A 57,671-nucleotide genomic window follows, 5' to 3' on the forward strand; every position below is an offset into this window, starting at 1 on the left:
AAATCGGCATTAAGATTAATTCCTGATTTCCCGAGTTCTACCGCATGTTTTGAAAAATTTGCAAGCACGGAAACCTGATTTTCTGAAGCACTGAAATGATCTTTCAGGAAAGAAGATTTCACTCGTACATCATTTAAAATTTCATTGGAATAGAAGTCGTAATATCCGTTGACCTTAAACTGATTTACATTCTGCTTCAGATCAACATCTGCAGAAGGCTGCATAGCATAAATTCCGTAATAATTATAATTATTTAAACCATATTCGGCATTTACATTGAATTTCCCTTTTTCGCCATAAGAATTAAGGAAAGCAGCAAAAGCCGCGGATGTCTGTTTTGATTTCCAGTCGTAATCTTTTTTAAGACCGCTGGTCGATAAAACATGAACATCACCTCCTACTTCAATTTTGTTTTCAAGGGTTTTGGAAACATTCCCATCCAACAGGATTTTTCCATAATTACCCATTCCGAACTGGAAATAATTATTCTGGGCAGTTCCGTCAAATTTAGGAGCTACATCTTCTCCCTGGATCGTTGAAGTTTTAAAATCCGAAACCGCAGGAACGTCTGTAATATTGTATTTGACAGGATTCTGAGACTTCTCCTCCGGAGGATAATTTTTAATAGTTTCCACGGAAGTTTTCTTCTTCTCGATCTTCTTCACTTCCGGCTCTCTTTTTTATTAAGAACCAGCTTTTCCTCCTTGATCTGGGAAAACGCAAACTGCGAAACCCCTAAAAATAATATGGATAATAATTGAATTTTTCTGTTCATATTTTCTTTATTTGAAAAATATAACGGTTTTATTTATTGGAAGCAATATAACTGCCTAATAAAGCCTTCCCTGACTGTTTTGAAAAAGTTTTGCCCAGTCTGAATATATTAAACAGCCAAAGGCTTTGATAAACCTGTAATTTGTATTGATAATTTTTCGTTGTATTATTTTCAACAGTATCATAGCTGTAAGAAATATCATAGGGAAACCCTGAAGGCACCAATCCTAATGTCATCATACTTCCGATCATTGGATTTCCACATGCCGGAGTACGGGTTTCCATAGGATGCAATGTTATTTTCATCACTTGAGTACTGTCTTCTACAATATCATAAATCTTGGAATGTTTTAGAATTTCAAATTCTTTTTAAGATTCTTATTAGCCACAAAAACCTTTTGTTTTGGAAAATCCGCCTTTGCTTTTCTAAACTCTTTAGAAGAAACATTATAGGCTGAGATACAGCTCCAGAGCGAAGCAGAAATTAAAAAAGAATAGGCACTTATCTTAAACATCTTCAATCCTATTTTTTAATCTGCTTTTTAACCTCTTTAGCTTCAGCTACGATTTCAGGGAAATCTTTATAGTTGGCAATGATCTGGTCACATGTATAACTTGCCTGGTAATTATCCTTCAGCCCGATATAGTTTTTCGCCATCAGTACCAGCGCTTTTGCACCCCAATATTCTTCTGATGCATAATTATTGGCCAGTTTAAAGATTGTTTCATTCGAAGATTTGAACGCTTTTCCTTTATTCTGATAGTATGCTTTTGCGTACAGCGCTTCTGCTGCTACCGAGGTATTGGATGATTTTTCAAGAGGAGCATAGGCAGACTGAGCATCTTTATCTTTCCCCGAATTCATCAGACTTCTCGCCTTGATTACTTTTGCCGTTTCGATCACAGCTGCTGAGTTTTTGGAGTTACCAATTACGGCATTCGCCAGTTTTTCAGCTTCGGAGAAGTTCTTTTCTTCAGCATATAATTTCATCAACTCCACATTAGCATAGTTTTTAATACTGATATCTGAAGAGTTTTTAATGCCTTCAAGATACTTTTTAGCTTCCGTGGTGTTTCCTTGTGCTATAAAAATCTGAGCTAAACGAGTTTGCGCGTCATCTTGGTAATCATTCTGAATCCCAGCCACTTCCTGCAATACAAGTAAAGCTTTTGTTGAATTGTTGGTCTGGTAATAACTTTCTCCCAGTTCATACTTCGCCTGATACAATCCTTCGCCTGTAGGGTTTTGCGTCAGATATTTTTCATAATAAGAGATTGCGTTTTTATAATCTTTCTTAGAGAAATATTGTTTTCCCGTAGATAAGTTGATCTCATCGATCTCAGAGGCGTCAACATTCACGCCGATAGTTCTGGCAAAGTTCTGGTATCCGGCAACATCCCCGTTCTTTGTGAAAATTGGTTTTGCCGCCTGAACAACTTTTTGAGCGTAAGCGGTATTTTTATACTGCTCTCCCAAAGCTGTCAGTTCAGAGAGTGCCTTATCATTCTGATTCTGGTCGATGTAATTCTGTGCCCTGTAGATCGAAGCATTGGCAATGAGATCTTTGTCTGAAGAAGTCTTAATCACTTTTCCAAAATAATCATTGGAATTGGCAAAATCATCCTGAGCAGCATAGGCCGTTCCTATTTCATATTGAGCATCATCATAATATTCCGAATCCGGATATTTTGATAAAAGGTTTTTCAGATTATTGATCTTCGCCTGCGTATCTCCTTTAAATCCTAAAGCCATAGCCTTTTGGTATAAAGTATAATCTGTAGCATCAGCATTTTTATCATAAATAGCGATCGCTTCGTTCAGATCATTATTGGCATAATGGATATCTGCGAGACGAAGTTCGGCATCATTTTTAAACTCAGGTTTTGGATTGGCCAGATATTGTTTAAAATAAGTGGAAGCCTGATCAAATTTTTTCGATTTAAAATAAGCATACCCCAAATCATAAGGTAATTGCTGCTTTTCAGGGAAATTCTCGTTCAGAAGCTTTTCATAACGAACGATAGCAGAAGGATAATTTCCTTTTTGATAATAGACCTGAGCCAGCCAGTACAATGCCCTGCTGTTAAACTCTTTATTGATATTAAAAGCGAGACTTCTCAAGAAATACTTTTCAGCCTCGTCATAATTCCCTTTATTGAATTCCTCTGTTCCTAATAAATAAGAAACTTCCTGGTCTACTTTATTGATTTCAGGAGTCGAGCTTTGCAGCCTGTCGATGGCGTTCAAGGTTTCTTTATAGTTTCCTGAATACAGATATGATTTCACCAGCAGAGATCTCATTTCTGAAGCATTGGCACCATTCTGATTTTCATTGATATAACTTTGAATAACTGCTGACGGGCTTTCAAACGGGTTTCCGATATCATAACTCAGTTTTGCATATTGCTCATGAGCAAGCTTTTTCACTTTGGCATCATAATCCATCTGGTAAGAAGAACGGAATGCAGAAAGGGCTTCCTGTTTTTTATCTACCGCCAGATAAGCATTTCCTAATTGATAGTAAGCATTTTGTGCCAGTGCAGAGTTACTGTTCAGAAGCTGGTTATAATAAGAAACCGCTTCATCATATTTTTTAACTGAGCGGCAACGAATCCCATTTCATACAAATCGTTTTCGGACGGGTTTTGTTGTACATTCAGGTAATCTTTCAGGTGAGGGTATGCAGCATTATAATCATTCTTCATAAAATAGCTCTCCCCGATGATTTTATGAACCTCAGCTTTGTAAGATTCCGAAATGCTTTCGTTCAACAAAGCATTTCCTTCAGAGATTGCCTGATCATAGTTTTTATCGTTGTAGTACATCTGTACATAGTAAGGACGTACCAGCTTTGAAAATTTATCATCATTTTTTACAGAATCAAAATATTGGAAAGCTTTATCATTCTGTCTGTTGCTGTAGTATAAATGCCCAAGCATATAAGCGATGTCTCCCTTTTGAGATTGATCTGCCGTTTTGTAGGCTTCTTCCAGAGCATCAATGGCTCCTTTAGAATCTCCTGTCATATATTTGGCATATCCCAGTTTCAGAATGTACTGCGTGTTTTCCTCTTTTGAAAGCTGATATTGGTTTACTTTTTTCAAAGTTTCCAATGCTTTATCGAAGTCTTTCTTAGCCAGGTAGTAATCCGCCAGAGGAAGATTAGCCTGCGCAAAATAAGCAGAATTCGGATATTCTTTGATAAAAGCCGTTAACCCTTCTTCAGCATGGTTTTTCTGAAGAATAACTCCAATCACATTATCAAAAAATTGAGCGCCTTCCTTTTTTGAACGGGACAAATTCTGATTATAGAAGTATTGTCTTGCGTATTCATACTGGGAGGCGTTGTATATTTTTGTCTGATAAAGATTTTCAGCTAGATTGAATCTATAATTTTCTTTCTGGGTAAAATATTGGGACTGTTGGGCATCGGAGATTCCGAAATAGATCACAGCAGCCGCTAAAAGTATTTTTTTTGATTTCATTCTTCTTGATATAAGAAAATTAGTCTAAATAAGTTAACGAAAATATTAAAAACTTATTGTTTAAGCAAGTTTTAACAGAGGTAAAACCTAAAATAATGATTTAACAACAATGAAAATCATTTCACTGTATCATGATAAAATTTCTTACTTTAGTTTGCTAAAAAATGTAAACAATTTTAACAATCAGGTATCAAAAACATATTTTGACCCGATACTCTTTCAACAGCAGCTAAAAACATACCATAAACATCCTCTGACATGAAATTTAAGATACTTTTAGCATTAATTTTTGTCAACCTGATCCAGGCACAAAAGTTTTATTTTCCGAAAACGGCAGTCACAGACTCTGTTATTCTGGATAAACAGATGCCTCAACTTGCACTGAAGGTAATCACTCAGCTTAAGTCGGCAAAGTACAAACCTGAAAACAAAGTTGATTATCTGGACAACCTTTTCCGTCTACAGATGGCCACTCAGGATTATCAACAATCAATAGCAAGCCTTTCTGAAAACCGATCTCTTTTTGCAGATCACAATATGGGCGGATACAGACTTATGGGATTTGAATTGTATAGCAGGGCTAAACTTGCCCAAAAGGAAAATAATATGACCTTTTCCAATGCACTTCAGAAAGTCTTTAATCAAAAATATGACCGCCTTCCTGAAAAGCTGACTCCCAGACTGGGACTAAGTCTGGACGCCAATGTGCCGGAATCAAGAAAGCAATTTAAAAAATATTGAATAAACAAAAAGATAAAGATAGTATTGATTATAAAACGGCCCTGGCTTTATGTAAAGCTTATGTAAGTTACAAAACCTTCTCAGGAATTAAACCACAGGTTATGCAACTGCTGGTTTCAAAAGATAAAGAAAGGTTCATTACAGAAACCAAGGATATTACCTTAAAAAACGGAAATACCTTAACGATTACTATTGTCAGGAAAAAGCAGAATACCACTCCACTGCCTGTTATTCTGACGAGCAATATCTATGCAGGCCAGATAGATGATTTTTTTGGAAAAAGAGCTGCTACGTATAATTATGTAGGAGCTGTAGTCAATACCCGCGGAAAAAGAAACAGTAATAACGTAAACAATCCTTTTGAACACGAGTCGGAAGACATCTATGATGTAATAGACTGGGTGAGCAAACAGCCATGGAGCAACGGAAAAGTAGGAATGATCGGGGGAAGCTACCTGGGTTTCAGCCAGTGGGCTGCTGTAAAGAAACTACACCCTGCATTAAAAACAATAGTTCCGCAGGTTGCAGTAGGTATCGGAATCGACTATCCTGCGCAGAACAATATCTTTATGAGCTATATGTTGCAGTGGATACAGTACGTTACCAATAATAAATTGACAGATGAAGCAGATTTTACCAATGCTGCAAAATGGGATTCCATCAATACAAAATGGTATAAGAGTGGCAAAGCATTCCGGTCGCTTGATTCGATAAGCGGTAAGCCTAGCAAAATCTTTCAGAGATGGCTGGATCATCCGGGCTATGACCAATACTGGCAGAAAATGATTCCTTACAAGGAAGATTTCAGTAAAATAAATATCCCGATCTTAACGACAACCGGATATTATGATGATGACCAGATTGGTGCTCTGTACTACTATAAGGAACATCATCAATATAATAAAAATGCAGACCATTATGTGGTTATTGGTCCTTATAATCATGGAGGGGCACAAAGTTTCGGATTCACCTACGTGAATGGCAATCCTATTGATCCTGTGGCGCGTATTAGTATTGACGATCTTGCATTTTCATGGTTCGATTATATTCTAAAAGGGGGTAAAAAGCCTGATCTGTTAAAAGACAGGATCAATTTTCAGGTTATGAACACCAATACATGGAAACATGTATCCGGTCTTGATAAAATGCACACGTCCACCCTCAAGTTTTATCTTCAAGATCTGAAAAACACTTCATCAGTATTTAATAAACCCGGGAAAAAAGACTTTACCAGTCAAACCGTTGATTTCACGATCAGGGATGATAAAGACACCTATTATAAATCCGGTAAAAAAGACAGCATTAAAACAACAAATTCAATTGTATTTGAAAGTGAAGTACTTGATAAAGAGATGATCTTCAGTGGAAATATATCAGGATTTTTTAATGTTTCCATTAACAAAAAAGATTTTGATACTGAAACTTCACTCTATCAGATACAACCTGACGGCAAATCTTTTTTATTATCAACACACATGGTAAGAGCAAGCTATGCAAAAGATAATGCTGGACGAAAGCTTTTGACTCCGGATGTCATTGAGCAAATTCCTGTAAATAACTCAATATTCATGAGTAAAAAAATAGAAAAAGGAAGTAAATTATTACTATTAGTAGGTGTTAACAAGAATCCCAACTGGCAGATCAATTACGGAACCGGTAAAAATGTGAGTGATGAAACGGTTCAGGATGCGGGGAAACCCTTAGAGATCAAATGGTACAATGACAGCTATGTGGAAATACCTGTTTATAAAGACTAAAGGTTGTTTGCCAAGCAATTTTATCCAAATGTCGTTAACAACTGTTAACATCAAAATAAAAAATCATTACATTTGCTTTTTTTCAAATCAAATATAGTTATTGAATGAGTCAACTTTTTAGAAGAAAAATCTATTCAGATACAGATACTTCAACGGGACTTTTAAGGGTCTTAGGTGTATGGGACATTGTATTTTTGGTATTGCGGCGATTATAGGAGCTGGAAGTTTCAGTAGTTTGGGGGAAGCCGTTTTCAGAGGGGGTCCCGGTGTAATCCTTCTATATTTGATTTGTGGTTTTGCCTGTGGCTTTACGGCGTTATGCTATGCTGAATTTGCCAGCAGGATTCCTACAGCCGGTTCGGCGTATACCTATGCCTATGCGAGTTTTGGGGAATTGATTGCCTGGGTCATCGGCTGGGCACTGATCATGGAATATTCTTTTGGTAATATCTATGTAGCCTTTTCATGGTCGGATTATTTTACCAGCTTTTTAGGCCGTTTGGGAATGCACATTCCTGATTATCTGACCTGCAGCTATACCGAAGCGATGAAAGCTGTTAAAAACGGCTCCGAAAATAAAGAACTTTTAAACGCCTGGAAAACCGCTCCTATGATCGGAAGCCTGAAATTCATTGTAGACATTCCTGCATTGGTGATCAACGGCCTAATTACATGGCTTTGTTATGTTGGAGTAAAGGAAAGTAAAAATTTCAACAATTCTTTAGTGATTCTAAAACTGGGGGTAATTGTTTTGGTTATTCTGGTTGGGTTTGCTTATATCAATACTGATAACTGGACGCCCGTAAGTCCTACGACAGGAGTTCCTTCGTTTATGCCTAATGGTTTTGCCGGTGTAATGAGTGCCGTATCTGGGGTATTCTTCGCTTATATAGGATTTGATGCCCTGAGTGTACTTTCGGAAGAAACAAAAGATCCACAGAAGACCCTTCCCAAGGGAATGATCATTTCACTTGTTTTATGTACTGTCATCTATATTGCTCTAACATTGGTCCTAACGGGGATGGTAGATTACAAAAAGTTTGATGGTGTAGGTGACCCGCTTTCATTTATATTTGAGAAAACCAACGCTAATGTAGCCTGGATGGAGCTTGTTGTTTCCTTTGTGGCTATTGTCGCGATTACGACAGTATTATTGGTATTCCAAATGGGGCAACCGAGAATCTGGTATGCGATGAGCCGTGACGGGCTGATGCCTGCAAGGTTTCAGAAAGTGCATCCAAAATACAAAACTCCTTCTTATGCGACGATTGTTACCGGAATTGTAGTAGGGATCCCTATTTTATTTACAGATAAGACCTTTATCCTTGATTTCACGAGTATCGGAACTATTTTCGCGTTCGTACTGGTATGTGCAGGTGTTCTTGTACTTCCTGCCAAAGAAAAAATCAAAGGCAGATTTCACCTTCCGTATGTAAATGGTAAAATCATATTCCCTGTTATTTTCATCGGTGGATTGATCGCTTTCTACTATTGGCAACCAGAATTTTTCCGTACATTAATGGATTGGTCGGATGCTAAGGAGGGAGAATTCAGAGCGTCTATTTTCTTCTTTATTGTCATTAATCTGATCTTGTGTATCGTGGCCTTTGTGAAAAACCTTTCATTAATCCCTTTAATCGGGCTAAGCTCTTGTCTGTACCTGCTTACCGGGATGAGCCATGAAAACTGGTTCTGGTTTGGGATGTGGTTCCTGGTCGGGATGGTTATTTACTTCTTCTACGGATACAAGAACAGTAAACTCGGAAAAGAATTAAGAAATAATTAAAATTAAAACTGCACTATACTGAAAGGGCAAAACTGCAAACAGGTAATAATTACATTTTCCTCTGGCAGTTTTGCCCTTTCTTTGTTTTATCAAAGCGGCAAACTTATTGCTACAGATCCTGGGTAAACCCTAAACTAATTTTGGCCATGTCTGAAAGAATAAAAACATACAAGGAATTTTATCAGTTTTATCTTACCGAGCACAGTAAAACAGGGACAAGAATTTTCCACTTTATAGGTACGTTGCTTGTCTTTTTCGTGATCGGTTATGTCATCAGTTCGGGAAAAGAACGATTTCTATGGTACGTCCCTATTTTTGGCTATGGATTTGCCTGGTTCAGCCACGCAGTAATTGAAAGAAATAAGCCTGCCACATTCAAATATCCGTTGTGGTCTCTGATTTCAGATTTCAGGTTATTTTTTGAGTTGTTGATTGGTAAACAAAAATTCAGAGACAATAGTCCACAGCCTCAGAGCACCTCGGTAGAAGACTAATTTCTTTATGAGTTAATGTACAGCAGGTATAATTAAATTGCCGCAAATTCAATACTTCGCGGCAATTTACTTTGACCGTAATGTATCCTAATTTTTGCTATCAACAAAGACAGTGCAAAAGAGAATAATGCCTGCCACATCTTATCAGTATTGTTTTTCGAGAATATTGTAATGAATGGTATTCATTACTTTTTCTGCCAGCTTATCTCCATCCACGTGAACGGGCTTCGGTTTGTAATCAGAAAATGTCATGGTTTTATCTTTATTAAAAGTCACTACCACTTCTTCGAGAATATTCTTATCGTCCACATAAAATTGGATTCTGTCATCTATAATCCTCCACAGAGAAAGTCTCGGTTCGGACGGACTGCAATCCCCTACACTTCCTTCAATATAATTATAAACCGCAAAACCGTCTTCACGGATTGCATAATTCCTCATGAGGCGGCAATTGTCAAAATCTTTAACGATTTTCTTTTTATTTTCATAGAAACCGGCTTCTTTTAGTTTCCAGAAACCGATGACATTTTTTTTTAAGTTGCTTCTGTTGAGCACTGATTAAAGAAGATGTTGCCATAAGAAAAGCAACAGGTAATATTTTATACATTATTAAATTTGTTGAAGTGGAGCTATTTCAGGCGAAGATACAATAATTAAGTAAATTCTACCCGCCGCTCATGGTGTCTAAAGAATTCGGGGGCAGCTTCGCTGCCCCCGAATTCTCAAAATCAGGTAGATTACTATTTAAACTTTTTCTTAAAGCTAAATTTCAGACTATTTAACAATCCCGGCTCGATAATATCAATTCCCAGCCCGAAATTACTGTCAGCAACCGTATGATGATCTTCCCTGAACCTTTCAAACTCAGATTGCGGAATTTCGAGGTTTACAAGAGGATTATATTCGATAAACACACTGGCTCCGTTTTTAGCAATTTTCTTACGGCTTTTAAAGTCAAAATAAGGATTCGCTATGGTACTTTCCTGCACCGTATATTTCTCTCCTGTATCAATTTTCTGGTCTGTATACAGGTTGATTTCATACTTTTCACTATCATAATTATGCCAGAAAGGGAGGTCTTTATGCATAAAATCCCTTGCTGCTGCCTTTACAAGGTTTCGGTCAAAGTACATAAGAAAACGCGTCTTCTGCGGATCTACATAATACGGATTTTCAACGGTAGCTGTATAGCGGATCTTTACTTCATTCAGTTTTTTATCATCACTTTCTACTTCAATAGCAGCATCTTTGAATATATTTCTGACATCGGTTCCGTTCCTGTCGTTGGAATAATTCAGGCTATAAAACAGGAAACTGTTCCAGCTGTCGATGATTTCTCGTTTGTTGGTATTTTTAAAATACCTTCTCATCGCATTGGCACGATTCCCTTTATAAATGGTAACCAGATCAAGTTTTCCGGAATTGCCCTGAACATTGAAATCAACTTTTTCGTTCACACAGTAATACGGAAACCTGTAAGATTTCCTTACCTGCAACTCCTGGTCTTTTTTCACCTCCAGATAATGCATAAAATACATAAATCCTCTGTTTTCAATCAACCCGAATTCATCACGTACTGTTGCATCAATAAAATATTCTTCCCCTTTATAATTCACTTTTACCACAACATGATTAAAGCTTAATAATGATGGAAGGTAATATTTAATATAATAATCGGTATTGAAATTAACCAATACCACAGAAGCTTCAACTCCGATATAATCAAGGATAACTTTTAACAGGACAGATTTTGCTTTACAATCTCCCTGCTTATTTTCATACGTTACGGACGGTTCCTGTGGCTTATGCCCATTCATCTCGTCAGCATTGAATACATAATAGATATGATTCTGAACATACTCAATCGCAAACTGAAGTTTTTCATCCATATCCGAAATGGCATCCAGCTTTTCAATAAGATTAGGAGCAAAATCTTTGACTGAAGATTGGCTGATAACCTCATCGTACATCGGGGTAATATAGTTTGAAAGGTCTTTCCAATTACTTTCTGTAGCAAAATCTATGTAAGGAAATATTTCACGTCCCGAGTCTACAGGATTGATATAATTCTGCTTTTCAATAACAAATTGTTCTCCTTTCTTTAAATGGTTAATCTCCGGTTCCAGAACATTTCCCATCTCATCCCTGAAGAACGTCTTTTTGTACGCTATTGTCTGTTCACGTTCGTTGATGAATGTAAACGTAAAGCTACCATAAGCCCAATAATTATCGGGACTCACCCATACATATTTTGAAAATGCTTTTCTCAGAAAATCACGATCCGTAAATACTTTTACCCTGGTATCTTCTAAAATTAAAACATCATACAGCCTGAGATCTTTTATTGTAATATTGATTTTTTTATTACTGCTTAAAACACCGCCGCTGCTTTGATTTTCGCTGTCCAGTACTTTAATCTTGGTATCCGGGATTTTGTCAATAAGCACCCCATCTCTTAAAACACTGATTCTGTGGATCTGATAAACTTCATTTTCTTCGACAATAACATCGGAAACAGAAGCTCTTTCTAAGTTCCCGGGCTCATTCAGAGTGTAAGCCATAAAGATGTACTCACTGTTCTCTGTATTGCTGCTGTAATATTTTTTGTCTAGGAAATAACAGTAATCCCGTCCTTCGTTAATCTGTTTTTTCGCAAATTCAGAGTCCTTGATTCGGTCTTGTAATTCCTGGTCTCCGATAGTTCCTGCCCACATTTCAGGTTGTTGAATCTTATAATTTTCAACTTGAATTTGATTTTCCATATTTATTGTAAAAATTATGTCTTCTGGTTACAAATAGTAAGAAGTTCAAATTAAACAATTAAAAAATGAAAAAACAATAGCAGAACTACGACACTTTCAGAAAAAATTTCGGCACGGTAATTGCGAGGTATGGCGTAAAAATCAAGTTTATGAAAATTTTAGCAACAATTCTAAAAGGAACAGCACCCGCATTGGCATTATTTGCAATGACACAATGTACTACAACCAGCAGTTTATCTTCAGCTGATGAAAAAACGTTCATTGTAGGACCACAAACTGCAGATTGTACAGGTGTAGCTCCTATGAAATGTCTGCAGGTAAAAGAAAAAGCATCTGAAAACTGGACGAATTTCTATACCAACATTGAAGGATTTACTTACGAACCTGGATATGAATATGTTTTAAAAGTAAAAACTGAAAAAATAGCTAACCCACCGGCTGATGGATCTTCCATAAAATACACTCTTGTAAAGCAGGTTTCTAAAGTAAAAAAAGAGGCTTTGTCTGCTGACGAGAAAACAATTATTGTAGGTTCTCAGACCGTAGATTGCTCTGCAGGGGCAGGACGTATGAAATGTATGCAGGTAAAGGAAAAGGCTTCAGAAAACTGGACCAACTTCTACAGCAATATTGAAGGATTCACATACGAACCTGGCTATGAATATGTTCTGAAGGTAAAAACAGAAAAAATAGCTAATCCTCCGGCTGACGCCTCTTCTATAAAATACACATTGGTAGAACAAGTTTCTAAAACGAAAAAGTAATTATATAAAAAATCTCCTGAAATTTCAGGAGATTTTTTTATTTTACAGGTTCGATGCAAGGCTGAAAATTAGTATCAGAGAGAAAATATACCTGTCAACTTATCTAAGCCGATCTGAAAAATATTTATACCTTCCCACTGCTTTTGGCTACCAAAACTTTCAACTTTCAATTTTCCTATCTAGTAGCCCGTTTCTTTCTTAGGCGGATCCGGATACTTTCCTTTTGTAGCCTCACCCACTGTATTGGCAGTGGTCATCGCTACAACCAGGTCGTTCAGCATATTGCTGGCTGCAGTCGGAGAATTGGGAAGAAGAACCAGATTACTCCGGTTACTCGCTCCTACCGAATGCAAAGTATCATAATGTTGGGTCACCACAATAAGCGCTGATGCTTCATGTGAATTGATATCTACATTATTCAGCATCCGTACGGATTCTTCAAGGCCCTTGGCAATTTCTCTTCTTTGATCTGCAATTCCCTGCCCCTGTAATTTTTTAGACTCTGCTTCTGCTTTGGCTACGGCAACAATACGGATTCTTTGTGCTTCGGATTCATATTCCGCAGCTGTTTTTTCCCTTTCTGCCGCATTGATACGGTTCATCGCATGTTTTACCTGCTCATCCGGATCGATATCTGTAACTAAAGCTTTGATGATATCATACCCATAGCTGTTCATCGCGTCCTGAAGTTCACTTTTTACAGCAATAGCAACATCGTCTTTCCTTACAAAGACATCATCCAGTTTCAGCTTTGGAACTTCAGCACGCACCACATCAAAAACGAAAGAAGTAATTTGATTTTCCGGATTTTCCAATCGGTAATAGGCATCACCGACCTGGCTTCGGATGACCTGATACTGAACAGAAATTTTCATTTTGATGAAAACATTATCCAATGTTTTTGTATCAATCATCACATCGAGCTGTTGAATTCTGAGATTAAGCCTTTTGGCAATCTGATCAATAATCGGAAGCTTAAGATGCAGCCCGGAATGTTTTACAGCACGAAATTTTCCAAAACGTTCAATAATCGCTGCAGTCTCTTGTTTTACCACAAAAAACGATGCAAATAAAATGATTAGCCCGAAAAAGATAACGGGAGCAAGATAAATACCCATGGTTTAATTTTTATAATAAGTCGTTAAAAATATACGCTTCGTTAATCATCTTCATCAATTTTAACCTTAAAAGGAAAAAACGATTTTACAATGGTTGGCGATTTCTATAAATATACCACTTATTTTCAAATTAAACGGTCATCCCGATATCAATTCCTTTAATCTTTCTGTATAAATCGGTAGCGTAATTATCCGTCATTCCTGAAACAAAATCGATGATTCCCAATACTTTCTGATAGTCTGTTCCGTTTTCATAGACGAATTGTCTCGGGAGCAACTTCAGTGCTTTTTTATCATATGACTTTCTTTCATCTTCAGGTTTCAGGATAGAAGGAATGAAATGGTCAAGCAATTCGTACATTACATTGTAACCCGCATTCTCAATTTCGACAACGGCTTTGTGGTTGTAAATCTTTTCGATAGAAAAGGATTCTATATCCTGCAGGGCAGAATTTTCTGATTTATAAATATCCAGAAGTCCCTGACCGAGATTTCCTTCAAGAATGGTTTTGAAATTTTGTTTATAGATTTCCAGAGACTTATTGATTAAGGCATTGATCGCTTTTGCTCTAAGGTAGGAGATCTTTTCATTTTCATTAGAAATGGAAGTCAGTTTATTCTTAACACGATCAATATCGTTACTTTCTGATTTTACCAATTCAAAGAAAAGGTTTTCGCAATCGGAAGTAGAGACAATTCCCAGCCTGTGGGCATCTTCCATATCGATAATATTATAGCAGATATCATCGGCAGCTTCCACCAGCCAGACAAACGGATGCCTTTTAAATATATAAGGCTCTTCACTTTCTGATATAAGCTGGGTTCCTTTGGCAATTTCAAGGAAAATATCTTTTTCATTCTGGAAAAAACCAAATTTCTTACGGTGGATAATTCCTTTTTTCTTGGCAATCGCTTCACATGGATATTTGGCAATACTTGCCAATGTTGAAAAGGTAAGCTGGATACCGCCGGCATCTTTTCCTTGCTGCTGCTGAGCCAGCACCCTGATGGCATTGGCATTACCTTCAAAATTGACCAGATCCGCCCATTCTTTATCATTGAATTTGACTTTCAGGTCCTTTTCATTTCTTTCAAAATAGCTCGCAATAGCGTCTTCACCGGAATGACCAAATGCCGGATTACCTACATCATGACATAAGCATCCTGCAGCAATCACATTCCCTAAATTATACAGGTAGAAGTTTTTTGCCTCTTCAGTAAGGTCATTTTTGAAATCTTCGGCAATGAATTCACCAATTATACTCCCTAAACTTCTTCCTACAGACGACACTTCAAGTGAATGCGTCAGCCTGTTGTGTACAAAAACACTTCCGGGAAGCGGAAAAACCTGTGTCTTATTCTGCAATCTTCTGAAGGCAGATGAGAAGATGATTCTGTCGAAATCTCTTTGAAAATCAGTTCTTGAAGCTTTAGTATGTGGATTGTTTCCTGTACGTTGATTGGTAAAAATCTGGTTTAAATTCATCATTTTTCAAAATTACTCCAAATTTTAGTTTTATGGAATAGCATCGGGAGATTTCTTAAATATATACAATCATTCAAAAAATCTATTGTTACCACAGTTTTTTACGTTGATCATTACAGGCAAAAACATCTTACATTTGAGGGAAAATAAAAACTATTATAAATGAGAGATCATACCTGGCTTGAGAAATGGAATGAAAGATATACTCAGGAAGAATTTGTATACGGAACTGAACCCAATCTGTATTTACAAGAAAAACTGGCATCGTTGAAACCCGGAACTATTTTATTCCCGGCAGACGGTGAAGGGCGTAATTCTGTATATTCTGCCATTCAGGGCTGGAAAGCATCAGCTTTCGATATCAGTAAACAGGGCAGAAACAAAGCATTGCAACTTGCTGCAAAAAACAACGTAAGCATCGATTATCAGGTGGGAGAATTGCAGACTCTTCGTTTTAATAAACAGCAATTTGATGTCATTGCATTGATCTATGCTCATTTTCCCGGAGATATAAAATCTGCTGTGCATCGGATGCTGGATCAATATCTCCGTAAAGGTGGATTCGTTATTTTTGAAGCTTTCAGTAAGAAACATCTCGGATATGTCACAAAAAATGAAAAAGTGGGCGGGCCGAGAGATCTTGAATCATTATTTTCAATAGAGGAAATCAGCGCCGATTTTCCTGATTATGAAATTAAAGAGCTTAAAGAAGTGGAAATTGAGCTTAAAGAAGGCCTGTTTCATAACGGAACAGGTTCTGTTATTCGATTTGTAGGGCAAAAACGATAAAACTTAGAGTAAATATATACCACGGGTCAGAATATTCCGGAGATTCTGACCTTTTTTATTCTTGTAAATGGTATTTTTGCTTAACGGAATAGTATTTGAAGTTTTATCTGAAAATAAATACCATGCCTGAAGGTCCCTCCATAATTTTAATGAAAGAAAGTCTGCAGCCATTTGTCGGAAAACAAGTTACAGAAGCTTCAGGCAATGCTAAATTTGATAAAGAGCCTTTACTTGGACAAATTCTGCTTGAGATCCGTACATTCGGGAAACAAACCTATCTTGTTTTTGAAAGATCGGTGATCCGGATTCATTTATTAATGTTTGGGTCGTACAGCATTGATGAACAAACAAAACCCGATCAAAGCCTGAGACTCGCACTCTTCTTCTCCGCAGGCGCCATGTATTTTTACACTTGTTCCGTTAAAGCCGTTGAAATGGACTTCCTTACCACCATTGATTGGAAAGCTGACATTATGAGCGACGAATGGGATCCCAAAAAAGCAGAAAAGAAATTAAAATCGCACCCCGACATGATGGTCTGTGATGCCTTGATGGATCAGGATATTTTTTCTGGTGTGGGAAATATTATTAAGAATGAAGTACTTTTCAGAATCGGAGTCCAACCTGAGAGTCTGTTGGGAAATTTACCCAAGAAAAAGCTTAATGAGCTCATTGCAGAGGCGAGAAATTACAGCTTTGATTTCCTGAGATGGAAAAGGGAGTTTACATTGAAAAAACATTGGCTCGTTCATACAAAATCTCTATGCCCTGTCTGCGGGCAGAAACTGATCAAAAAACAAACCGGTAAAGGGAAAAGAAGAAGCTTTTATTGCGAAAAGGATCAAAAACTGTATTGATAAAGATTCTTCACCATTCATTTAGCGTAATGTAAGCTTTCTGTTATAAGAACACCACCACTCCACTACAATCCCAATCTCCGTTTTCAACTTTCAATTATCCATTAATTAAATACATAAAACTCCACAACAGCGGGAGTTTTTTCATTTGTACTGCTACCGAAATTCATGATTTGACTTTCTATATTAATTTTACTTAACAATTTTCTAATGTTATCTTAATTCCTTTAATCATATTTTAATTCTATTCACAAGCGTCTCTAATCCGGTCATTCTAGTTTTGTAGAATAAAACAAGTCGGTCACATCAAACTAATAGTTACCACTACCATAAGCAATTCTACCTGTATTACTATTTCCATGAAACCAATCATAGCATGAATTCCCCTTGAAAATGCAGGGTTTATTAATGAGATGACAAATACATAGAATATGGCCATACCCAAACAAATATTTCAGACCTTCAAAACAAAGAAACTTCCGTTACTGACCAGGTTTCATATCTGGAATATGAAAAGAAAAAATCCTGAATACCATTATTTTTTCTACGAAGACAGTGACATAGAAAGATTTTTATCTGAAGAATTTCCTCCGGAATATATTAACTGCTATTAGAGATTAACCATTGGAGCTGCAAAAGCTGATTTTTTCCGTTATGCTATTCTCTATAAAAAGGGAGGCGTGTACCTGGATGTAGACAGCGCAATTACAAAGCCTTTGCGAGAGCTTATATATGAGGAGGATGAAGCTGTCATCAGTGTTGAAAGACACGAAAACCTGTATGTTCAGTGGGCGCTTATTTTCAGCCAAAACCATCCTTTTTTAAAGAAAACCCTAGAATTGATACTTTATAATATTGAAAACCACTGCTACCCTAATGACGTACATGCAACAACAGGTCCTGCTGTATTCACAAGAGGAATAAGGCAATCATTACAAGAAAACCCTGATATTCCGTATACTTTATTTAATGGAATTGAATTCCGCGGTTATTTACAATTCAAATATAAACTAGGGAAATTTTTCCTGTACAAAAGTAAATCTCAACATTGGAAACGGCTCCAGACCACCCAGGATATCATTGTTTAATGGGTTCCCATTTTCGAAAATACATTAATAATAATCACTCCAAGGACAATCAATAGGATTCCTATAATAGCCGGTAAATCAGGCACCTGTTTAAACACTATTACTCCGATCATTGTTATAAAAACAATTCCTACTCCGGACCAGATGGCATAGGTAATTCCGACAGGGATCTGACGAAGGGTGAGACTCAGACAATAAAAGGCACAGGCATATCCTATGACCGTAACCAGAGAGGGCCACAATTTTGAAAATTCTTCCGACTTCTTTAAAAAAGTAGTAGCTATGATTTCAAATATAATTGCCAGAGCAAGGAAAATATAACTGCGTCCCATATGTATTCTTTACTGCAAAAATACTAAAAACTGATTTGTATTCTTAAAAGACGGTAATGATGGGGCTATGTTCATCATATGATTTCCTGTTGATTTTCATCGATTAATCATTTTAACCTGTTAATACATAACTGTTTATTTTTTTAAACAACTAATTTGTATGAATAGCTGACTTCCTGAAGGTGATCATATTCTTCTTTATACTGTCACATAAAGTGTCATGAAATATGACAGGTGACAAAAATTCCGCGGAAAAATCATTCGTGAAAAATAAATTTTCTTAACACTAAAATGTATTTTACGCTAAAATTTTACAGTCAGAAATTTCACATTGCGTCACTATTATGCAAAGCATTGCTTGTTATTTGTTTTATCAAGTCCATTATATAAGTCTTTAATCGCTTATCAAATTTATAAAATTTTACAAATAAAACAATTAATATGTTAATAAATTTTAAATAACATATTAATTTCTTTTAAACAAAAACTCACTAATACATGAACGCAAACACCCGTAATATACTGATATACATCATGGTCATTTATTTTGGCACATGATTTGAAAGCTGTAATATTGCAATTGAAAGATTAATAAAAAAAAGTCAAATAATTAAAAATAATACAAAATGATAACTTATATCGGTATCGCAACATGTGTAGTTGTTTTCGCATCCTATTTCATGACAGTAAGAAGAGAAAGAAACTAATTCTAAAATAAGGTAGCCTATAGAATATCTATACTAATTATATTGTTTTATGTTTTTAATCTGGTGATTCAGATCGCTCTTTTACTCACTGGGAGTAAAAGGGCCCTAAAAACATAGCAGGAAGATCTTAGTTTCATAACAAGTTTTAATATCCAAATGAGTCAAGCCGGGCGTTCGTCCGGCTTTTCTTTTTTACCCCAGCCATCACATAAGCCTGGCCTAGCCTTTTATTCCCAATCAGGATGTTACACTACAATGAATAAGCTTTATCTTTGTCAGAACATTTAACAGGCATTATGAATCTCTACAACCTTATTATCCAGGATAAAGAACAGGTCAGTCTCAACGAAGTATTTCTAAATAAAAGCAATCGGGATCAGCTTGTACAATTGATTAAGGAACACAACTTTCTGAAAGAGCTGCAGGAATACGGCCTTCCCGTTAATAATAAAATTCTGCTGGAAGGAAGTTTAGGGTGCGGGAAAACGATGACGGCAAAAGCTATCGCCAATGCTCTTGGGAAAAATATCATCATTTTGAATTTAAGCAATATCGTGTCATCGCGTATCGGGGAAACTTCTCAAAATATTAAAATGATCTTTGATAAAGCTTCAAGGGAAAAATCTGTTCTTTTCCTTGATGAGCTCGACCAAATCGGAAAAGCAAGAGGAAGCGATGACAAGGATGTGGGCGAGATGAGACGGCTGGTGAATACTCTTATTCAATTGATTGATTATTATCCCGAAAATGCATTATTACTTTGTGCCACCAATCACGCAGAAATCATAGACACGGCTTTATTAAGACGTTTTCAGCTAAAGATTAAGTATGAGATGCCATCTGCAGAATTTTTAGATTCGTTCTATGATCAACTGCTTGACCGGTTTCCGGAAGAACTGAAAAATATTGAAAGAAAATATGCCGTTTCTTTTGCAGAAGCTAAAGATCATGCCCTTACCGCGGTAAAAGCAGGATTGATCAAAAAACTGGAAGCACAAACAACCCCTCAGCCATGAAAGAAGACCTCCTTCACAACCTGGAAGTCATCCAAAACAGAATCCGTCAGGCATGTGTAAAATCCGGGGAAATCCTCAGGAAGTACAACTATTATTAGCGACTAAAACCGTTAGCCCTGACCGCATTAGAATTGCTTTAGAAAATGGACAAACTCTGATTGCTGAAAATAAAGTTCAGGAACTTAAAGAAAAATATGAGGCTTTAAAAGATACTGATCATGAAAATCATTTTATCGGTCACCTGCAAACCAATAAAATCAAAGACATTCTGAAATACAAAGTCACCTGCATCCAATCTCTTGACCGGCTGGATCTTGCTGAAAAATTACATCAAAAACTTTTAGCAGAAAATAAAACGATAAAGGTCCTGGTCCAGGTCAATACATCGAATGAAGAAAGTAAATTTGGTATCGAACCCAACCAGGCAGTAGATTTTATCAGAGAGGTTTCAAAATTTTCAACCTTACAGATACAAGGCCTGATGACCATCGGTCTATTCAGTGCAGAGAAGGAGCAGGTAAGACAATGCTTTATAATACTGAAAAACTTACAACAGGAAATTATCCGGGAAAACATTCCCAATATTGAAATGAAAGAACTTTCAATGGGTATGAGCGGAGACCTTGAAACCGCTATTGAAGAAGGCTCAACGATGGTAAGAATAGGAACAGCCGTATTTGGAGCAAGAAATTATCCGGACAATTATTATTGGAATGAAAAAGAAACTGATAATCAGGAGTAACCAACCTTTTCATGTGTATCGGTACTTCCAGCATCAGTAAGTCACTAACAGGATTACGAAACATAAACAACTATTGGAATTGATGAATCTTTAAATTAATATTCATTAGTCTACAAAATCGGTATACTTTTTGATCATAAATTACTAATAACCAAACAAATGCATTTATGATTAAAAAATTACTATTAGGCTGTCTGTTAATGACAGTATTATTCTTTTTTCATGTGAAAAAGAAAACACACAGATGAAAAGTGGAATTTCAATTGAAACAATTTCAATTATAACCGTTCTCACTATGGGTGTAGCTATTTTTGTCGCGTACACCTATAAAAGAAGATAATACATAATAAGACTAAACAACGTAAATACACCTTCTGATTTTAAGAGGTGTATTTTCATTAAAGATAGTAGGTATTAGAATCTACATGATGAAATTCTGACAGAATAGAAAATTACGGGATAATAGTCGCTTGAAATTTAACATGATAAGGAGTGTTTCAAAGAAATTATTTTTAATGTTTTTTGAAATGTATGTAAAACAACAATCATTTTAAAATTAAAATATATCTAATTTCAAAAGTCAAAATTGTGGTATATTTTTTGATCATAAATCACTAAAAACCAAATAAATACACATATGTTTGAAAAAATACCGAGAGGATATTTATTGCTTGCAATACTATCTCTTTTTCATGTTCTCCACGCACTACAACCGCAGATAAAGGTAGTATCTCTATAGAAACCATTTCGATCATCACTTTTGTGATTGTGGGAATTTCCATTCTCATGGTCTATTATACAACCAAGAAAAAATAATCTATTTCGCAAAGATTCTGGTTATGTGAATAAAAAATCCCTCTCAAAATTGAAAGGGATCTGTTTATGTTCCGGAAAACTTCTGATTACATATAAGCTTCAATCGGCTCACACGTACATACTAAGTTTCTGTCTCCGTATGCTTCATCTACTCTTGATACAGAAGCAAAGAATTTGTGATCTCTTACCCACTCCAGCGGATAAGCAGCCTTTTCTCTGCTGTATGGTTTATCCCAGGAATCTGAGATCACCAGTTGTTCTGTATGCGGTGCATTTTTCAATACGTTGTTTGCAGCATCTGCTTCTCCGTTGGCAATTTCATCGATTTCCTTTTTGATGGAGATCAACGCTTCTGCAAAACGGTCGATTTCAGATTTGCTTTCAGACTCTGTAGGCTCAATCATCAGCGTTCCTGCAACCGGGAAAGAAACTGTAGGAGCATGGAATCCATAATCCATCAGTCTTTTAGCCACATCTGCCACCTCAATTCCTAAAGATTTGAACTGACGGAAATCTACGATACATTCGTGGGCAACTCGTCCGTTCTCGTTTGAATATAAGATAGGGAAATGTTGTGCCAATAATGCTTTCAGATAATTGGCGTTCATAATGGCATGTCCTGTGGCTTTTTTCAGCCCATCTGTTCCTAACATTTTGATATAAGCATAAGAAATGTTAAGAATCAATCCTGAACCGTATGGTGCCGCAGAAATACCGTCGATAGCTTCTTTTGATCCTATTTTGATATTCGCGTTAGAAGGAAGGAATGGCACCAGGTGCTTGGCAACACAGATAGGACCTACTCCAGGACCTCCTCCTCCGTGAGGAATTGCAAATGTTTTGTGAAGGTTTAAGTGGCAAACGTCTGCCCCAATGTTACCAGGACTTGTAAATCCTACCTGAGCGTTCATATTGGCACCGTCCATATATACCTGTCCGCCGTGTTCGTGGATCAGATTTGTAATTTCTTTAATATTCGCATCAAAGAATCCGTACGTAGACGGATATGTGATCATTACAGCAGATAAATTTTCTGAATGCTGTTCTGCTTTAGTTTTTAGATCTTCGAAATCGATTTCCCCGTTTTCAAGGTTTTTAACGACTACGATTTTCATTCCTGCCATAGCTGCAGAAGCAGGGTTTGTTCCGTGAGCAGACTGAGGGATCAGTACTACATTTCTGTGGTGGTCGCCTCTTGAAATATGGTACTCCCTGATCACCATTAATCCTGCATATTCCCCTTGTGCTCCAGAGTTTGGCTGCAATGAAGTTCCTGCAAAGCCGGTGATGGTAGCCAGATCTTTTTCAAGCTCAGCAATCATTTGCTGGTAGCCTCCTGCCTGATCAACCGGTACAAACGGGTGAACACTTCCCCAATCTGCCCATGAAAGAGGCAACATTTCTGTAGCAGCGTTCAGTTTCATCGTACAAGATCCTAAAGAGATCATGGAATGCGTCAATGATAAATCTTTTCTCTCAAGACGCTTGATGTAACGCATCAATTCTGTCTCTGTATGATATTTGTTGAATACCTGCTCGGTAAGAATTTCGTCTTTTCTTAAGTTTTCTTCCGGAATGCTGTATCCTTCTTTGATTTCTAATTTGAAAGCCTGTTTATCTTTAAACTGAGCAAAAGAGGTCATCAGATAGTTTAACTTCTCTAATGTTGTACTTTCGTTAATTGCGATACTTACAACTCCTTCAGTAAAGTAGTTAAGGTTGATTTTATGATCCTGCATCATTCTCATCAATCTTCCTTTTTCCTCTTCAGAAATGATAATTTTTACCGTATCAAAAATCGGTTCTTCAGCTGTTTCATATCCTAACGCTTTAAGGCCATTTTTCAAAGCATTGGCTTTAAAGTGAATCTGATCAGCAATATAGTTCAATCCTTTTGGGCCGTGGTATACAGCATACATTCCAGCCATTACTGCCAAAAGAACCTGAGCTGTACAGATATTGGAAGTAGCTCTTTCTCTTTTAATGTGCTGCTCTCTTGTCTGTAAAGCCATTCTCAATGCACGTTTTCCGTACATATCCTGAGAAACTCCGATAATTCTTCCCGGAATATCTCTTTTGTAATCTTCTTTACAAGCAAAGAACGCTGCGTGAGGACCTCCGTACCCTAATGGGATACCAAATCTCTGGCTTGTTCCTACTGCACAGTCAGCACCCATCTCAGCAGGAGACTTAAGCTTCACCAATGCCATCGGATCACAAGCTACCGCTACCTGAAGGTCTGATTTTTTATATTCTACGATATTTTCAGTATAGTCAAGAACGATTCCGTTTTTTCCAGGGTACTGTAATAAAACTCCGTAGTAAGAACCGTCAAACTGATGCGTTTTGTGATCACCGATCACCACTTCGATTCCTAATCCTTCTGCTTTTGTTTTTAATACAGAAACGGTTTGAGGTAATACAAGGTCAGAAATGAAGAATTTGTTGGCGTCAGCTTTTTTCTGATCTTTTGTCCTGTTGTTGAAGAACATGTGCATTGCTTCTGCTGCTGCAGTAGATTCATCCAATAAGGATGCATTTGCCAATGCAAAGCCTGTAAGGTCACAAACTACCGTCTGGAAATTAAGAAGAGCTTCCAGTCTTCCCTGTGCAATTTCCGCCTGGTATGGAGTGTATGCCGTATACCAGCTTGGGTTTTCAAAGATATTTCTCTGAATCGCTGAAGGCAAGAGTGTATTATGGTATCCAAACCCGATATAACTCGTGTAATCAACATTTTTTGATGCCAATTCTTTTGAGTGGTTCAGCATTTCATATTCTGAAAAGGCTTCCGAGATCTCAAGATCTTGTTCTAAGCGGATAGAAGAAGGAATGGTTTGAGAAATTAACTCTTCAATACTAGAAACGCCAAGTTTTTCCAACATCGCCTGTTTATCGGCTTCATTAAGGGAAATGTGACGGCTCACAAACTGTTCTGTATTCATTTTTATTTATTAGATTTTGTTTGTAAAAAGATGTGTAAAATTACAATTTTTTACATGATTGTACAACAGCTTACCTCGACCGTCTATGGAAGGGGAAAACTAAACTTATCTTTTCACAATAAGTGTTAAAATTCGATTCATTTATTTCAAAAATTAAATTGATTTTATAAACAATAACAACCGATATCAAATATTTATTACTGATAAAACATTAAATATTTAGTTGAAAATATTACAAAATATTCAATGAACTTAAAAATATTACGAAAAACGCTTATAAAATAATTTTGTAGTTTTACTTCACTATTAAGAGAATAAAATAACTTAAAAAAGAAAGAATACCAGAGTGTATGATAAACATACTCTCCCTATTGGTACGACTTACAATCATTATTTTTCGAATATAAACTAATACCATAAACCCAATATGTATGAGAATATAAAATAAGTTTGACAGAGAAGACCTTTACATGAAGAAAAAAACACAAAGCAGGCTGATCGCCTTACTCCTATCCGCGTTACTCCCTTACTCCAAAATTTCAGGTCAGATAACCCTCACTACTCTCCGGTCGGAAGACCGCAATCCATGGGATCTCTATGTACAGGGATTTATCCAGACTGATATTATGCTCAATTTCCAGGAGATAAAAGTAAAAGACGGTTTTGTTTCACATTCTATAGAAATTCCCCAGCGTAATAATGTAAGCAGTAACTTGAGTATCAAACAGTCCCAGATCGGGTTAGGAATCAAAGAAAAAAATAAAGATAGGCACCATTCTCTTTCTGCTTATGTTGAAATAGATTTTTATGGTCCCAACGGAAGTACCGCACCTCGTTTCAGACAAGGATATGTACAGTGGAACAAATGGCTTATAGGACAAACCTGGAGCAATTTTTCTGATCTTGACATTTTTCCGAATATATTTGATTTTGTTCCGCCAAACGCTTTGATTTTTACCAGAAGGATACAGGTGAGATACACAAGTACGGTATCACGAAAAGGAAGTTTATCATTATCTCTGGAGGATCCTAATACGCCGAGCATCACACTGCCGGCAGATTCATTAGAATGGAAAAAGAAAGCGGTCATTCCCAACATTACAGCCTTATACCGGTACGGAGATGAAAAAAATTATATCAAGGCAGGCGCAATACTCTCTCCGATAAGCTATGAAATGAAGCCCCTGCCACAGGATAATTACCAAACCCGAACAATAGTAGGCTGGGGGTCATGGTTTCAGGGAAACTTTTCCTGGACAAAGGGAATATTATCAGTCTTCAAAGCTCTTTCGGGAAAGGCTTTTCTACCAATAACAGTAATTTAAATGAAGAGAAATATGACGCTGTTCCTGATCCTTCCGATGGCAACCTTTTAAAAACATTGAGCATGTTCAACATTGTCGGCATTTATGAGCATTGGTGGACTCCCAAATGGAGCTCTGTGGTTTTCGTGAGCCATTCGAATATGGGAAATGAATCCTTCATTCCCAAAAATATGACAAAAAATTTCCAGAACATCGGAATGAATATTGTTTTTCATCCGCATAAAAAAGTAAGAATGGGAATTGAGACCAACTATGGAAGAAGACAAAATTTTGCCAATGAGAGTGCCGATGCGTGGAGAATCCAGGCATCAACATCAGTGAAATTTTAGTACCGTTTGCCAGATGTAGAGGGGCATTCAAATGCTATTGATCAGGTTTTAAGAAAATTATGAAATTTTATTAATTATATTTATTCTAAATTAATATATTTGCAGCATGAATATGATTGTCCCGTTTAAAGTTCCGCCTTTGGCTCCTGCATACTCATTCAACAATGAAGATATGTTTTGCGAAAAGAAATCCTGCTGCAAAAAATTCAAGAAAGGAAAAAGATGTAAAAAATGTCCCGGAAGAAAGAAAATGGCCTAAACTAGCTGAAAGTTTTTATTAAAAAATAAATGGCAATTGCCAGGATAATTATTCCCCAAAACAGCATAATAATCTTTGGCTGACCGGTGCGGTTAAATGCTGTCCTGGGCTGTGACTTAAACACCTCATCCACGTTGCTTTTCAATTTTTCGGCATCGTTTTCAAAAACTTCGGTAATGGTAATGCCCTGCACAACGGTTTTGTGCAAAAGAGAATTGGTGGCATGAAGCAGCAGCTGAAATTTCCCGCCTTTGAATTCCGTTATCTTAAATCTCCTTTCTCCATAAGGTTTTTCCAATCCAAAAGGTAAGACTTTTACCACATCGGCATTGCTCGTCTGCCAACTGATAATGATCTCCTCTCCTTTTTTAGCATGAATTTTATTTGACGTAAAAGTTTTGATGGACGGCGGAATATTGTATCGGAAACTTTTCTGATGACTTTCCAAATTCTGATCATACGAATGTCTTCTCGCCCTATCACTCAATGTTTCATAAGCCTCCTGAATTTCTCGGAAACGGTCTGCAAAAAACTCATCATTTTCATTTTTATCGGGATGGTATTTTAAAGAAAGCTTCCGATAGGCCTTTTTGATGTCTTCTTCTGAAGCATCCTGCGATATACCGAGAAAATAGTAGTAATCTTTCATTGAACAAGACAAAAATAAGGATTTATTTTTCTTTTTGCTTTGTGTTTTCCGTAAAATAGCCACTGTTTCAAAATTTATAATAAATTAAATTATTGGAAAACAAAATGGCGCAAAGAGCATTGAGAAGCTCATGGTTTAAGATAAAAAGATTTTATCTGTAATAAATTGTGTTGGGTTACAATATGCCCACGAGCACACGGATTATTTATGGGTCTATTTGTGGCGACAAACATGGGAAAAATGGTTTGATTTCCTAAGTTTTTGAATTGGTCTATGTCTCTTTTGCATATCTTCAACCAATGGTTCTATCCCTGATAAATTCATTAGCCATGAAACCAGGAGTTACTTGCTATATATCCATTCTTTTGTGGGAACAATCCATGCATCAAGGGCTTTGAATAAGAAACCATGTTTCAGTCCGGTATTTAGCTCAATCTCTTTAAAATCTTTGATATTCGATCTGATGAATCTCTGTTCCTGAGATAACGGAACATGGCCGTCATCTGATTTTTCCGTGATAGAAAGTATTTTTCCATACAGTCTGAAATTAGGATCTTTTTCTAAAGAATCATCTTTAAAACTGGCTCCTACAAAAACAAATCTAAGCCCCGGATTTTTTTGATAAAAGGAAACATATTGTGCAATATAACCGCCCTGAGAGGTCCCGACAACCGTAATATTTTCAGCTTTAACGCCTTTTTTTATAAGACGATCAATCTGCTTTTTTATTTTCATAGCATATAATGCGGGATCCGTATTAGGCTTTCTCTTTTCAAAAAGAATAACGTTACTGCTGTCCTTCAATTGATGAAGTACTTTTTCATATTCCACAATGCCATATTTAGGATGCGCTTCATCGGCTGAATGATCTTCCAGAAATTTGTTGTGCAAAAAGAAAATATATCGCATTTGTTTCACACCGGATTTCTGGCCATACAAGGCTATCGAAAAAAGGGCGAGTATGATGATAAAAATATTCTTCGTTGTCATGATAATATACTAAGAAACAAATTTAGTATTTAATCTATAGATTTTCCTGTTCAATCTTGTAAACCTTAGTATTTGCATAAAAAATTCCGGCTCGGAAGCGAAGCTTCCCGAGCCGGAATTTAACAATTTCATTTAGTTTTGCCTCTATTATGCTTCGCAGGTATTGTCTTTTCTGCAGCATCTTGATGCAAATTCTTTTTGAATTTCCCTTTCAGTTCCTGATAATCCTCATCGTTCATTTCTCTGATTTTATCGGCTAATCCGAATGGTGACTTTTCTTTGATTCCGTATTCCTCAAAAATACCTTTGATAAATCTTTTTCTTTGGGCTGCTTTTTTAGCCATCAAAGCTACACCCACAACGGCCAGTGCTCCAAGAGCTCCTTTTAATGCTGAATTTTTCATTTTTTCAAAATTTTAAATTTTACTACTTTTTGTTTTTTATAGAGACGAATGAATTTCAATTTTACTTTACTACTTCTTTAAAATTTTCAAATTATTCGTTATTTCTGTTGAAGAATCCTCCGGAACATTTATTTCTCCAGACTTCTTTGAACTTTTCTCTTTCTTCGGGAGACCACGATCTCATTTTTTCTCTCATCTTTCTTTCCTTAAAATCTCTCATCCCTTTCCCGAAATGGAAACCTCCGAAAAGAATTTTACTTAAGATCAGGATTCCCATTGCCTGCCAGAATGTGATTGCCTTTACCCCTAATATTTCAGGAAGCAGACAGTTCCAAAGCGACATTACAATCCATGTAACGGCAGCTAAGATCAACGGTGGACACAACAATAAAAAAATCCAGCCTTTTTTGTGTTTATGATTCATAATTTCTTTTTCTAACTTTTTAAATCTTCGTATAACTTTCTCAATCTGTTTCTCAAATGCTTCACAGCATAATTTTTCCTGCTGATAATGGTCTTAATGTTTTCTCCCTGTTCATCGGCTATTTCCTGGAGGGTTTTGTCATTCAGTTCATTTTCTACGTAGACAAGCCTTTGTTTTTCGGGAAGTTCATCAAGTGCTTCAAACAGTTTTTTCCAGATCTCATCCTGAAACATTTTGACCTCCGGTCCGGCACTATCGTCCATCAATAAAATATCTTTGATGGAGAAGCTTCCGTCTTCATCCTCATAGACAAAATCTTCAAGATTTTCTGTTTTCTTTTACGGTAACGGTCGGTAATCTTATTTGCCGTCACTCTATATAGCCAGCCTCCTACATTCACAATCTCAGAAAGATTGGTAAGACTGCTGAACTGATACCACACCTCCTGCAGAATATCTTCCGCATCCTCCGTGTTTTTCACTTTAGGACGAATATAGGACATCAGCTTCCCTCCGTAGTTGGAAACGGTTTGTGAGATGATACTTTCTTTCTCCTTCTGTGGCATTGTTATTTTTTCGACAACCTCCATACTGCTATGACGGCTATCCTTTTGGTTTTACTTTAATAAATTTAAAATATTTTTCTTACAATTCAATTTTTCTTTTATCCATAAGCTTTTCTATTTGCATTATGCCATCAGCTCTGCCACTTTGTGTGGTTCCAACTTACTGATATTTTTTGCTGGACAATTGCGGAGACGCAGGAGTTCGTCAACTTTTCGCAGAGTTTTAAAGGCAAGAAAATCAAATATTCTCCGTAAGAACTGCATTATCAAACTTCTGCCGGTTAATAAGACAGGCTGTTTTTAATGAATATCTGCAAAATCCATGAAATCTGCGGGAGATCATAAGCTAAGATTGCTTTGCCCGCAATGATAAAAAAACGGAAGACATTACTATCTTCCGTTTACCAGATTAACAATTATCTGTTTTATTTTTTATTAAAATTCTCAGCAAAAAATCCTAACATTGATTTATATAATTCAATTCTGTTTGGCTCTTTCCCAAATCCATGGCCTTCATCATATTTAACCATATAAGGAACTTCAAATCCTTTAGCACGCATTGCTTTTACAATCTGGTCAGATTCATTAATATTCACCCTTGGATCATTTGCCCCCTGAACCACAAATAATGGTTTTTTAATCTTCTCTATCTGGAAAACCGGTGATACTTCTTTCGCAATCTTTGCTTCTTCAGGGTTATCAAGATCATACCAGATCTGCTTTACCATTTCTTTGTAAGGTTTCCAGTATTCAGGGAATGAACTGAAAAAAGTAAAGATATTGGATACTCCTACATAGTCTACTCCGCAAGCATATAAATCCGGTGTTTTGATCAATCCCATCAAAGTGGCGTATCCTCCGTGGCTACCTCCGTAAATGGCAATTTTATCTTTATCGATCCAGCCCTGGCTGATGGCATATTTTACTCCATCTTCCACGTCATCCATTGCTTTTCTTCCGATCTGTTTATATCCTGCTTTCTGGAATTCTTTTCCATAACCGCCTGAAATTCTAAAGTTTACCTGAAGTGTAGCATATCCTCTGCTTGCAAACAACTGAGTTTCAGGATTGAATCCCCAACTATCCCTGATCCCTTGCGGGCCTCCATGAGGATTGACAATCAAAGGAACTTTTTTACCTTCCAGAGCTGCTTTTGGTAAGGTAATATAGCCTCGGATGGTTAAGCCATCTCTGCTTTTGAATTCGATCGGTCTCATTTCAGCCATATCTTCTTCTTTGAGTTGTGGCATAAGATTGTAAAGCACTTTCAGCTCCTTCTTTTGCGTATCATATTCATAATAAGTACCGTATAACTTATCACTGGCTACTATAACAAGGAGTTTATCGTTATTGTCATCAGAAGATACAATGGCAAACTCTTTATCTTTAAACTGAGATTTTAGCTGGTCATCGATTTCTTTATAAAATTTGCTCACAGGAACCGTTTCTCCTTTTATGCCTTCATAGCTGATATAGTCCAGTTCATAATTTCTATTTTTTCCGGCAACACTGATCGAGCTTACATCATATACAGGATTCGCATATACTTCCCTGATCACTGCGTTTTTCTTAAGATCATACAAAACGATTCTGGCTTTATCACCATCGAGATTGGTCACAACATAAGCTTCATCTTTATTTTTCGAGTTATCATTAAATCCGATAATACCAAATGTGTCAGACCAGTCTGCTGATTTAAGAAGATTAAACTTACCGGTTTGCAGATCTTTATAATACGTTTTTGTTGTTAATCCGTTTTCAAGAACAGTATATCCTCTCAGGTTTCCGTCTTTGTCAAAAATATAGTCATCAATAGGGCTTTTGGTGTCCTTATTTTCGTAAAGCTGAGTAATTTCTCCGGTTACATAATTGATTTTATACGGTTCAAAGATCTGTTTGTTGTTTTTATTCATCGTCACCACAACAAAGTCAGTATCTTTTACAGGTTTTATTGTTCCTAAGGTAATTCCTTCAAATGGTGTCAGATCTTTAAGATTTCCTCCGTCAATATTAGCTGCATACAGGTGAATATTTTCATTTCCGCCTTTATCCTGGGTGTAGTAAAGACGTTTTTTATTAAGCCATCCATAGGATTTGATCAGATCATCTTTTTCAACAATGGCTTTGGTGATTTTTCCTGTTGCAAGATCTTTTACATAGACATGATTCTTTTTGTCCTGATCTTTTTCTTTGTAAGAAAGATATTTACCGTCCGGGGATATTTTAAATGCTGACGCTTTGGGCCTGGCAAAATAATCTTCAACTTTATATGTAAAGTTACCTTTATCATAAGAAATAAGTTTCTCAATATTAGTTTTGGAAGATGGTAAAGTAGGATCTCCAGGCAATTTGGCAGTAGAACTTTGTGCGTTTGTCATAATAGTAGAGAGTACAATAATGGCTGTACCAAAAATGTTTTGATTTAAATTCATACCTTATGTTTTAAAGGTTAAAGTTATAGAAAGCACTTATTGACAACAATACAACAAATGCATTTATATAATAAGACATCCTGTTCCTATAAAACGTTACAATATTTTATTATTATAATTAAAAAAACATACTATTATAAAAAAAGACAGCCGTATCGACTGTCTTTTATTTACTGTAAGTATATTCCAAAGTACCAGGTCCATGCTATTAAAATAATCTGCATAGGAATCCTTTGTTTATAAAGGTAGCTCATGCCCGGTCCTGTATAATCTGCTTTGAAAATATTAATATTTTTGCGTGATGAATTGATGTTGGCAATGAAAACCAATACATAAAAAACAATCAGTAATATCGCAGTCATCTCGCGCAGCGAAGGTATCATGAGTCCTATACCTGCTGCAATTTCTAAAAATCCTGTAAAATATACCCAAAACATTTTTCCGTGAATAAAATCAGGGATCATCATCGCCATTCCTTTCTGGAATTTAAAATGGGACAATCCAGTGAATATGATAAAAACTGCCATTCCCAGATTTCCTGAAAATACGAAATCAGGCTTTCCTTGAACGAGTGCCGTTCCCAATAAAGCAAGAATGAATGTCGCGAAGAGTATGACAAGTAGCTTCATATTTTTTTAAGCGAAGATATAGAATTGTGAGACTTAAGACTATTGACTACCAATAAAATTATATTTTCAACATACTTTATTTATACAGCGTCTAGGCTCACTCCTTCCGCCAGGCTTTTCACCACTAATAATCCCTTTGTGAAACCGGTATTCAAGTGATCCTGCCATTCTTTATCGACCTGAACTTCTGTATGAAGCTTGGTTTTTCCGTCAAAATCAATTAAAAAATATTTTTCAAAAGAGCCGCTCCATTCCATGACTTCTTTACTTTGGGTATCTTCATTACCTTCTTTATCTACCATTCCCAAATGTTTAAATACAACCTGATCAGGTTCCTCGAGACTGTCTATGGTGGAAACCATTCCTTCTCCTTCTGCATTTACAAAGTACGTTTTACCGCCTACTTTCCAGTCTGATTTCATTACTGATCCTGGCCCAAAATATTTCGTCCATTCACTATAGGTTTCCGGGCTCCAAAGGATGTCCCAGACTTTTTGTTTGGGTGCATCAATTATTGTTTCATACGATAGGGTTTCCATATTTTTATTTTTTGGTGTTGATATACAAATTGACCCGCTTACAGCTGATTTTCAGAAAGATGCTTCACAAGCAGCATTGCTTTTGGAAATTTTTCTTCAAAAAAATCTTTATATTCGGCAGGTGACTGAATAATTGTTTTCAATAATGTACCTTCCTCGTTTTCCTCAAGAAAGTAAGATTCTGTTGCTTCACCCCAGTCCTGAGCGACTTCGATACCTTCATAAATTTCACCTAAATGACGAAATTGTATTTCCTCATTCGGGATTACTTTTTCGACCCTGCTGTACAGTCCGTTTTGTTTAGGATCGAGAAATTTGATGATATTATTCTCCTCCAATGTTCCTTCGTAAAAAGAACCTTCCGTAAAAGCGGTTGTCCACTGTCTGTAGGTAATCTCCCCCCACAAAACACTCCATACTTTTTCAGGCTCTGCATTAATCTCTATTTCATATGACAATTGTTCCATATTTTATATTTAAAGTGATAAACAATAAAACTATATAATTTGTGACTGTAATTATCCTCCCACAAAGTCACCTCCATTGATATGAATGACTTCTCCCGTGATATAGCTGGCATCTTTGGAAGCCAGAAAAACATAGGCAGGAGCCACTTCGGAAGGCTGACCAGCTCTTTTCAAAGGGGTATCTTTCCCGAATGTTGAAAGGTTATCAAAAGCTTCTTTTACAAGGGGTGTCCAGACCGGTCCCGGGGCAACTCCATTGACAAGAATTTCTTTTTCAGCAAGATTATCTGCCAGTGAACGCATAAAAGATAATATCGCACCTTTTGTAGCGGCATAATCGAGCAAATGATCACTACCACGGTAGGCGGTGACAGAAGTTGTGCAAATAATCCGTCCTCCTTTTTTGATCATAGGAAGGAAGTTTCTGGTGAAAGAGATCATAGAAATGATATTGGTATCAAATGTTTCCTGAATCTGCTCATCAGAGATTTTTTCCAGACTGTTTTTTGACGTGTGAATCCCTGCATTATTAACCAAAATATCCAGAGCCTTCCACTCTTTTTTTACTTTTTCAGCACATTTTGTCCTGAAAGCTTTACGGGTCAGATCTCCTTTGATCAGAATACATTTCTGTCCTTCTTTTTCAACCAGCCTTCGGGTTTCTCTGGCATCATCATCACTTTCTTTGTAAATAATGGCAACATCAGCTCCTTCCCGGGCAAAATGGACAGCTACTGCTTGCCCTATACCGCTATCACCTCCTGAGATGACCGCTTTCTTGCCTGCTAGTTTTTGGCTTCCGCGATAATCATTTCTGATAATCTCCGGAAAAAGCCCTTCTTTAGGGACTTTTGACTTAGATTGTGATTTGTTCTGTGTTTTCATAGGCAAATCTTTTCCCTAAAACACATCAAACAGTAAGCCGAAATAACTTTAAGAATTATAAGCGTCTTCTAAATCCTGAATAATAATTTTCTGCATTTTCATCATTGCCTGAACTACTTTATAAGCTTTTTCCTGATCTGAGTCGTTCATCAGCTGAATCAATCTTTTGGGAACAATTTGCCAGCTTAGTCCGTATTTATCTTTCAGCCATCCGCACATACTTTCTCTTCCTCCGTCCGCTGTAAAGGTATTCCAATAGTGATCTGTCTGCTGTTGATCATCCGTCATAACAACCAACGAAATTCCTTCATTAAAATCAAACTGGTGGTCGTAGGAATTATCCATACAGAATAACGTGTAACCATCGATGACGAAATTGGCATGCTTAACATTTTCTGCCGGCTCTGCTATAGAATGTCCTTCACTTTCTATTCCGTATTCCATAATGTTTCCAATATGTGAATCAGGAAAAGTCTGGGTATACAATTTCATTGCTTCTTTGGCCTTACCATTATTTTCATGAATGAACATCAATGTAGGAACAAGTTTCTGATCCTGCCCTTTTTCTCCTAAAAACAGTTGCCATGTCACTCCATATTTATCCTGTACCCAGCCATATTTTTTACTCCACGAATAGGAACCTAGCTCCATTAAAGCCATTCCACCTTCTATGAGCTGATCCCAGTATTTCTGAACCTCATCTTCCGTTTCGCAAAGCACCATAAAAGAAACAGAAGCATTTTTCTTGAAATGGGGACCTCCGTTCAGCAACATGAGCCGTTGCCCAAAGATCTCAATATTCATGACCACGGGTGTATCTGCTGTAATTTCACCGTCAAAAACTTTACAGTAAAATTCTGCGGATTGTTTGGCGTCTCCGTCATACCAGAGACATGGGAAAATATCGTTATTCATAATTTTAAATTTTATTGGATATAGCGTAATAATTTTCATGAGTATTTTGTCATATCAAAGAAATTATATGGCAAAAAAATTCTAATGCCTTTACTGAAAGAGAGATTTTCTCCCCATCAGTAATGACACCTATATTTTCCCCTATTTATTATTTATGCTTCTTTAAAAAACACCTGATTTTCTTCCATATAATTCTTCAGTTTAACAATCGTATTTTTTCCGAAACCATGAAGTTGTAAAATTTCGTTTTCAGAATAGTCCGAGAGTTTTTCTAAGGAATCTATTTTTTCTTTTTCCAAAGCTCTTCTTGCAGGTATAGCAATCACTCCGTAAAGAAATTCATCTTTAGGATTATAGTTAACAGCATAAATGGAATTTAAACTTTTTGACATGATAATTAAATTAATCATGGCTACAAAAAATATTTTTAATGGTTCTCAACATATTTGTGGAAATTATTGAGAATAGCATACCAGCCTTCTCTTTGCATCTCCACTGAATTTTGTTTTTCGGGATCGAAGATTTCGGTAACTTTCGTGGTATTTTCATCAATTTTTTCGAAAATGACTTCTACTCTTCTTCCATCTGCGATATGATATTCTATTTTTTCGTGAGGTTTTACTTCATCATACACTCCTTCAAAATCAAATCCGAAGCTTTTATCTTTGGCTTCCATTCTGTTTTTGAATGTTCCTCCTACTCTCAGATCATTCTCAGAACTCGGACATTGCCAGCTTTCATGGGCAAAATTCCATTTTGTAATGTGTTTTGGTTCATTGAAGTAATTCCAAACTTTTTCTACAGGAGCTAAAATTGTAATGTCTATTCTAATCGGATCCATGATTCTTTCGTTTTAAATGATTGTCTCATAAAAGAGTTACCCAATATGGGCACTCTTTTTAAATAATAATTAAATATATGATTATTTTTTAGACTCATCGTTATAATTCACCATCCAATGAACACCGTATTTATCCTGAAAACTCCCAAAATAATCGCCCCAAAACTGGTCTTCCAGAGGCATTTCTATATTTCCGCCTTCGGAAAGGCCTTTAAAGATTCTTTCTGCTTCAGCTTTTGATTCAGGGAAGATGGAAACATAATTATTGTTTCCTACAGTCAATGTCTGTCCGAAACCGGGAACAATATCTGAAGCCATCAAAAGATCATCTCCGACAGGCAATGCAATATGCATTACTCTGTTTTTTTTCTTCTTCTGATAGATTTTCAGTACCCGGAGCATTTCCCATCTTATGAATTCCTCCGGCGAACTCGCCTCCGAAAACAGATTTGTAAAAGGTAAAAGCTTCTTCAGCAGTACCGTCAAAATTTAGGTATGGATTTAATTTAGCCATGATTTTTAATTTTAAAATGTTATTATTATTGATTATAAATAGGTCTGAACTTTACATTCCTATTTGTTTTCTGGGTTTTTATGTAAAAATTTTTCTACTTCCTGAACTGTAAAATCAATTTTATTCTTATCAACATAGCCTTCGAAATCAGCCATCATATAGGCACCGTGAACGCCGGGAAGAATCATCATTTGAGAGCCTTCTACCAGACGCCACATGGCCACGGTATGTTCAGGTTTCATAACATCTTTATCTCCACTGATAAATAAAGTAGGCGATTGTATAGATGTCAGAACTTCATCTTCCCAATCCTGAAAAGTCTGCATTCTCTTACTGTCTTTATCAAACATATTTTCCAATTTTGAAAAGTCAGGATTAAGATGTAAAAAATTGATTTTCAAAGGCTCCGGCATCGATTCAAGAGTAGCTTCCTGCATCGATTCAAAGAAACCGTCCATCATCCCGCTCCTTTTATAAAATGCGGAAGCCACCACCAGATTTTCTGCCACTTCAGGATAACGGTAGCCAATCTGCATCACGGTACTTCCTCCATTACTGAATCCCCAGAATGAAGCCCGGTCAATATTGAGTTCTGCTAATAGCGCCACCACATCATGAGCATCCTGTTCAAAAGTTTCCGGAATATCGCGATGTTCACTTCTTCCGTGATTCTGAAGATCTATCCCGATAAGCTGAAACTGGTACTGAAGCCTTTCTATAACTTCTTTAAAATCAAATAGAATAGAAGATCCTCCTCCGTGAATCAACACCAGTGGCTTTCCGGATCCGTATATTTCGTAATACATCCGGATCCCGTTTACCTGCTTATATCCTGTTTCTACTGGATTCATTACTTAATATTTGATATTTTCATCTACATCATATTTCATTCCCGGATAATCTAAAACCCTGCGCATCAGACCTATTTGCCCACTGAGATAATCTTCACGGCCAATGCACATTCCGATAAAATTGAGTTTTGTTTCTTTGATAAAAGGAACATTCATTCCTATTTCAAATATTTCTTCCAGTTCTTCGTCGGTAACTTCAAGTAATTTCTGAAAGATTTTAGGAGATATATCATGAAAGTTTTTTTTAAGTTCTTCCAGGCTCGGATATGGGATGCTTTCATCTAATGCTCTTCCCATAAAAAACAGATCATTATTAGGATCCTGCTCCTGCAGACCAAGCACTCCGCCTAATCCGTAGCGCATATTAACAAAGTTTCCGGCCATCCAGACAATGTGATTGGTTTTATTTTCAATTCTTTTCAATGCATCTTCTTCGGAAATTCCGTCCAACACATTGATAAAACTTTGGGTATGCATTCTGTAAGCCGGAATAACCAGCTCTACTTTTGTTGATTTTGGTGTGTCCACTTTCTGTGATTTTTATAGATTAGATAATGGCAGCCTGCATCTTTAAACAGTAGTTTGCAGATGAGACCATGTTTTATATCGTGACGAATGCACGATTTTTTTCTTTGTCTTCTGCATATTTATTTTATCGCTCCGGATTTCCCCAGAAGTCTTCGAATGTAACCAAGCTGTCCGCTATGGTAATTTTCGTGAAAACAAAGGGTTGCAAGATCTTTAATTTGATCCTGATTAAATTTTTCAATACTATTGAATTTTGCATCCAGTTTATCCTGAGACTGTTTCAGGTAAGATTTTAATTCTTCAAAATTCAGAAATTCATCTTTCCTGTCCACAGCGAGAACTCCTCTGTTATAAAATGAAAACTTTTCATTCTCCCAAACCGGCTGATCTCCCAGTACATTTAATAATCCGTTTCTTACATAAAGTAAATGACCTAACACCCAATTCATACAATTGGCCTCACCATTAGGAAAAATCATGGATTCTTCGTGAGTAATGCCTTCTATATTCAAAAAAGCTACTTGGGTCGTTATAGATGCCTGATTTTTCACTAATTCTATATCGTTTGATTGTGTTTCCATTTGAAAGATATTACAGGTGATTGTATTAAATTATTCTGTAGGTAACTGAGACATATCTGCAAACATGACTTCCCACTGATGGCCATCAATATCTGCAAAAGCACTTTGATACATCCATCCGTGATCCGTAGGTTCGCTGTATGTTGACCCTCCGTTTTCTACTGCAGTTTTTACCATTTGGTCGACTTCATCACGATGATCAACCCCGATTGCAAGAAGTACCTGCGTTGTATCACCTTTTGCATATGGCCTGTTGGTGAATGTCTGGAAAAATTCTTCTTTCAGGAACATCGTGTAAATATGATCTTCCTTCATCACTATACATACGGCTTTTTCATCAGAAAACTGTTCATTGACAGAAAAGCCTAACTTCGTCCAGAATGCTCTGGTTTTTTGTACGTCTTTTACAGGTAAATTGACATAAATCTGGTTAATTTTCATATTATATTTATTTTGGTGTTAAACTTTTAAACAAAATTATGAAGAGGAATTAAAAATATACTTGTCATACGGCAAGATTCGTTTCCTTCGCCTGATTGATGGTCTAAGGTAGTGCCGGCATTTGAGACAGATCTGCAAAAGTTATGTTCCAGCCATGCCCGTCCGGATCCCAAAAAGAATTTTGATACATCCAACCGAAATCTTCCGGCTCTTCATGCTGATAAGCTCCGTTTTCCAGAGCAGTATTCACGACATGATCTACTTCTTCCCTGCTACTGAGTCCTATGGAAACCAGCACCTGGGAAGTATTAGCCGGTGCTAAAGGTCTGTCGATAAAAGTTTGAAAATAGTCTTCTAAAAGGAACATGACATAGATGCTATCTTCATTCATCATAACACAGACAGCTTTATCATCCGAAAATTGTTCGTTAACAGGAAAACCCAGCTTTGTCCAGAATGCCCTGGTTTTCTGAACATCTTTCACCGGAAAGTTCACGTAAATTTGATTCGCTTTCATTTCGTAATTTTTTTAGTGTTAATCTTTTATCCAAAATTACCAAGGTGCAATGAAAGCCTACTTGCCATAAGGCAAGATTTAATTTTTCTTGGGATGGGAAACCAATTCTTTGCGGATACGGCTCAAAGAAGTATCGGTAACTCCCAGATAAGAGGCGATTTGCTTTAAAGGAGCAAACTGTATCACTTTAGATTTCTGTTCCAGTAGATTGAGATATCTTCTGGTAGCAGAAAGGGTAAACATTTCCACAGATCGTTGTTTGTATTCAAAGAGTTCTTTAGACATCCATGCTCTTCCCCATTCTCTGAGATTCGGTATTTTATGAAACAACTCCTGAAAAGTTTCAAAATCTAGTTTCCAGCATTCACAATCTGTAATACAAACAATATTTTCCTGGGAAGGCACTCTCTGAAAAAGGGATAAGACTTCTATAATAATCTCATTATCTGCAAAAAAATGAGTGGTAACTTCGTTTCCGTTAAAATCATTGACATAGGAGCGGGCAAGCCCTTTTTCAAGGATGTAGTATGCGTTGGAAGTTTTCCCTTCTTCAAGTATAATGTCACCTTTCTGGAAAAATACTTTTTCATGGGCCTGAAATATTTCATCCAGTTCTTCCTTCATGAAAAATGGGAAATCATAACAGATTTCGAGGGCTTGATTGGTCATTGTGATGATGTTTTTTTAAGTCTTTAAAAGTAAAATTTTTAATTGAATTAAGTGTAAAAAATTTAAACAAATCAATTAAAAAAGCTAATAAAACAACTTTATCAACCTACTATCAGACAGTTTCCGCCAATAAAATCAATTTAAACAAAAAAAATAAAACCTTATCAAACCTGTGATTTTTCCGGTCTTTTAAGAAAAATTTTTTTTAAAATAAAGACAGCTGTATAGATTGTGGTGACTTAGGTTTCTGAGCATCTCCAAAAACCGTTTTACCTCCAAATCGCCATGAATTCTGCCTTTCCTCCTCAATAACTTCCTGAATGTCGAAGTCAGGAGTAAAGTCTTTTTCTGTAGCAGCTACTATCTGATGAAGTTTGTTGAGTGTATTCAGCTTATCAGAGTTTCCGAGCTTGGATTTTTCTATTCCTTTTCGAAGAATTGTAATGCTCTCATCGTAGGTATTGACAGGTACCGGAAAAGGATGTCCGTCTTTTCCTCCGTGAGCAAAAGAGAATCTGGCCGGATCTTTAAATCTTGACGGGGCTCCGTGAATCACTTCACTCACCAAAGCCAGCGACTGCATTGTTCTCGGGCCTACGCCTTCCAGCATCAGCAAATCTTCAAAATTCTGAGGCTGCTGCTCGCGGGTTACGTACAGGAGAGCTCCCAAACGCTTCAAATCAACATCTGAAGCGCGCACATCATGATGATCAGGGAGAATAAGTCTCGAAAAATCGCTCATGACTTCTGCTGAATCTGTGTGGGAGATATCCAGAATTCCTTTTCTATTTTCAGAAGCTTCAGTATCGGTAAGGTTAAGAATTTTCCCTCTTGAAAATCCGTTAATCCCGGTATGAGGCTCTTCAATGAATGATTTTATATTTTCAGAATGCCAGTGATAACGTCTTGCTGTACCGTCAGACTCATGCATTCCCTGCTGAATCACGCTCCAGCTTCCGTTATCAGACAATACAAAATTGTGCAGATACAATTGATAACCATCCTGAATTGCGGTATTATCGACTTTTGCGGAAAGCTTACTGGCCCTTACCAGCTCCGTTCCGTTCAATCCTGTTTTATCGGCGATACGAATTAATTCTGCAGGGGTTTCTCTTGAAAATTTTCCTTTTCCGCCGCAGATATAAAGTCCCAGCGATTGTGAGTTGGGATTAATGGAACGTTTTAAAGCACCCATTACGGAAGTCGTTATGCCAGAAGAATGCCAGTCCATTCCCATCACCGCTCCAAAACTCTGGAACCAAAACGGATCTGCCAGCCGGCGAAGAACTTCATCTTTACCATAATCCATCAGAATAACTTCAACAATAGACAAACCAAGTACAGACATGCGTTCATATAGCCAAGGTGGTACTTTGCCATAATGAAGGGGTAAATCTGCGGTTCCTGAACGTTTCATTTCTGAGGTAAAAAGCAAAGTTAGTTTTAAAATTTTAAAGCGTTCATGATTTGGGTCAACTTTAACTTCACCCGGGTCGGAATGAAAAATTGGAAATGTTCTATTTTTATATGATTTTTGCCTGACAATAACCATGTATGAAAAAAATATTATTATTCCTGAGCTTTTCTTTATTAACCATTTCCTGTCACAACAAGAAAGAGGAATCTTCTGCTAACAAGATAGATGCCATGCGAAAAGAATGGCTGAAAAACAGGCTTGATTTCTTTTCAGGAGCTACACCTGCCTATTTTTCAGCAAAAACAATTGACGGAAAGACATTCAATTCAAAAGATTTTAAAGGGAAAAATCTCATGATCTTTATCTACAGTAAAACATTTCTGAAAAAAGATCCTCAGGCCAGTTATAATATGCTGGACGACTGTAATGGACTCTACACCAGCTATAAAGATAATGTAGGTTTTATCGGCATCCTTGAAGGAATGATAGATAGAGAGAAAGACCTTCAGCCGATTTTGAAAGATGACCTTTTTGAGTTTGATCAAATCGACAATACAAAATCTCCGCATAAGCAGGAACAACTGAAATATAATATCTATTGTACTCCCGCTAAAATCCTGATTGATTCGCGCGGAAAAGTGATTCATTCCAGCTGTGGTGGTGCTGCAGATGAGGAGCTCATTCGTAAATTAGACAGTATTAAGGGAGGACAGAAATAATTATCTCAACTCATTCATGGGAATGAAGCTTTAGAGCACTGTGTTTCTCTGTATCAAATTTTTCGTTGAAAATAATTTTATTACCAAAAGGATCATGTACGGTGAAAGAGATAGCATCATAGAAAGCTTTTTCAAGACCCGGGCGATTGTATTTGTAGTTTTTATCAATAAGTTCTTTATGATAGTCGGCAACATCTTCTCCCCAGATGAAAACACTGCTTCCCGGGCTTGCATCCCCGTGGTGCTCGCTCAGATGAAGGACAAGATTATTCTTTTTACTTCCATGTAAACAGGAGTATTTTCATCAAAATGATGCTCCCAGACGATTTCGAAACCTAACCAATCTATGTAAAACTCAAGGGTTTTCTGATAATCAAAAATTCGAAGAACGGGAATTACTTGTTCTGCTTTCATACCGTAGTCTGTTTTTATTTGTGAGATAATATATTAATCAGTTTCCCGAAGGGATCTTTCACAAAGAACCTGCGTACGCCCCAATCTTCGTCTGTGATGTCGTATATGATTTTAAAACCTGCATTTTTCATCATTTCATGCATTTCCTCTACATTATCCACTTCAATGGAAAGGTCGGGCACCTCTGTACCATTACCACCCTGAGCAGCAAAACTGATCTGGACCTTCGATTCTTCTTCACTCCCCAGAGTTTTAATCCATCCATGATCCATCACAATCTCCAGGCCTAAAATCTCATGATAAAAAAGGTGAGCTTTGGAGAGGTCATCAGCTTTTATATTGGCTACAATTCTTTTAACCATTCTGTATCTATTTAAATTAATAAAAAAGCCTTGTGAAATTACACAAAATTCCACAAGGCCCGGTACCTATTTGTATATTTCTGAGAGCTAGAGCGAAGACGCCGCTTCCAGAATAAGTTCTGTAACTTCTTTTGGATGTGAGGCCAATGAAGCATGTCCTGCATCTAAAGTAATAATTTTCTTTGGCTGAAGCCGTTCCGCCATTTCTTTTTCTGTTTCCGCAGGAATCATCCGGTCATTTGATGACACCTGATACCAGCTTGGCTTCGTCTTCCAGGCCGGCTCACCAGCTTCGTCTCCAAAACATTGTCCGTGGATAGGTTTTTGCGAAAGTGCCATTACCAGTGCTTTTTCATCATCCAGATCCTGGCAGAAGGCAGATTGAAATTCGTTATATTTAATCCATAAAAACCCTTTACTATCAGGATAAATACTGGCACCTCCCGGAGATTCCCGTCTTCCTAAAAGTGCTCCTAAGCTGTCTCCGGAGTCCGGTGCAAAAGCTGCAATATAAACCAATCCTGCTACCTTATCATGATTCCCTGCCCCGGAAATAACGGCTCCTCCATAGGAATGCCCTACCAAAAGGACGTTTCCGTCCTGAGCATCAATAAGGTCTTTGGTTTTATTGATATCATCCTGTAATGATGTCAGTGGATTTTGAACGCTTCGTACTTTATATCCCGCTTTTACCAGGGATGGAATTACATATTGCCAGTGAGAGCCATCGCCCCATGCTCCGTGTACCAAAATAATGGTCAGATCTTTTTGTTCCATAATGCTAAGTATTAAAATTTGATGATCATAAAGCTACAACCTTATGCATCTGCTGACGTTAACTTAAGTTAATTAAGACAAAATGAGCTTACAATTTGTGGTACCTGTTGTATACAACTAATTCACAATTCTCCCTCTGATGCGGCTTAGTGATTGTTCCGTCACTCCAAGATAGCTCGCAATATGTTTCTGGGCTATTTTCTGGAAAAGGAGCGGTTGTTTCCTGACAAGATGTACATATCTGTTTTCCGGAGAAAGGCATAACAGGTCATCAATTCTTTTTTTGCGTCCAGATAGATTTTTTCACTCATGATCCGCCCAAATTTCTGCCAATAGGCTTCTTTCTCATAAAGTGACTGTAAGTGATCTTTGCTCAACAGTAAAATTTCACAGTTTTCCAGGGCCTGGATGTTCATGTTGGATACGGTATCGCAGAGGATACTTTCATAATCTGTAAAAAATTCATTTTCAAAATAGAATCCGAAATTGATTTCCCGTCCCTGATCATTAATGTAGAAGCATCTGATCGTTCCTTTCTTAATAAATCCCAGATATTTGCACTTTTCACCCTGCCTGATAAAAAATTCAGATTTTAAAAGCCGGGTATCTTTCAATAAGGCATAAAACTCATCAAAATGCTCCTGATCTACCTGAAACAATTCTCCAAATTTTCTGTAGTTATCTGACATAATTTTAATTTGTGTTTTCTAAAAATAAGAAAAGCCTTGCAAAAAATTACTTTTGCAAGGCTTTTTAACAAAATTATTTTATTACTTTAATGCTGCAAGGGCTGCCTCATAGTTTGGTTCGTTGGCAATTTCTGAAACCTGCTCAGTATAGACTACTTTATTATTTTCATCGGCAACGATTACCGCGCGGCTTAGCAAGCCTTTCAACGGAGAATCAGTAATGGTTACTTCATAATCGTCTCCGAAACTGCTTCTGAAATCTGAAAGAGTTTCAACATTATTTAACCCTTCAGCGGCGCAGAATCTTCCCAATGCAAAAGGAAGGTCTTTTGAAACATTGATTACTACTGTATTTTCAAGGTTTGAGGCTTCTTCGTTGAATTTTCTGCTGGAGGCTGCACAAGTAGGAGTATCAATACTTGGGAAAATATTGAATACTTTTTTCTTTCCTTCAAAATTTTCCAATGTTTTTACATTTAATCCTGAATCTACCAAAGCAAAATCTTTGATAGTTGATCCAACTGATGGTAATGCTCCTATAGTGTGTACTTCGTTTCCTTTTAAAGTGATTGTCGTTGACATAATATTTATTTTTTTAGTTTTTCAAATGTAGTTAAAAAACAATTTTTTTCCGAGCATTTCAAGGTTAAATTAATCTTAAAGTAAAAACGGCGGATTTTTTCTGAGAATCAGTTTTTCAAATATTTTTTAAGCCGACACGATCTGCTCTCAAAAAACCAGAAGGCTGAATTTATCATGACCTTTAAAACGAACGGAAACTGCATCATGATCTAAATATAAAAGGAAAGACGCAGCAGCCTCTTTTTTTTATGGAAATATCCCAAATAAAACAATGATATTTAGTAAATTTGTGGAACTTAAAATTTCAAATAAAAAACAACAGTATAATGTCAGACAAATCAAAAATCTATTACACACTTACTGATGAAGCACCAATGTTGGCGACTCACTCATTTTTACCTATTGTAAAAGCTTTTACTAAATCGGCAAATATTGAGATTGCAGTTCCCGATATTTCTTTGGCAGGAAGAATTTTAGCCAACTTCCCTGAATTCTTAACAGATGATCAGAAAATTGGTGATGCTTTATCAGAACTAGGACAACTGGCTACTCAACCTGACGCTAATATTATCAAATTACCAAACATTTCAGCTTCCGTACCTCAATTGGATGCGGCTATTGCTGAATTACAGGCAAAAGGTTTTGCGGTTCCGAATTATCCTGCAGAACCTAAAAATGATGACGAAAAAGCAATCAAGGCTAAATATGCTAAGGTATTGGGAAGTGCTGTAAACCCTGTATTAAGAGAAGGAAACTCTGACAGACGTGCTCCAAAGGCTGTTAAAAACTATGCTAAAGCAAACCCTCACAGAATGGGTGACTGGGCATCTGACAGCAAAACTGACGTAGCCCACATGAACAATGGTGATTTCTACGGAACAGAAACTTCAACAACGTTGGAAAATGCTACAAAATACAGAATCGTATTCAAAGGGAATGACGGTTCTGAATCTGTATTAAAAGACTTCGCAGGTCTTCAGGCTGGCGAAGTGATCGATTCTTCCGTAATGAACTTGAATGCACTGAAAGCATTCGTTCAGGAAGCTATTGAAGAAGCTAAGAAAAGAAATGTACTTCTTTCCGCTCACCTTAAAGCTACAATGATGAAAATCTCTGATCCGATTATTTTCGGAGCTATCGTTGAGACTTTCTTCAAAGAAGTATTCACTAAATATGCTGAGACTTTCAAGTCTTTAGATATCAACCCAAACAACGGTCTTGCTGATCTTTTTGAAAAAATCAAAGGAAATGCTCAGGAAGCTGACATCAAAGCTGATATTGAAAAAGCTCTTGCTGAAGGACCAAGAGTGGCGATGGTAAATTCTGACAAAGGAATTACCAACTTCCACGTACCTTCTGATATTATCGTTGACGCATCTATGGCTGCTCTTGTAAGAGGCGGAGGTAAAATGTGGAACAAAGACGGAAACGTAGAAGATACCGTTTGTATTATCCCGGACCGTTCTTATGCTGGGTTCTACCAGTCTGTAATCGATGATATGAAAGCCCATGGTAAACTGGACCCTACGACGATGGGATCTGTTCCGAACGTTGGATTAATGGCTCAGAAAGCTGAAGAATATGGTTCTCATGACAAAACTTTCCAGTTATCAGCTGACGGAACTGTAGAAGTGCAGGATGAAGCAGGAAATGTTCTTCTTTCTCAAAAAGTAGAAAAGGATGATATCTTCAGAATGTGTCAAACTAAAGACGCTCCTATTCAGGACTGGGTAAAATTAGCGGTAAACAGATCAAGACTATCTGATACTCCTGCTATCTTCTGGTTAGATAAAGGAAGAGCTCACGACAGAGAAATCATTAAAAAAGTAGAAAAATACCTTGCTGATCACGATACAACAGGTCTTGACATCAGAATTCTTGATGTAAAAGATGCAATGACTGAAACATTAAGAAGAGCAAGAGAAGGTAAAGATACAATCTCTGTTTCAGGAAACGTATTAAGAGATTACTTAACTGACCTTTTCCCAATCCTTGAACTAGGTACTTCTGCAAAAATGCTTTCTATTGTTCCATTAATGAACGGTGGTGGTTTATTTGAAACAGGTGCCGGAGGTTCTGCTCCAAAACACGTTGAGCAATTCCTGGAAGAAGGATACTTAAGATGGGATTCTTTAGGAGAATTTTTGGCGCTTCAGGCTTCTTTAGAACATCTTGCCCAAACTCAGAACAATACAAAATCTCAGGTGTTGGCTGATGCATTGGATGAAGCGAACGCTAAATTCTTAGCTACGGATAAATCACCGGCAAGAAAAGTAGGACAAATCGATAACAGAGGTTCTCACTTCTATTTAGCAATGTACTGGGCTGAGGCTTTGGCTAACCAGACTGCAGATGCAGAACTGGCTGCTCAATTTGCTCCGATTGCACAGGCAATGCAGGAAAATGAGGAAGTAATCAATGCTGAATTAATCGGTGCTCAAGGTAAACCTCAGAACATTGACGGTTACTACAAAACTGATACTTACAAAACATACGAAGCAATGAGACCAAGTACTGTTTTAAATGAAATTATTGACGGAATTTAATCTCCTGTTTTGATATAAATAAAAAAGCTCCTTTAAAAGGAGCTTTTTTATTGGTATAACAGGTGAAAATACCCTTAACCTGGAATCAAACGCTTTCCAACCTTGGAAACATAAAATCTACAACCTGCGATTTTATCTATTCTCTTACATCAGTATTTCTGTGCACTCACCACCAATTAATTATTTTGGTGAAAATCTTATGCAATATCCGGTAGATTCATCTTCGAACCGCATAACAATTTTACACAATTAGCACTTATCTGGCTGACAAATGCCTTTCCGGTGTATTACCGGAAAATAGTCCATTGGTGATGGTGATATTACTTTATACAACCTCTAATTTTAAAATATGCCGGTAATTATTTACCGGTATTTTTCGTCCTGAATTTTCAGCGGATAAAATTCCTGACTGACCTTATGATTTGTCCGGTTTACCCTTTTCCCTATTTCATAAAGTCAATCTACAGCCTAGTTTTGAGCAAAAAATAAAACTCATTATGAATACTGCAAAGAAAAAAAGAAACCCGATCGCCATAGTCTTTCTGGCTATATTAGGGGGTTTCGGAGGGCTGCAGCTCTTCAGCAGGCCTCTCGAAGGCAAACCTGTTACCGGAAAAATAGAAGCTCCCAAGGAAGTTATTTCCATTCTTGAAAAATCATGTTTCAACTGTCATTCCAATCAGCAGGATTTGAGTTGGTATGACCGGCTCGCTCCTATTTCGTGGGCAGTGAACAAGGATGTTCACAGAGCAAGGGAAGTTCTTAACTTTTCGGAATGGGACAAACTCTCTCCGGCTGATCACAAAGGAAAAATGTACGCGATTTTAAATATGATGCAAAGTGGTAAAATGCCCCTTCATGAATACACGGTTCTTCATCCGTCTTCCAACATAACAGCTAAGGATGTTGCAGTGATCAAAAAATACACGCTGTCATTAGCGGGTACTCCATCAGCAAAACCAAAAAATACAGTGGCAGAAGCCATCGCAACTATACCTGCAACTTCCCACTCCAAATTTCCGGTTTCTCCCAATGGTGTTGAATATACAGATGATTTTAAAAACTGGAAAGTCATCAGCATGAGTACATTCTTCGACAACTCGATCCGGGTTATTTATGGTAATGACATTGCTGCAAAGGCTGTTGAAACAGAAAACTTTCACCCATGGCCGGACGGAAGTATTGTCGTCAAATCAGTATGGAAACAACAGGAACTTCCGGATGGGGAAATCAGGGCCGGAGAATTTATTAATGCCCAGTTTATGGTTAAAGATTCAAAAAAATATACCGATACCGAAGGCTGGGGATTTGCCAAGTTTTCAGGAAATGATCTCCATCCGACAGGAAAGTCCGCAGCATTTGCCAGAGAATCGTGCATTGCATGCCACCGGCAACTGGCAGAGAAGACAGGCTATCTGTTTGACGTTCCTATGAAAGTAAATACCCAAAGATTAATTCAAAACATACAGAAAAAATGAAAAGTATCTTATTCATCCTTTTCGCAAGTTGCATCTCACTGGTGTCCTGCGACAAAGAATATCCTAATGATAATGGCTTGGCAAGAGTTGTTTTTGATCCGGGAAATCTGAAATTTATTTCCACCTCTATGAATCCAAAGAAAGGGACAATGTCTGCTCTTTATGGAAATCAGGCAGCGTTGGAATCTCTTTCAAAAGAAGAGATGAAACCGGAACCCGGAAGCGTGATGAAACTGGTTATCTGGCGTTATCATGACAATCCCCAGTATTTTGGAGGAACAATAAACGGAGAATTGCTCAGTGTGGAAACGGTTCTTACAGACCAGCAAGGAAATATTTCCTATGATGTTAAAAATAATCAGGGCAATAAAGCGGTTCAGGCCCAGACAGAGCGGATTCAGTATTTTATGAGTTATCGCCCAGTCAAAAGACCATAACTCCAAGGAGCTCTGAGGTCATATTTCTGCAAAGGAGTCAGAACACAAACAAAAATAGCTTTAAACAGGCTGATATCGGGAATAAAATATTTTCTATTTATCATAATATTTTATTTATTATTTCAATAAAAACATTAATTTAACTTCTTCAAATCAACAATTTTGATACAACAACAAAAAATAAAAATATCACAGGCAGTTATCTGGATAAGTTCTGTTTTCCTAGGAATCTTATCATCAGTACCTCAACTTGCCTCCCATGAGTTCAACTGGAAAGAAGCCATTGTGAATTCCGTACTCACTGCAGTATTTTCTGTCATCATGTGGTATCTCAATATTTACATGCTGAATAAAACAGCCGGCAAACGCAACCAGCACATCTCGTATTCAAAACTGATGATTATCCTCGCTTTCGGAATGGTAATTATGTTTGGGCTGGCATGGATTCAGCAACTGATTCTTTCTCATATCAATTTCGGACCTGTAATGCTGATGGTAGAAGTACGGGGAATCCTGATTAACCTTGTGTGTTATATGTTTTTAACCTTACTGCAAAACAATTACACCGGACAGCAGGTACAGTTGGAACTGGAAAAAGTAAAAAGCGACAATCTGGGCGCCCAATATGAACTTCTGAAACAGCAGATCAACCCACATTTTCTTTTCAACAGCCTGAATACCTTAAAACTGATGGCAGAAACCAATGACACGGAAACCGTTGATTTTATTGTCAAACTTTCAGACTTTTATCGTTTTACTCTTGAGAGCAGAAAGCTGGATCTCATCAGCGTCCGCGAAGAAATGAAGATTGTAGATTCCTATCTTTTTCTGCAAAAAGCCCGTTTTGGAGATGGAATTACTTTCACCAACGAACTGGATTCAAAAACAGATTGTACGCTTGTACCGCCATTTACACTTCAGCTTCTGGTTGAAAACTGCATCAAACACAATGTAGTTTCTCAAAGTAAACCTTTGCACATCAAAATATACAATACCGACGATGTTCTTATTGTCGAAAATCCCATTCAGCGAAAAATGGCCGTTGAAGATTCCTTAGGAGTGGGACTTGACAATATTACAATGCGCTACAAACATTTATTGGAACAGGATATCAGTATTCATTCAGACGAAAAAATTTTCCAGATAAAACTCCCATTAATTCATGAATATCATCATCATTGAGGACGAATTCCGAGCAGCAAAATCTCTCCAGAATTTAGTCTTAGACTTAAGGCCCGACTCCCGGATCCTGGGAGTCTACGACAGTATCGAAGCCAGTATTGATGCTTTATCAAAGGACATGAAGCCTGATCTTATTTTTATGGATATCCATCTTTCCGACGGACTTTCATTTGAAATTTTTAAAGCAATTGAGATCACCTGCCCGGTAGTTTTCTGTACCGCATTTGATCAGTATATGCTGGATGCTTTCAAAAGTAAAGGGGTCGATTATGTATTAAAACCTTTTTCACGTGAAGACATCGCCGAAGCTTTAAAAAAGGTTGATGAGCTCAAAAAATTCTTTCAAAAGAATGAACTTCCCGATCTGGAATCATTGCTTCAAAAAATCAATCAACCGGAAGGTAAGAGTAATTTTCTTGTTTTTAAAAATCAAAAATATTCGACGATTCCTACAGAGAGCATAGCCTATTTCTATATTCATAATGAAATAACGCATCTGGTTACTTTTGCGAAAGAGCAGTTTCAACTTACCCAACCGTTGGGACAGATTGCAGAACAGGTCTCGGATAAACAATTCTTCAGAGTCAACAGGCAGTATCTTGTTAATTTTAAAGCCATCAAGGAAATGGAACATTATTTCCAACGTAAAATCCTTGTGAAACTCGTTATAGAAACACCTGAAAAACTGTTGATCAATAAAGAGAAAACGCATAGTTTCTTTACGTGGCTGGAGGCGCGATAGGTGAAATAATTGATAATTGATAATTGATAATTGATAATTGATAATTGATTGTATAAATTTTACAATGAGAAATATTTCAGGGAAGGAATTGAGCAACTTGCGGTGATCAATTTTTATAACTTATATTTTCAGGGTTCAACCTTTTATTTGTCCGGTTGAACCCTTTTTCTATTCTTTTGGCTGTGCAGAGTATCTACTTTTGAATCAAAATTAGAAAGACATGATCCTAAAAAACTTAATCACAGCAGGTACTTTCACCTCATTATTATTTGCAGCATTTGCATTTGCCCATACAGAAAATACTGTTCAAAAAGATTCTGATCCCGCTTCGGGAGCCCGTGGTTTTGCGGTTCTTGAGCTGTTTACTTCAGAAGGTTGTTCAAGCTGCCCTCCGGCCGATGATCTGATGGGAAAAATTGAAAAAGAATACAGCAAACAACCGGTCTACATCCTCTCCTATCACGTGGATTACTGGAACCGCCTTGGATGGAAAGACAGATTCAGTAATGCAGGAAACTCGCAAAGACAGCAGCAGTACAGCAGGATTTTAAGGTCACAGACTTATACCCCTCAACTGGTTGTCAACGGCCAGACTGAATTTGTAGGTTCTGATAGCAATGCGATACAATCCGCCATTGAAAAAGCTCTATTTTCGTTAAAAAACACGGAAATTGGCCTTAACGCTACAGTTTCAGGACAGCAAGCTACTGTTCATTACTCAACGCTATCATCAGATCCTGCCAATGTACTTCTAATTAATTTAGTGGAAAAACAATCCTCCACCCAGGTGGGAAAAGGTGAAAATGAAGGCCGCCATCTACATCACTGGCAGATCGTTCATCAGCAAAATTCCATTTCTTTAAACAGGCAAAATCAGGGGAATACGACGTTTAAACTTCCTGAAGGTTTCACACCTGCGCAATGGGAAGTGATAGCTTTTATCCAGAATCCCAAAACAGGAAAAATTTTCGGATCGGCACAAACTCAATTCAATTAATTTTTATTCAACAGTCCATTACAACACTTTATCTATTACAAATGAAAACAAAAACAACAAAAGTCATCTACTGGTCAGGCGCTATTTTTATGTCATTATGGTTTGGGGCAAGCGGTTTCTTCGAGCTGACAAAAAATCCTGTCGTATGGGATATTACCCGACAATTGGGTTATCCTCCGCATTTTATTTATATCCTGGGAATCTTTAAAATTGCCGGTGTTCTGGTTCTCCTTCTACCCAACAGATTATTAAGAGTAAAAGAATGGGTGTTTGCAGGAATGTTCTTCGATATTATTTTTGCGTTCTTCTCCAAATTTGCAGTTCTAGGTTTTGCAGCTACCATTGATGCTGTGATTGCATTTTCTGTCTTATCATTAACATATTTAATGTTTAAAAAATTGTATACAGCAGAATTAATTTTTGGAGAGGTATAGTGAAAGGTTTGAAATTAGCAATTACTTATTATTAAATAGGTTTTGGCTAAAGCCGGATGACGTTACCTTAGAATAAAAGCGGACTAAATTCCGCTTTTATTGGTGTTTTCATACTGTTTTATTATTAATTCATAAAGCTTTCCGGAATCCATTCAAAAGCGGATTCTTTCTTCTTTGTGAAGCCTAATCCCGGCCAGGGTAAGTGAGAGGAAAAGGCTCTGGCTCTGGTATCTGCCAATTGGGTAAGAAATTTTATCCTTGACGCAGTGGCAATATCCAAATCTGTATCACCGGAGAACCCCCAGTCAGGATGAGGGAACAGGATAACATCTGAGTGAACCAGGTCTGCGATATACATGAGTTTTTCATTACCTGAAGAAATAGTAGTGAGTGTTAACCCAGGAGTATGTCCCGGAGCCAGCTGAAAACTGAAATGATCATATAATGTATTATTTAAATCATAAAATCTTAGTTTAGGCTGAATAGCTTTCAATACATTCTGAAGAGCAGGCAGAATCTGATTCAGAAGTTCAGGATGTGCCTTCAGAGCGCTATTGTTAAAATCTTTCAATGAAGCTTTCATCCAGAAATCATAATCTGTTTTTGAGATAAAAACATTGGCATTGGGAAAAACAAGACGATTCTGCTTATCCACCACTCCACCGATATGGTCCGGATGGGCATGAGAAATAAAAACATCCGTGATATCTTTTGGGAAAAAACCGGCTTTCTCAAGGCTTTTCAATAAGAACCCTGTTCTTTCATCTGCGAAAATACCCATCCCTGTATCAAAAAGAACCAGCTTATTTTTGGTTTTAACCAGCAAGATATTTACTGCCATATCAATATAATCATCAGATCTGAAGTTTTCTTTAAGAATGGTTTTCAGTTGTGATACATTTCCTCTGGGGGCAAATGATTTGATATCGGTTTCATGGATGTATCCGTCTGTAAGGACAAAAAGATCAAGTTCGCCAAGTCTGATTTTCTTAACTCCTGAAAGATCATTTTCTTCTTTTATTTCCGGTATTTTTGTTTCTGCCCATACACGGGAAAACGGGATGACACTTAATGTTCCCGCCAGCAGACTATTTTTTAACAGTTCTCTTCTGTTCATAATCAAATGGTTATTTTATAATTAAAAACCGAGCTCACGGATAATTTCGGGAGCCCGGTTGATGATATAGTCTTTAGTTGTTTACTAATTTCATTGATCCTTCATTATATCTTTCGCCTACATTCGGGTATTTTTTCAGAATAGCATCAATGGTATCCAGATCTGATTGAGAAAGGTCTACATTAACGGCTGCAATATTTTCCTCAAGATATTTGATACGTTTGGTTCCCGGAATAGGAATAATATCTTCCCCCTGATTGAGAACCCAAGCTAAAGCGAGTTGCGTTCCTTTTATCCCTTTAGAGGCTGCAAACTCATTGATTTCTTTGGCCAGCTTTGTATTATTATCGAGATATTCCTGCTGATAACGGGGTAATGATTTTCTGAAATCATCATCACCAAGATTCTGAACTTCGGTAATATTAGCAAAAAGCCCTCTGGCCAATGGGGAATAAGGAACTAATGAAATCCCCAGTTCTCTGACGGTTGGCAAAATTTCCTTTTCGATATCTTGGGTAAGGATAGAATATTCTGACTGTAAAGCAGCAATAGGATGAATTTTATTAGCTTTTCTAAGAGATTCTGCAGAAGCTTCGGATAATCCGATATATTTTACTTTTCCGGCCTTAACAAGTTCTGCCATTGCCCCCACAGTTTCTTCTACTGGAACGTTAGGGTCTACTCTATGAGCGTAATACAGATCAATGGTATCAATCTTTAACCGTTGAAGGCTCAGATCTACAGCCTGTCTGATCCATTCAGGGGAACCGTCAAAATAAGTTCCGGGTGCTCCGCTATGACTTGCTTTTCCATCTTTAAATCTGAAACCGAATTTGGTCGCTATAAAAATTTTATCCCGGTTGGGAACCAAAACTTTAGAAATCAGTTTTTCATTCTCTCCATTAGCATACATATCTGCCGTATCCCAAAAATTGACTCCCAGATCCAATGCCTTGTGTAAGGTATTTATACTCTCCTTTTCATCTGCAGGGCCATAAGCAAAACTCATTCCCATACATCCTAAACCTATAGCAGATAACTGCTCTCCCGTGTTTCCTAATTTTCTAAATTTCATAATGAATATTGATTTGATTTTATATGACAAAATTATAACAAGACAACATTATGTATGATATAGAATTCAAACTAAGAATTATAAAATTCAAACAAGGCTGTTTCTTACTGCATTGGGGGTAGTTCCGGTTTGTTTTTTAAAATAATTCGTAAAGTAGGCGGGTTCTTCAAATCCAAGACCGTAAGCAATTTCGGCGACATTCCAGTCGGTATGTCTGAGTAAAGCATGGGCTTCCTGAATAATCCTAGCAGTAATCTGCTGACTTGTCGTTTTACCGGTAATCTCTTTGACAGATCTGTTTAAGGAATTGACATGAATTGAAAGAGTCTGTGCATAGTCATTCGGAGTCTTTAATTTCAGAAAAGCTTCGGGGCTGTCGATCGGAAATTGTCTCTCCAGCAGCTCCATAAACAAAGAAGCCACTCTTTGGGAAGCATTCTGGTAAGGTTCAAAACTTTCTGCCGGATGCATCCTTATTGTTTCATGAATCATCAGGTAAAGATACGCTCTGAGCATATCATATTTGTGGACGTAATCTGAACTGATCTCTGCCATCATTTTGGTATAAATATCAGAAAGAATCTTCTGCTGCTCTTCTTCCACAAAAAAACCGGAGTGCCTCCAATTTTAAAAAGAGGAGAATCCTGAAGGTTCCCCAGCCGATTTCCATTCTGTAAAAACTGTTCCGTAAAAAGGCAGAACCACCCTTTTTGATCGTCATCTTCAGCCTCCCAGGAATAAGGAATGACAGGATTTGAAAACAATAACGCAGGACGATCCACATAAATCCATTTATCAGCATAATGAAGTTTCCCTCTTCCTATGATGAGTGAAATTTTATAATAATCTCTCCTGCTGTACGGCGTCAATGGTGAACAATACTCGCGTGAAAACACATTAAAATGCCCCATGCTATGAGGCCCAAGACACTGAGGTCCCAGGTTGACGGCGTTACGGGTATAAAAACCTTTTAATGATTCGTTTGATTCCATAAATCAAAATTATAAAATTCAAACAAACTAATTTACTAATCATGTATATATTTAAAAAATATTCGGAAAATGCACTGAGAACTTATGTTTTATTTATTCACCAATTATTACAGAATAATGAGGTATTGTCAACGCAAAGAAAAACATTTTAGCCTTGTATATTGGGAGCTAAAGTACAATTGACACATCTCTTTGATGAAGCTTTGATAATATGGTTTTGCCCAATCAGTCTTTACCATTTCCATCATAAAAAAGCGACCTGCAGTATGTGCAGGTCGCTTAAAAATTGAATATATATAGTTGATAATGGTTTAATCCCAATCTCCATCACGGCCGTGACCATGATGCTTGTTTTGCTTTTTATAATATTTCTGCTGATTTTTATAATACTTTTCCTGTTGTTTGCGGTATTTTTTATAATCGTTTTTGCTTACATTATATACAATAACAGGGTTTTGGCCTCTGTAATATCTTTTCTTGAATTGCATATATTTTTCCCTTCCGAGAATTCTTTCCAATTCTGAGTATCTGTCATTTCTCCATCGTCCGGGCTCCACTACATATACCCTGTTCCATGTATCATAATCACGGTATCTGTTGTTTAAGGCATTAATCTGATTGGCCTGTGTCGCAGAAAGCAAAAGATCTGCAACAACGGTCTGCCAGTTAACGTCTGATATACTTCGTCGGTATTCATTATAATAATCTAACTGGGCATAGCTTAAGCTAAAGGTCCCGATCAAAAATGCGGTTAATAACAACTTTTTCATTTTACTCCACTTTTTTTAATTAAACATCATGACATGCACAATTAGAGTGCCAATTATTATTATGAATTGCCAATATTTGTTAAATAAAGTTATAAACCATTGATTATCTTTAAAATATTTTCTATCTTTTTGTACAATTAATAGATTTTAATCATTTCTAAAGCGGGTATTATGCTTCCTTTATTTTACTAAACAGCCTTTGAGATTGAAGCAGCAAGATAAAGCTGACAGCAGGAAACGATGATTAAATGATTTCAACCCTTTAGCCTTTATTCTTATAAAATTCGTTAAGATTGCTAAAAAGTATTATTTCATATCATTAAAATTTGTAATTTTAAAAGGAAGAATGTTTTCATCAAAACTTTGAAAACTATTTTTTAATCAACCAAATCTCAATAATTATGGAAAATATAAAATTTAAAGTATCTCCATATCAGGACGAATTGCAGTTACTTATTGATGGGGAAAAAGCAGGTTACATGTCCATAGAGGTTGACGGAAGGCTGCTGATTGTGTACTATACAAAGCTTGATGAGGAACATGAAGGAAAAGGGTATGCCAAATTATTGTTGGATGAGCTGGTGCGTTATGCGGAAGAAAAAGATTTGCTTGTAGATCCGGAATGTGATTTTGTGAGACAACAGTTTGAAAATCATCCCAGACGGTACAAAGACATCTGGCATGCCTGATCATTCTTCCCACCAGACTTTAAACTGCTGATCAGATT

The 57,671-nt window shown here is 37.0% G+C and carries 48 protein-coding genes and 13 pseudogenes (2 of these 61 running past the window's edge); 21 read left to right on the plus strand and 40 right to left on the minus strand.

Annotated elements, in window-relative coordinates; translation table 11 throughout:
- The 3 genes and pseudogenes from H3Z85_21305 to H3Z85_21315 all read right to left on the minus strand — a co-directional run.
- A pseudogene (locus tag H3Z85_21305) lies at window positions 1–775 on the minus strand (TonB-dependent receptor); it reaches 988 nt to the left of the window's first position.
- Between the two features lie 29 nt (window positions 776–804).
- Window positions 805–1,080: a hypothetical protein gene (locus tag H3Z85_21310; protein QPQ51732.1), complete on the minus strand. Its 276-nt coding sequence runs from the start codon at window positions 1,078–1,080 to the stop codon at window positions 805–807.
- Between the two features lie 217 nt (window positions 1,081–1,297).
- A pseudogene (locus tag H3Z85_21315) lies at window positions 1,298–4,260 on the minus strand (tetratricopeptide repeat protein).
- A gap of 258 nt (window positions 4,261–4,518) precedes the next feature.
- Between H3Z85_21315 and H3Z85_21320 the strand changes: the two are divergent.
- The 3 genes and pseudogenes from H3Z85_21320 (at window position 4,519) to H3Z85_21330 (ending at window position 9,038) form a co-directional block, all read left to right on the plus strand.
- A pseudogene (locus H3Z85_21320) lies at window positions 4,519–6,758 on the plus strand (CocE/NonD family hydrolase).
- Window positions 6,759–6,862: 104 nt separating this feature from the next.
- Window positions 6,863–8,544, plus strand: a pseudogene (locus H3Z85_21325) (amino acid permease).
- A gap of 146 nt (window positions 8,545–8,690) precedes the next feature.
- Entirely contained in the window at window positions 8,691–9,038 is a 348-nt protein-coding gene (locus H3Z85_21330; protein QPQ51733.1) for a DUF962 domain-containing protein, read from the plus strand.
- A 144-nt stretch (window positions 9,039–9,182) separates the two neighbouring features.
- On the opposite strand, the gene H3Z85_21335 is transcribed toward H3Z85_21330, so the two are convergent.
- Both H3Z85_21335 and H3Z85_21340 read right to left on the minus strand, forming a co-directional pair.
- Entirely contained in the window at window positions 9,183–9,593 is a 411-nt protein-coding gene (locus H3Z85_21335; GenBank protein ID QPQ51734.1) for a lipocalin family protein, read from the minus strand.
- A gap of 185 nt (window positions 9,594–9,778) precedes the next feature.
- Window positions 9,779–11,800, minus strand: coding sequence for a hypothetical protein (locus tag H3Z85_21340; protein ID QPQ51735.1), 2,022 nt, complete (start codon window positions 11,798–11,800; stop codon window positions 9,779–9,781).
- Between the two features lie 149 nt (window positions 11,801–11,949).
- Between H3Z85_21340 and H3Z85_21345 the strand changes: the two are divergent.
- Window positions 11,950–12,294 (plus strand): annotated as a pseudogene (locus tag H3Z85_21345) (DUF4377 domain-containing protein).
- 75 nt (window positions 12,295–12,369) lie between these two features.
- Window positions 12,370–12,564, plus strand: a complete 195-nt coding sequence (locus H3Z85_21350; protein QPQ53971.1) for a DUF4377 domain-containing protein — start codon at window positions 12,370–12,372, stop codon at window positions 12,562–12,564.
- Window positions 12,565–12,743: 179 nt separating this feature from the next.
- Here H3Z85_21350 and H3Z85_21355 read toward each other — a convergent pair whose 3' ends face one another.
- Window positions 12,744–13,682 (minus strand): SPFH domain-containing protein, encoded by a 939-nt coding sequence (locus H3Z85_21355; protein ID QPQ51736.1) that lies wholly within the window; start codon window positions 13,680–13,682, stop codon window positions 12,744–12,746.
- A gap of 130 nt (window positions 13,683–13,812) precedes the next feature.
- On the minus strand, window positions 13,813–15,168 hold the full coding sequence (locus H3Z85_21360; GenBank protein ID QPQ53972.1) for a deoxyguanosinetriphosphate triphosphohydrolase: 1,356 nt from the start codon (window positions 15,166–15,168) through the stop codon (window positions 13,813–13,815).
- Window positions 15,169–15,330: 162 nt separating this feature from the next.
- Here H3Z85_21360 and H3Z85_21365 point away from each other — a divergent pair, with 162 nt between their 5' ends.
- The 3 genes and pseudogenes from H3Z85_21365 (at window position 15,331) to H3Z85_21375 (ending at window position 17,902) form a co-directional block, all read left to right on the plus strand.
- The gene (locus H3Z85_21365) at window positions 15,331–15,957 is read left to right on the plus strand and encodes a class I SAM-dependent methyltransferase (GenBank protein ID QPQ51737.1); all 627 of its coding nucleotides are present in this window, start codon (window positions 15,331–15,333) and stop codon (window positions 15,955–15,957) included.
- A gap of 122 nt (window positions 15,958–16,079) precedes the next feature.
- Window positions 16,080–16,814 (plus strand): endonuclease, encoded by a 735-nt coding sequence (locus tag H3Z85_21370; GenBank protein QPQ51738.1) that lies wholly within the window; start codon window positions 16,080–16,082, stop codon window positions 16,812–16,814.
- Between the two features lie 431 nt (window positions 16,815–17,245).
- A pseudogene (locus H3Z85_21375) lies at window positions 17,246–17,902 on the plus strand (glycosyl transferase).
- On the opposite strand, the gene H3Z85_21380 reads toward H3Z85_21375, so the two are convergent.
- A complete protein-coding gene (locus tag H3Z85_21380; protein ID QPQ51739.1) occupies window positions 17,899–18,234 on the minus strand; it encodes an EamA family transporter in 336 nt (111 codons plus the stop codon). The pseudogene H3Z85_21375 and the gene H3Z85_21380 overlap by 4 nt on opposite strands.
- 1,003 nt (window positions 18,235–19,237) lie before the next feature.
- Between H3Z85_21380 and H3Z85_21385 the strand changes: the two genes are divergently transcribed.
- Both H3Z85_21385 and H3Z85_21390 read left to right on the plus strand, forming a co-directional pair.
- A complete protein-coding gene (locus tag H3Z85_21385) occupies window positions 19,238–19,957 on the plus strand; it encodes an AAA family ATPase (GenBank protein ID QPQ53973.1) in 720 nt (239 codons plus the stop codon).
- Window positions 19,954–20,699, plus strand: a pseudogene (locus tag H3Z85_21390) (YggS family pyridoxal phosphate-dependent enzyme). The gene H3Z85_21385 and the pseudogene H3Z85_21390 overlap by 4 nt, the downstream one beginning before the upstream one ends.
- Window positions 20,700–21,601: 902 nt before the next feature.
- On the opposite strand, the gene gcvP reads toward H3Z85_21390, so the two are convergent.
- Complete coding sequence (gene gcvP, locus H3Z85_21395; GenBank protein ID QPQ51740.1) at window positions 21,602–24,460, minus strand: aminomethyl-transferring glycine dehydrogenase; 2,859 nt, start codon at window positions 24,458–24,460, stop codon at window positions 21,602–21,604.
- 470 nt (window positions 24,461–24,930) lie between these two features.
- Here gcvP and H3Z85_21400 point away from each other — a divergent pair, with 470 nt between their 5' ends.
- Together H3Z85_21400 and H3Z85_21405 are read left to right on the plus strand one after the other, a co-directional pair.
- Window positions 24,931–25,785, plus strand: coding sequence for a hypothetical protein (locus tag H3Z85_21400; protein QPQ51741.1), 855 nt, complete (start codon window positions 24,931–24,933; stop codon window positions 25,783–25,785).
- Window positions 25,786–25,847: 62 nt separating this feature from the next.
- Window positions 25,848–26,114 (plus strand): hypothetical protein, encoded by a 267-nt coding sequence (locus H3Z85_21405; protein ID QPQ51742.1) that lies wholly within the window; start codon window positions 25,848–25,850, stop codon window positions 26,112–26,114.
- Window positions 26,115–26,374: 260 nt separating this feature from the next.
- Here the strand turns inward: H3Z85_21405 and H3Z85_21410 are convergent, their stop codons facing one another.
- From H3Z85_21410 to H3Z85_21510, 21 genes and pseudogenes are all read right to left on the minus strand, one after another.
- Window positions 26,375–27,022, minus strand: a complete 648-nt coding sequence (locus tag H3Z85_21410; protein ID QPQ53974.1) for a J domain-containing protein — start codon at window positions 27,020–27,022, stop codon at window positions 26,375–26,377.
- A gap of 342 nt (window positions 27,023–27,364) precedes the next feature.
- Window positions 27,365–28,012: an alpha/beta hydrolase gene (locus tag H3Z85_21415; protein ID QPQ51743.1), complete on the minus strand. Its 648-nt coding sequence runs from the start codon at window positions 28,010–28,012 to the stop codon at window positions 27,365–27,367.
- A 147-nt stretch (window positions 28,013–28,159) separates the two neighbouring features.
- Window positions 28,160–28,416, minus strand: a pseudogene (locus tag H3Z85_21420) (hypothetical protein).
- Window positions 28,417–28,507: 91 nt separating this feature from the next.
- On the minus strand, window positions 28,508–28,840 hold the full coding sequence (locus tag H3Z85_21425) for a hypothetical protein (GenBank protein ID QPQ51744.1): 333 nt from the start codon (window positions 28,838–28,840) through the stop codon (window positions 28,508–28,510).
- An 11-nt stretch (window positions 28,841–28,851) separates the two neighbouring features.
- Window positions 28,852–29,429 (minus strand): annotated as a pseudogene (locus tag H3Z85_21430) (sigma-70 family RNA polymerase sigma factor).
- Between the two features lie 401 nt (window positions 29,430–29,830).
- Window positions 29,831–31,837 (minus strand): S9 family peptidase, encoded by a 2,007-nt coding sequence (locus H3Z85_21435; GenBank protein ID QPQ51745.1) that lies wholly within the window; start codon window positions 31,835–31,837, stop codon window positions 29,831–29,833.
- Window positions 31,838–32,007: 170 nt separating this feature from the next.
- Window positions 32,008–32,466 carry a hypothetical protein gene (locus H3Z85_21440; GenBank protein ID QPQ51746.1) on the minus strand — a complete coding sequence of 153 codons (459 nt, stop codon included), beginning with the start codon at window positions 32,464–32,466 and terminating at the stop codon, window positions 32,008–32,010.
- Between the two features lie 80 nt (window positions 32,467–32,546).
- Window positions 32,547–33,005, minus strand: coding sequence for an SRPBCC domain-containing protein (locus H3Z85_21445; protein QPQ51747.1), 459 nt, complete (start codon window positions 33,003–33,005; stop codon window positions 32,547–32,549).
- Window positions 33,006–33,043: 38 nt separating this feature from the next.
- Window positions 33,044–33,472, minus strand: a complete 429-nt coding sequence (locus tag H3Z85_21450) for an SRPBCC domain-containing protein (protein QPQ51748.1) — start codon at window positions 33,470–33,472, stop codon at window positions 33,044–33,046.
- Window positions 33,473–33,523: 51 nt separating this feature from the next.
- Window positions 33,524–34,357: an SDR family oxidoreductase gene (locus H3Z85_21455; protein QPQ51749.1), complete on the minus strand. Its 834-nt coding sequence runs from the start codon at window positions 34,355–34,357 to the stop codon at window positions 33,524–33,526.
- Window positions 34,358–34,405: 48 nt separating this feature from the next.
- The gene (locus H3Z85_21460) at window positions 34,406–35,272 is read right to left on the minus strand and encodes a VOC family protein (protein QPQ51750.1); all 867 of its coding nucleotides are present in this window, start codon (window positions 35,270–35,272) and stop codon (window positions 34,406–34,408) included.
- Window positions 35,273–35,424: 152 nt separating this feature from the next.
- Entirely contained in the window at window positions 35,425–35,682 is a 258-nt protein-coding gene (locus H3Z85_21465) for a hypothetical protein (GenBank protein QPQ51751.1), read from the minus strand.
- A 17-nt stretch (window positions 35,683–35,699) separates the two neighbouring features.
- The gene (locus H3Z85_21470; protein ID QPQ51752.1) at window positions 35,700–36,113 is read right to left on the minus strand and encodes an SRPBCC family protein; all 414 of its coding nucleotides are present in this window, start codon (window positions 36,111–36,113) and stop codon (window positions 35,700–35,702) included.
- Window positions 36,114–36,194: 81 nt separating this feature from the next.
- A pseudogene (locus tag H3Z85_21475) lies at window positions 36,195–36,627 on the minus strand (VOC family protein).
- A gap of 59 nt (window positions 36,628–36,686) precedes the next feature.
- Complete coding sequence (locus tag H3Z85_21480) at window positions 36,687–37,478, minus strand: alpha/beta hydrolase (protein ID QPQ51753.1); 792 nt, start codon at window positions 37,476–37,478, stop codon at window positions 36,687–36,689.
- A gap of 3 nt (window positions 37,479–37,481) precedes the next feature.
- Window positions 37,482–38,006, minus strand: a complete 525-nt coding sequence (locus tag H3Z85_21485; protein ID QPQ51754.1) for a DinB family protein — start codon at window positions 38,004–38,006, stop codon at window positions 37,482–37,484.
- Window positions 38,007–38,125: 119 nt separating this feature from the next.
- A complete protein-coding gene (locus tag H3Z85_21490) occupies window positions 38,126–38,587 on the minus strand; it encodes a hypothetical protein (protein ID QPQ51755.1) in 462 nt (153 codons plus the stop codon).
- Window positions 38,588–38,617: 30 nt separating this feature from the next.
- Window positions 38,618–39,028: a VOC family protein gene (locus H3Z85_21495; GenBank protein QPQ51756.1), complete on the minus strand. Its 411-nt coding sequence runs from the start codon at window positions 39,026–39,028 to the stop codon at window positions 38,618–38,620.
- A 103-nt stretch (window positions 39,029–39,131) separates the two neighbouring features.
- Window positions 39,132–39,545: a VOC family protein gene (locus tag H3Z85_21500; GenBank protein ID QPQ51757.1), complete on the minus strand. Its 414-nt coding sequence runs from the start codon at window positions 39,543–39,545 to the stop codon at window positions 39,132–39,134.
- A 78-nt stretch (window positions 39,546–39,623) separates the two neighbouring features.
- A complete protein-coding gene (locus H3Z85_21505) occupies window positions 39,624–40,214 on the minus strand; it encodes a Crp/Fnr family transcriptional regulator (protein ID QPQ51758.1) in 591 nt (196 codons plus the stop codon).
- 205 nt (window positions 40,215–40,419) lie between these two features.
- Window positions 40,420–41,631, minus strand: a complete 1,212-nt coding sequence (locus H3Z85_21510) for a DUF763 domain-containing protein (GenBank protein ID QPQ51759.1) — start codon at window positions 41,629–41,631, stop codon at window positions 40,420–40,422.
- A 137-nt stretch (window positions 41,632–41,768) separates the two neighbouring features.
- Here H3Z85_21510 and H3Z85_21515 point away from each other — a divergent pair, with 137 nt between their 5' ends.
- Complete coding sequence (locus H3Z85_21515) at window positions 41,769–42,350, plus strand: redoxin domain-containing protein (protein QPQ51760.1); 582 nt, start codon at window positions 41,769–41,771, stop codon at window positions 42,348–42,350.
- A 10-nt stretch (window positions 42,351–42,360) separates the two neighbouring features.
- Here H3Z85_21515 and H3Z85_21520 read toward each other — a convergent pair.
- The 5 genes and pseudogenes from H3Z85_21520 to tpx all read right to left on the minus strand — a co-directional run bounded on the left by H3Z85_21520 (window position 42,361) and on the right by tpx (window position 45,174).
- Window positions 42,361–42,764: pseudogene (locus H3Z85_21520) on the minus strand (VOC family protein).
- Window positions 42,765–42,778: 14 nt separating this feature from the next.
- A complete protein-coding gene (locus tag H3Z85_21525; protein ID QPQ51761.1) occupies window positions 42,779–43,126 on the minus strand; it encodes a VOC family protein in 348 nt (115 codons plus the stop codon).
- An 87-nt stretch (window positions 43,127–43,213) separates the two neighbouring features.
- The gene (locus H3Z85_21530; GenBank protein QPQ51762.1) at window positions 43,214–43,903 is read right to left on the minus strand and encodes an alpha/beta hydrolase; all 690 of its coding nucleotides are present in this window, start codon (window positions 43,901–43,903) and stop codon (window positions 43,214–43,216) included.
- Window positions 43,904–44,020: 117 nt separating this feature from the next.
- Window positions 44,021–44,601: pseudogene (locus tag H3Z85_21535) on the minus strand (Crp/Fnr family transcriptional regulator).
- Window positions 44,602–44,673: 72 nt separating this feature from the next.
- On the minus strand, window positions 44,674–45,174 hold the full coding sequence (gene tpx, locus H3Z85_21540; GenBank protein QPQ51763.1) for a thiol peroxidase: 501 nt from the start codon (window positions 45,172–45,174) through the stop codon (window positions 44,674–44,676).
- A 326-nt stretch (window positions 45,175–45,500) separates the two neighbouring features.
- On the opposite strand from tpx, the gene H3Z85_21545 reads away from it, so the two are divergent.
- The 7 genes from H3Z85_21545 to H3Z85_21575 all read left to right on the plus strand — a co-directional run bounded on the left by H3Z85_21545 (window position 45,501) and on the right by H3Z85_21575 (window position 52,990).
- A complete protein-coding gene (locus H3Z85_21545; GenBank protein ID QPQ51764.1) occupies window positions 45,501–47,720 on the plus strand; it encodes an NADP-dependent isocitrate dehydrogenase in 2,220 nt (739 codons plus the stop codon).
- A 497-nt stretch (window positions 47,721–48,217) separates the two neighbouring features.
- Entirely contained in the window at window positions 48,218–49,198 is a 981-nt protein-coding gene (locus H3Z85_21550; protein QPQ51765.1) for a heme-binding domain-containing protein, read from the plus strand.
- Window positions 49,195–49,635, plus strand: coding sequence for a hypothetical protein (locus H3Z85_21555; protein QPQ51766.1), 441 nt, complete (start codon window positions 49,195–49,197; stop codon window positions 49,633–49,635). Before H3Z85_21550 ends, H3Z85_21555 begins: the two co-directional genes overlap by 4 nt.
- Before the next feature lie 165 nt (window positions 49,636–49,800).
- Window positions 49,801–50,817, plus strand: a complete 1,017-nt coding sequence (locus tag H3Z85_21560; GenBank protein ID QPQ53975.1) for a sensor histidine kinase — start codon at window positions 49,801–49,803, stop codon at window positions 50,815–50,817.
- Window positions 50,798–51,559, plus strand: a complete 762-nt coding sequence (locus H3Z85_21565) for a response regulator transcription factor (GenBank protein ID QPQ51767.1) — start codon at window positions 50,798–50,800, stop codon at window positions 51,557–51,559. Before H3Z85_21560 ends, H3Z85_21565 begins: the two co-directional genes overlap by 20 nt.
- Window positions 51,560–51,779: 220 nt before the next feature.
- Window positions 51,780–52,556, plus strand: coding sequence for a DUF1223 domain-containing protein (locus H3Z85_21570; protein ID QPQ51768.1), 777 nt, complete (start codon window positions 51,780–51,782; stop codon window positions 52,554–52,556).
- Window positions 52,557–52,597: 41 nt separating this feature from the next.
- Window positions 52,598–52,990: a DoxX family protein gene (locus H3Z85_21575; protein ID QPQ51769.1), complete on the plus strand. Its 393-nt coding sequence runs from the start codon at window positions 52,598–52,600 to the stop codon at window positions 52,988–52,990.
- Between the two features lie 124 nt (window positions 52,991–53,114).
- Here H3Z85_21575 and H3Z85_21580 read toward each other — a convergent pair whose 3' ends face one another.
- From H3Z85_21580 to H3Z85_21595, 4 genes and pseudogenes are all read right to left on the minus strand, one after another.
- A complete protein-coding gene (locus tag H3Z85_21580) occupies window positions 53,115–54,107 on the minus strand; it encodes an MBL fold metallo-hydrolase (GenBank protein ID QPQ51770.1) in 993 nt (330 codons plus the stop codon).
- A 73-nt stretch (window positions 54,108–54,180) separates the two neighbouring features.
- Window positions 54,181–55,182 (minus strand): aldo/keto reductase, encoded by a 1,002-nt coding sequence (locus H3Z85_21585; GenBank protein QPQ51771.1) that lies wholly within the window; start codon window positions 55,180–55,182, stop codon window positions 54,181–54,183.
- A gap of 87 nt (window positions 55,183–55,269) precedes the next feature.
- Window positions 55,270–56,174, minus strand: a pseudogene (locus H3Z85_21590) (helix-turn-helix transcriptional regulator).
- Between the two features lie 311 nt (window positions 56,175–56,485).
- Window positions 56,486–56,944 (minus strand): hypothetical protein, encoded by a 459-nt coding sequence (locus H3Z85_21595; GenBank protein QPQ51772.1) that lies wholly within the window; start codon window positions 56,942–56,944, stop codon window positions 56,486–56,488.
- A 401-nt stretch (window positions 56,945–57,345) separates the two neighbouring features.
- Here H3Z85_21595 and H3Z85_21600 point away from each other — a divergent pair, with 401 nt between their 5' ends.
- Window positions 57,346–57,633: an N-acetyltransferase gene (locus H3Z85_21600; GenBank protein ID QPQ51773.1), complete on the plus strand. Its 288-nt coding sequence runs from the start codon at window positions 57,346–57,348 to the stop codon at window positions 57,631–57,633.
- Here the strand turns inward: H3Z85_21600 and H3Z85_21605 are convergent, their stop codons facing one another.
- Window positions 57,634–57,671, minus strand: the end of a protein-coding gene (locus tag H3Z85_21605) for an MBL fold metallo-hydrolase (GenBank protein QPQ53976.1). It continues 1,060 nt past the right edge of the window; the window shows 38 of its 1,098 coding nt (coding positions 1,061–1,098); its start codon lies beyond the right edge, outside the window — the gene reads right to left on this strand; it ends in the stop codon at window positions 57,634–57,636.

The organism is Chryseobacterium indologenes, from assembly GCA_016025055.1.
GTDB classification, from domain to species: Bacteria; Bacteroidota; Bacteroidia; order Flavobacteriales; family Weeksellaceae; genus Chryseobacterium; species Chryseobacterium indologenes.

Bases quoted from the DNA above. Each gene is read 5' to 3' on its own strand.
- H3Z85_21525 (QPQ51761.1), bottom strand. From the start codon at position 43,126: ATGGTTAAAAGAATTGTAGCCAATATAAAAGCTGATGACCTCTCCAAA.
- gcvP (QPQ51740.1), bottom strand. From the start codon at position 24,460: ATGAATACAGAACAGTTTGTGAGCCGTCACATTTCCCTTAATGAAGCC.
- H3Z85_21410 (QPQ53974.1), bottom strand. From the start codon at position 27,022: ATGAAAGATTACTACTATTTTCTCGGTATATCGCAGGATGCTTCAGAA.
- H3Z85_21340 (QPQ51735.1), bottom strand. From the start codon at position 11,800: ATGGAAAATCAAATTCAAGTTGAAAATTATAAGATTCAACAACCTGAA.
- H3Z85_21425 (QPQ51744.1), bottom strand. From the start codon at position 28,840: ATGAATCATAAACACAAAAAAGGCTGGATTTTTTTATTGTTGTGTCCA.
- H3Z85_21460 (QPQ51750.1), bottom strand. From the start codon at position 35,272: ATGAATAACGATATTTTCCCATGTCTCTGGTATGACGGAGACGCCAAA.
- H3Z85_21515 (QPQ51760.1), top strand. From the start codon at position 41,769: ATGAAAAAAATATTATTATTCCTGAGCTTTTCTTTATTAACCATTTCC.
- H3Z85_21380 (QPQ51739.1), bottom strand. From the start codon at position 18,234: ATGGGACGCAGTTATATTTTCCTTGCTCTGGCAATTATATTTGAAATC.
- H3Z85_21575 (QPQ51769.1), top strand. From the start codon at position 52,598: ATGAAAACAAAAACAACAAAAGTCATCTACTGGTCAGGCGCTATTTTT.
- H3Z85_21530 (QPQ51762.1), bottom strand. From the start codon at position 43,903: ATGGAACAAAAAGATCTGACCATTATTTTGGTACACGGAGCATGGGGC.
- tpx (QPQ51763.1), bottom strand. From the start codon at position 45,174: ATGTCAACGACAATCACTTTAAAAGGAAACGAAGTACACACTATAGGA.
- H3Z85_21405 (QPQ51742.1), top strand. From the start codon at position 25,848: ATGTTCAACATTGTCGGCATTTATGAGCATTGGTGGACTCCCAAATGG.
- H3Z85_21400 (QPQ51741.1), top strand. From the start codon at position 24,931: ATGAAGAAAAAAACACAAAGCAGGCTGATCGCCTTACTCCTATCCGCG.
- H3Z85_21480 (QPQ51753.1), bottom strand. From the start codon at position 37,478: ATGAATCCAGTAGAAACAGGATATAAGCAGGTAAACGGGATCCGGATG.
- H3Z85_21550 (QPQ51765.1), top strand. From the start codon at position 48,218: ATGAATACTGCAAAGAAAAAAAGAAACCCGATCGCCATAGTCTTTCTG.
- H3Z85_21580 (QPQ51770.1), bottom strand. From the start codon at position 54,107: ATGAACAGAAGAGAACTGTTAAAAAATAGTCTGCTGGCGGGAACATTA.
- H3Z85_21365 (QPQ51737.1), top strand. From the start codon at position 15,331: ATGAGAGATCATACCTGGCTTGAGAAATGGAATGAAAGATATACTCAG.
- H3Z85_21505 (QPQ51758.1), bottom strand. From the start codon at position 40,214: ATGACCAATCAAGCCCTCGAAATCTGTTATGATTTCCCATTTTTCATG.
- H3Z85_21350 (QPQ53971.1), top strand. From the start codon at position 12,370: ATGAAATGTATGCAGGTAAAGGAAAAGGCTTCAGAAAACTGGACCAAC.
- H3Z85_21495 (QPQ51756.1), bottom strand. From the start codon at position 39,028: ATGAAAATTAACCAGATTTATGTCAATTTACCTGTAAAAGACGTACAA.
- H3Z85_21595 (QPQ51772.1), bottom strand. From the start codon at position 56,944: ATGAAAAAGTTGTTATTAACCGCATTTTTGATCGGGACCTTTAGCTTA.
- H3Z85_21585 (QPQ51771.1), bottom strand. From the start codon at position 55,182: ATGAAATTTAGAAAATTAGGAAACACGGGAGAGCAGTTATCTGCTATA.
- H3Z85_21570 (QPQ51768.1), top strand. From the start codon at position 51,780: ATGATCCTAAAAAACTTAATCACAGCAGGTACTTTCACCTCATTATTA.
- H3Z85_21370 (QPQ51738.1), top strand. From the start codon at position 16,080: ATGCCTGAAGGTCCCTCCATAATTTTAATGAAAGAAAGTCTGCAGCCA.
- H3Z85_21360 (QPQ53972.1), bottom strand. From the start codon at position 15,168: ATGAATTTAAACCAGATTTTTACCAATCAACGTACAGGAAACAATCCA.
- H3Z85_21510 (QPQ51759.1), bottom strand. From the start codon at position 41,631: ATGAAACGTTCAGGAACCGCAGATTTACCCCTTCATTATGGCAAAGTA.
- H3Z85_21450 (QPQ51748.1), bottom strand. From the start codon at position 33,472: ATGGAACAATTGTCATATGAAATAGAGATTAATGCAGAGCCTGAAAAA.
- H3Z85_21330 (QPQ51733.1), top strand. From the start codon at position 8,691: ATGTCTGAAAGAATAAAAACATACAAGGAATTTTATCAGTTTTATCTT.
- H3Z85_21310 (QPQ51732.1), bottom strand. From the start codon at position 1,080: ATGAAAATAACATTGCATCCTATGGAAACCCGTACTCCGGCATGTGGA.
- H3Z85_21500 (QPQ51757.1), bottom strand. From the start codon at position 39,545: ATGAAAGCGAATCAAATTTACGTGAACTTTCCGGTGAAAGATGTTCAG.
- H3Z85_21545 (QPQ51764.1), top strand. From the start codon at position 45,501: ATGTCAGACAAATCAAAAATCTATTACACACTTACTGATGAAGCACCA.
- H3Z85_21385 (QPQ53973.1), top strand. From the start codon at position 19,238: ATGAATCTCTACAACCTTATTATCCAGGATAAAGAACAGGTCAGTCTC.
- H3Z85_21470 (QPQ51752.1), bottom strand. From the start codon at position 36,113: ATGGATCCGATTAGAATAGACATTACAATTTTAGCTCCTGTAGAAAAA.
- H3Z85_21435 (QPQ51745.1), bottom strand. From the start codon at position 31,837: ATGAATTTAAATCAAAACATTTTTGGTACAGCCATTATTGTACTCTCT.
- H3Z85_21465 (QPQ51751.1), bottom strand. From the start codon at position 35,682: ATGATTAATTTAATTATCATGTCAAAAAGTTTAAATTCCATTTATGCT.
- H3Z85_21555 (QPQ51766.1), top strand. From the start codon at position 49,195: ATGAAAAGTATCTTATTCATCCTTTTCGCAAGTTGCATCTCACTGGTG.
- H3Z85_21440 (QPQ51746.1), bottom strand. From the start codon at position 32,466: ATGAAGCTACTTGTCATACTCTTCGCGACATTCATTCTTGCTTTATTG.
- H3Z85_21445 (QPQ51747.1), bottom strand. From the start codon at position 33,005: ATGGAAACCCTATCGTATGAAACAATAATTGATGCACCCAAACAAAAA.
- H3Z85_21355 (QPQ51736.1), bottom strand. From the start codon at position 13,682: ATGGGTATTTATCTTGCTCCCGTTATCTTTTTCGGGCTAATCATTTTA.
- H3Z85_21415 (QPQ51743.1), bottom strand. From the start codon at position 28,012: ATGACAACGAAGAATATTTTTATCATCATACTCGCCCTTTTTTCGATA.
- H3Z85_21600 (QPQ51773.1), top strand. From the start codon at position 57,346: ATGGAAAATATAAAATTTAAAGTATCTCCATATCAGGACGAATTGCAG.
- H3Z85_21455 (QPQ51749.1), bottom strand. From the start codon at position 34,357: ATGAAAACACAGAACAAATCACAATCTAAGTCAAAAGTCCCTAAAGAA.
- H3Z85_21490 (QPQ51755.1), bottom strand. From the start codon at position 38,587: ATGGAAACACAATCAAACGATATAGAATTAGTGAAAAATCAGGCATCT.
- H3Z85_21565 (QPQ51767.1), top strand. From the start codon at position 50,798: ATGAATATCATCATCATTGAGGACGAATTCCGAGCAGCAAAATCTCTC.